This is a genomic window from Nonomuraea sp. NPDC059023 (assembly GCF_042740095.1).
GTDB lineage: Bacteria > Actinomycetota > Actinomycetes > Streptosporangiales > Streptosporangiaceae > Nonomuraea.
The window spans coordinates 74,839-131,816 of record NZ_JBHYIO010000027.1; the positions used below are offsets into that span (position 1 = coordinate 74,839).

Annotated in this window: 47 protein-coding genes (1 of these 47 running past the window's edge); 20 read left to right on the forward strand and 27 right to left on the reverse strand. The window is 72.3% G+C overall.

Features of this window, described 5'->3' with window-relative positions:
• Positions 1-107: 107 nt before the first annotated feature.
• The 3 genes from ACFWYW_RS37520 to ACFWYW_RS37530 all read right to left on the reverse strand — a co-directional run bounded on the left by ACFWYW_RS37520 (position 108) and on the right by ACFWYW_RS37530 (position 6,095).
• The gene (locus tag ACFWYW_RS37520; protein ID WP_379623837.1) at positions 108-641 is read right to left on the reverse strand and encodes a DUF1062 domain-containing protein; all 534 of its coding nucleotides are present in this window, start codon (positions 639-641) and stop codon (positions 108-110) included.
• A 191-nt stretch (positions 642-832) separates the two neighbouring features.
• Positions 833-1,909, reverse strand: coding sequence for an ABC transporter substrate-binding protein (locus tag ACFWYW_RS37525; protein ID WP_379623835.1), 1,077 nt, complete (start codon positions 1,907-1,909; stop codon positions 833-835).
• Positions 1,910-1,961: 52 nt separating this feature from the next.
• Positions 1,962-6,095: an amino acid adenylation domain-containing protein gene (locus ACFWYW_RS37530; RefSeq protein WP_379623833.1), complete on the reverse strand. Its 4,134-nt coding sequence runs from the start codon at positions 6,093-6,095 to the stop codon at positions 1,962-1,964.
• A gap of 147 nt (positions 6,096-6,242) precedes the next feature.
• On the opposite strand from ACFWYW_RS37530, the gene ACFWYW_RS37535 reads away from it, so the two are divergent.
• A complete protein-coding gene (locus ACFWYW_RS37535) occupies positions 6,243-7,799 on the forward strand; it encodes a condensation domain-containing protein (protein ID WP_379641187.1) in 1,557 nt (518 codons plus the stop codon).
• Here the strand turns inward: ACFWYW_RS37535 and ACFWYW_RS37540 are convergent.
• Genes ACFWYW_RS37540 through ACFWYW_RS37565 form a run of 6 tightly spaced genes read right to left on the reverse strand, consistent with a single transcriptional unit; the run spans position 7,775 to position 17,510 of the window.
• Complete coding sequence (locus ACFWYW_RS37540; RefSeq protein ID WP_379623829.1) at positions 7,775-9,223, reverse strand: hypothetical protein; 1,449 nt, start codon at positions 9,221-9,223, stop codon at positions 7,775-7,777. The two genes, ACFWYW_RS37535 and ACFWYW_RS37540, sit on opposite strands and share 25 nt — an antisense overlap.
• Before the next feature lie 49 nt (positions 9,224-9,272).
• Complete coding sequence (locus ACFWYW_RS37545) at positions 9,273-13,112, reverse strand: alpha-L-arabinofuranosidase C-terminal domain-containing protein (RefSeq protein ID WP_379623827.1); 3,840 nt, start codon at positions 13,110-13,112, stop codon at positions 9,273-9,275.
• Positions 13,113-13,121: 9 nt separating this feature from the next.
• The gene (locus tag ACFWYW_RS37550) at positions 13,122-13,901 is read right to left on the reverse strand and encodes a carbohydrate ABC transporter permease (protein WP_379623825.1); all 780 of its coding nucleotides are present in this window, start codon (positions 13,899-13,901) and stop codon (positions 13,122-13,124) included.
• Positions 13,902-13,924: 23 nt separating this feature from the next.
• Entirely contained in the window at positions 13,925-14,791 is an 867-nt protein-coding gene (locus tag ACFWYW_RS37555; RefSeq protein WP_379623823.1) for a carbohydrate ABC transporter permease, read from the reverse strand.
• A complete protein-coding gene (locus ACFWYW_RS37560) occupies positions 14,788-16,026 on the reverse strand; it encodes an ABC transporter substrate-binding protein (protein ID WP_379623822.1) in 1,239 nt (412 codons plus the stop codon). The genes ACFWYW_RS37555 and ACFWYW_RS37560 overlap by 4 nt, the downstream gene beginning before the upstream one ends.
• Positions 16,023-17,510, reverse strand: coding sequence for an alpha-N-arabinofuranosidase (locus ACFWYW_RS37565; RefSeq protein ID WP_379623821.1), 1,488 nt, complete (start codon positions 17,508-17,510; stop codon positions 16,023-16,025). Before ACFWYW_RS37565 ends, ACFWYW_RS37560 begins: the two co-directional genes overlap by 4 nt.
• Before the next feature lie 78 nt (positions 17,511-17,588).
• On the opposite strand from ACFWYW_RS37565, the gene ACFWYW_RS37570 reads away from it, so the two are divergent.
• Positions 17,589-18,602, forward strand: a complete 1,014-nt coding sequence (locus ACFWYW_RS37570; RefSeq protein WP_379623819.1) for a LacI family DNA-binding transcriptional regulator — start codon at positions 17,589-17,591, stop codon at positions 18,600-18,602.
• Between the two features lie 84 nt (positions 18,603-18,686).
• On the opposite strand, the gene ACFWYW_RS37575 is transcribed toward ACFWYW_RS37570, so the two are convergent.
• A complete protein-coding gene (locus tag ACFWYW_RS37575) occupies positions 18,687-19,856 on the reverse strand; it encodes a serine hydrolase domain-containing protein (protein ID WP_379623817.1) in 1,170 nt (389 codons plus the stop codon).
• A gap of 249 nt (positions 19,857-20,105) precedes the next feature.
• Here ACFWYW_RS37575 and ACFWYW_RS37580 point away from each other — a divergent pair, with 249 nt between their 5' ends.
• Complete coding sequence (locus ACFWYW_RS37580; RefSeq protein ID WP_379623815.1) at positions 20,106-20,870, forward strand: MarR family transcriptional regulator; 765 nt, start codon at positions 20,106-20,108, stop codon at positions 20,868-20,870.
• Here the strand turns inward: ACFWYW_RS37580 and ACFWYW_RS37585 are convergent.
• Positions 20,861-21,295: a hypothetical protein gene (locus tag ACFWYW_RS37585; protein ID WP_379623813.1), complete on the reverse strand. Its 435-nt coding sequence runs from the start codon at positions 21,293-21,295 to the stop codon at positions 20,861-20,863. The two genes, ACFWYW_RS37580 and ACFWYW_RS37585, sit on opposite strands and share 10 nt — an antisense overlap.
• Positions 21,296-21,402: 107 nt before the next feature.
• The gene (locus tag ACFWYW_RS37590) at positions 21,403-22,221 is read right to left on the reverse strand and encodes a class I SAM-dependent methyltransferase (RefSeq protein WP_379623811.1); all 819 of its coding nucleotides are present in this window, start codon (positions 22,219-22,221) and stop codon (positions 21,403-21,405) included.
• 61 nt (positions 22,222-22,282) lie between these two features.
• On the opposite strand from ACFWYW_RS37590, the gene ACFWYW_RS37595 reads away from it, so the two are divergent.
• The 3 genes from ACFWYW_RS37595 (at position 22,283) to ACFWYW_RS37605 (ending at position 23,943) form a co-directional block, all read left to right on the forward strand.
• Complete coding sequence (locus ACFWYW_RS37595; protein ID WP_379623809.1) at positions 22,283-22,765, forward strand: GbsR/MarR family transcriptional regulator; 483 nt, start codon at positions 22,283-22,285, stop codon at positions 22,763-22,765.
• Between the two features lie 114 nt (positions 22,766-22,879).
• Positions 22,880-23,458: an RICIN domain-containing protein gene (locus ACFWYW_RS37600; RefSeq protein WP_379623807.1), complete on the forward strand. Its 579-nt coding sequence runs from the start codon at positions 22,880-22,882 to the stop codon at positions 23,456-23,458.
• 92 nt (positions 23,459-23,550) lie between these two features.
• Positions 23,551-23,943, forward strand: coding sequence for a hypothetical protein (locus tag ACFWYW_RS37605; RefSeq protein ID WP_379623805.1), 393 nt, complete (start codon positions 23,551-23,553; stop codon positions 23,941-23,943).
• A gap of 255 nt (positions 23,944-24,198) precedes the next feature.
• Here the strand turns inward: ACFWYW_RS37605 and ACFWYW_RS37610 are convergent, their stop codons facing one another.
• From ACFWYW_RS37610 to ACFWYW_RS37625, 4 genes are all read right to left on the reverse strand, one after another.
• Positions 24,199-25,233: a M4 family metallopeptidase gene (locus ACFWYW_RS37610; protein WP_379623803.1), complete on the reverse strand. Its 1,035-nt coding sequence runs from the start codon at positions 25,231-25,233 to the stop codon at positions 24,199-24,201.
• A gap of 90 nt (positions 25,234-25,323) precedes the next feature.
• The gene (locus ACFWYW_RS37615) at positions 25,324-26,538 is read right to left on the reverse strand and encodes an MFS transporter (RefSeq protein WP_379623801.1); all 1,215 of its coding nucleotides are present in this window, start codon (positions 26,536-26,538) and stop codon (positions 25,324-25,326) included.
• A gap of 19 nt (positions 26,539-26,557) precedes the next feature.
• Complete coding sequence (locus tag ACFWYW_RS37620; RefSeq protein WP_379623799.1) at positions 26,558-27,310, reverse strand: tRNA-dependent cyclodipeptide synthase; 753 nt, start codon at positions 27,308-27,310, stop codon at positions 26,558-26,560.
• Positions 27,311-27,389: 79 nt separating this feature from the next.
• Positions 27,390-28,037, reverse strand: coding sequence for a dihydrofolate reductase family protein (locus tag ACFWYW_RS37625; RefSeq protein ID WP_379623797.1), 648 nt, complete (start codon positions 28,035-28,037; stop codon positions 27,390-27,392).
• A gap of 104 nt (positions 28,038-28,141) precedes the next feature.
• On the opposite strand from ACFWYW_RS37625, the gene ACFWYW_RS37630 reads away from it, so the two are divergent.
• Both ACFWYW_RS37630 and ACFWYW_RS37635 read left to right on the forward strand, forming a co-directional pair.
• Positions 28,142-29,086, forward strand: a complete 945-nt coding sequence (locus ACFWYW_RS37630; RefSeq protein WP_379623795.1) for a hypothetical protein — start codon at positions 28,142-28,144, stop codon at positions 29,084-29,086.
• Positions 29,080-29,442 carry a GntR family transcriptional regulator gene (locus tag ACFWYW_RS37635; RefSeq protein WP_379623793.1) on the forward strand — a complete coding sequence of 121 codons (363 nt, stop codon included), beginning with the start codon at positions 29,080-29,082 and terminating at the stop codon, positions 29,440-29,442. Before ACFWYW_RS37630 ends, ACFWYW_RS37635 begins: the two co-directional genes overlap by 7 nt.
• Positions 29,443-29,531: 89 nt before the next feature.
• On the opposite strand, the gene ACFWYW_RS37640 is transcribed toward ACFWYW_RS37635, so the two are convergent.
• Entirely contained in the window at positions 29,532-30,647 is a 1,116-nt protein-coding gene (locus ACFWYW_RS37640) for a S1 family peptidase (protein ID WP_379623791.1), read from the reverse strand.
• A gap of 153 nt (positions 30,648-30,800) precedes the next feature.
• Between ACFWYW_RS37640 and ACFWYW_RS37645 the strand changes: the two genes are divergently transcribed.
• Genes ACFWYW_RS37645 through ACFWYW_RS37655 form a run of 3 tightly spaced genes read left to right on the forward strand, consistent with a single transcriptional unit; the run spans position 30,801 to position 32,198 of the window.
• Positions 30,801-30,986, forward strand: a complete 186-nt coding sequence (locus tag ACFWYW_RS37645) for a hypothetical protein (protein ID WP_221340737.1) — start codon at positions 30,801-30,803, stop codon at positions 30,984-30,986.
• Between the two features lie 10 nt (positions 30,987-30,996).
• A complete protein-coding gene (locus ACFWYW_RS37650) occupies positions 30,997-31,548 on the forward strand; it encodes a Clp protease N-terminal domain-containing protein (protein WP_379623789.1) in 552 nt (183 codons plus the stop codon).
• A complete protein-coding gene (locus ACFWYW_RS37655) occupies positions 31,545-32,198 on the forward strand; it encodes a DUF998 domain-containing protein (protein ID WP_379623787.1) in 654 nt (217 codons plus the stop codon). Before ACFWYW_RS37650 ends, ACFWYW_RS37655 begins: the two co-directional genes overlap by 4 nt.
• 28 nt (positions 32,199-32,226) lie before the next feature.
• On the opposite strand, the gene ACFWYW_RS37660 is transcribed toward ACFWYW_RS37655, so the two are convergent.
• Both ACFWYW_RS37660 and ACFWYW_RS37665 read right to left on the reverse strand, forming a co-directional pair.
• Positions 32,227-33,231 (reverse strand): HEAT repeat domain-containing protein, encoded by a 1,005-nt coding sequence (locus ACFWYW_RS37660; RefSeq protein WP_379623785.1) that lies wholly within the window; start codon positions 33,229-33,231, stop codon positions 32,227-32,229.
• Between the two features lie 6 nt (positions 33,232-33,237).
• Complete coding sequence (locus tag ACFWYW_RS37665) at positions 33,238-33,906, reverse strand: HEAT repeat domain-containing protein (RefSeq protein WP_379623783.1); 669 nt, start codon at positions 33,904-33,906, stop codon at positions 33,238-33,240.
• A gap of 152 nt (positions 33,907-34,058) precedes the next feature.
• Between ACFWYW_RS37665 and ACFWYW_RS37670 the strand changes: the two genes are divergently transcribed.
• Positions 34,059-37,163, forward strand: coding sequence for a BTAD domain-containing putative transcriptional regulator (locus ACFWYW_RS37670; protein ID WP_379623781.1), 3,105 nt, complete (start codon positions 34,059-34,061; stop codon positions 37,161-37,163).
• Here ACFWYW_RS37670 and ACFWYW_RS37675 read toward each other — a convergent pair.
• Together ACFWYW_RS37675 and ACFWYW_RS37680 are read right to left on the reverse strand one after the other, a co-directional pair.
• Entirely contained in the window at positions 37,144-37,785 is a 642-nt protein-coding gene (locus tag ACFWYW_RS37675; protein WP_379623779.1) for a response regulator, read from the reverse strand. The genes ACFWYW_RS37670 and ACFWYW_RS37675 overlap by 20 nt on opposite strands.
• Positions 37,782-38,921: a sensor histidine kinase gene (locus tag ACFWYW_RS37680; protein WP_379623777.1), complete on the reverse strand. Its 1,140-nt coding sequence runs from the start codon at positions 38,919-38,921 to the stop codon at positions 37,782-37,784. Before ACFWYW_RS37680 ends, ACFWYW_RS37675 begins: the two co-directional genes overlap by 4 nt.
• A gap of 112 nt (positions 38,922-39,033) precedes the next feature.
• On the opposite strand from ACFWYW_RS37680, the gene lgt reads away from it, so the two are divergent.
• Complete coding sequence (lgt, locus tag ACFWYW_RS37685; RefSeq protein ID WP_379623775.1) at positions 39,034-39,900, forward strand: prolipoprotein diacylglyceryl transferase; 867 nt, start codon at positions 39,034-39,036, stop codon at positions 39,898-39,900.
• Here lgt and ACFWYW_RS37690 read toward each other — a convergent pair.
• Positions 39,824-41,536: an ABC transporter ATP-binding protein gene (locus tag ACFWYW_RS37690; RefSeq protein ID WP_379623773.1), complete on the reverse strand. Its 1,713-nt coding sequence runs from the start codon at positions 41,534-41,536 to the stop codon at positions 39,824-39,826. The two genes, lgt and ACFWYW_RS37690, sit on opposite strands and share 77 nt — an antisense overlap.
• The gene (locus ACFWYW_RS37695; RefSeq protein WP_379623771.1) at positions 41,533-43,173 is read right to left on the reverse strand and encodes an ABC transporter ATP-binding protein; all 1,641 of its coding nucleotides are present in this window, start codon (positions 43,171-43,173) and stop codon (positions 41,533-41,535) included. Before ACFWYW_RS37695 ends, ACFWYW_RS37690 begins: the two co-directional genes overlap by 4 nt.
• A 142-nt stretch (positions 43,174-43,315) precedes the next feature.
• Between ACFWYW_RS37695 and ACFWYW_RS37700 the strand changes: the two genes are divergently transcribed.
• The 5 genes from ACFWYW_RS37700 to ACFWYW_RS37720 are packed head-to-tail and all read left to right on the forward strand — an operon-like array spanning position 43,316 to position 48,109.
• Complete coding sequence (locus ACFWYW_RS37700) at positions 43,316-44,281, forward strand: ABC transporter substrate-binding protein (RefSeq protein WP_379623769.1); 966 nt, start codon at positions 43,316-43,318, stop codon at positions 44,279-44,281.
• Positions 44,282-44,288: 7 nt separating this feature from the next.
• Positions 44,289-45,167 (forward strand): siderophore-interacting protein, encoded by an 879-nt coding sequence (locus ACFWYW_RS37705; RefSeq protein ID WP_379623767.1) that lies wholly within the window; start codon positions 44,289-44,291, stop codon positions 45,165-45,167.
• On the forward strand, positions 45,148-46,191 hold the full coding sequence (locus ACFWYW_RS37710; protein WP_379623765.1) for an iron chelate uptake ABC transporter family permease subunit: 1,044 nt from the start codon (positions 45,148-45,150) through the stop codon (positions 46,189-46,191). Before ACFWYW_RS37705 ends, ACFWYW_RS37710 begins: the two co-directional genes overlap by 20 nt.
• Positions 46,188-47,243: a FecCD family ABC transporter permease gene (locus ACFWYW_RS37715; RefSeq protein ID WP_379623763.1), complete on the forward strand. Its 1,056-nt coding sequence runs from the start codon at positions 46,188-46,190 to the stop codon at positions 47,241-47,243. The genes ACFWYW_RS37710 and ACFWYW_RS37715 overlap by 4 nt, the downstream gene beginning before the upstream one ends.
• On the forward strand, positions 47,240-48,109 hold the full coding sequence (locus tag ACFWYW_RS37720) for an ABC transporter ATP-binding protein (protein ID WP_379623761.1): 870 nt from the start codon (positions 47,240-47,242) through the stop codon (positions 48,107-48,109). Before ACFWYW_RS37715 ends, ACFWYW_RS37720 begins: the two co-directional genes overlap by 4 nt.
• A 139-nt stretch (positions 48,110-48,248) precedes the next feature.
• On the opposite strand, the gene ACFWYW_RS37725 is transcribed toward ACFWYW_RS37720, so the two are convergent.
• Positions 48,249-48,869 (reverse strand): TetR/AcrR family transcriptional regulator, encoded by a 621-nt coding sequence (locus ACFWYW_RS37725; RefSeq protein ID WP_379623759.1) that lies wholly within the window; start codon positions 48,867-48,869, stop codon positions 48,249-48,251.
• Between the two features lie 73 nt (positions 48,870-48,942).
• Here ACFWYW_RS37725 and ACFWYW_RS37730 point away from each other — a divergent pair, with 73 nt between their 5' ends.
• Positions 48,943-50,772: an amidohydrolase gene (locus ACFWYW_RS37730; RefSeq protein ID WP_379623757.1), complete on the forward strand. Its 1,830-nt coding sequence runs from the start codon at positions 48,943-48,945 to the stop codon at positions 50,770-50,772.
• On the opposite strand, the gene ACFWYW_RS37735 is transcribed toward ACFWYW_RS37730, so the two are convergent.
• Together ACFWYW_RS37735 and ACFWYW_RS37740 are read right to left on the reverse strand one after the other, a co-directional pair.
• Positions 50,765-51,466, reverse strand: a complete 702-nt coding sequence (locus ACFWYW_RS37735; protein WP_379623755.1) for a DJ-1/PfpI family protein — start codon at positions 51,464-51,466, stop codon at positions 50,765-50,767. The genes ACFWYW_RS37730 and ACFWYW_RS37735 overlap by 8 nt on opposite strands.
• A gap of 71 nt (positions 51,467-51,537) precedes the next feature.
• Complete coding sequence (locus ACFWYW_RS37740; RefSeq protein ID WP_379623753.1) at positions 51,538-55,212, reverse strand: hypothetical protein; 3,675 nt, start codon at positions 55,210-55,212, stop codon at positions 51,538-51,540.
• Positions 55,213-55,473: 261 nt separating this feature from the next.
• Here ACFWYW_RS37740 and ACFWYW_RS37745 point away from each other — a divergent pair, with 261 nt between their 5' ends.
• Complete coding sequence (locus tag ACFWYW_RS37745) at positions 55,474-56,346, forward strand: diacylglycerol/lipid kinase family protein (RefSeq protein ID WP_379623751.1); 873 nt, start codon at positions 55,474-55,476, stop codon at positions 56,344-56,346.
• 161 nt (positions 56,347-56,507) lie between these two features.
• Here ACFWYW_RS37745 and ACFWYW_RS37750 read toward each other — a convergent pair whose 3' ends face one another.
• Positions 56,508-56,978, reverse strand: the 3' portion of a protein-coding gene (locus ACFWYW_RS37750) for an ABC transporter permease subunit (RefSeq protein WP_379623749.1). The gene runs 273 nt beyond the window's last position; 471 of the gene's 744 nt are visible here — the last part of the coding sequence; its start codon lies off the right edge, out of view; it ends in the stop codon at positions 56,508-56,510.

Consider the following 56,978-nt stretch of genomic DNA (forward strand, 5'->3'; position numbering starts at 1 on the left):
CCCGCCCCTTTTCTTCCCCCCCCCCCCCCCCCCGGGGGCCCCGCGCCCCAGCCCCCCGCCCCGCCCTCCCCCCCCCGCGGGGGGGTGCGCCCCCCGCACGGTGCCGGTCAGTCCGCCGGTAGGACGATGAACGAGAAGTCTGTATTTATCCGTCGGACGAGGGATATTTCGGATTTTATGCGGTGCGCGGTCTCCCCCCGGCTGATGCCCAGCCCCTGGGCGATCAGCCTGCCGGGCCGGACGGGAACCGGATCGGCGAAGGACACCTCCACCTTCACCGGCCAGCATGGATCCGGCGGCTCCGGCGGCGTGATGAGACGCCAGGCGTCCGTCCAGTCCAGGGTGAAGCGGTTGCGCCGGGCGAGGAGCGGGTCGAGCAACCAGCGCGCGACCAGCCCGGAATCGTTGTTCTCGTAGGCCTGGAGGTCCGCGACCGAACGGGCCGGAGTCCGCTCGTGCACGGTGAGCTTGCCGGTCCGGTCGCAGGCGACGCAGCGGACCAGCAGCCAGACGTCGAGAAGCTTGCCGTTGGCGTTGACGCGGAACCGGCCCTCGCCCGTGGTGGCGGACGCGGCCCCGCAGCCGACGCAGCGCAGCGTCAGCAGGGGCAGGCGCGTGCGCCGGACGGTCCAGGGCAGCACGACATGATCGATATGAGGTTGTGAAGACATGATCTCTCTGAAGACCTGACGGGCACGCCGAAGCAGCCGGCGGCTGCGCGGCGTCGGGAAGCGGGGTCAGGTCTAAAGAGCGGGCGGGGTCAAGCCGATGTCCTCACGTCGATGGCGTGACCGCACCCTAATGCCGCGGACGCGGCCCGATCAACGAGTTTTCAGCCCGTGCGGAGGATCCGGAAGCGGCCGGGCCGCGCGGGATCCCGGTCGGCGACCTGGATGGGCGGCCAGGCCCACTGCCAGACGCCGATGCCCGGCGTGCGGGAGAACCGGATCGGGCCGCGGGTGCCCTCGACCGCCACGTGCGGCCAGGATTTGGCGATGCCCGGCCGGTCCACGCCCTGGGAACGCAGCACCTCGGCCAGGACCGTGACCGTGTCGTAGCCCTCGAAGGCGACGAAGGACGGCGTCGCGGCCAGCCGTTCGCGAAGGGCGGTCTCGACCCGTGCTCCCAGGGGGCTGAGGCGCTCGGGCAGGTAGCGCAGGAACGGGATCGCGGCGCCGTCGTCACCCAGCAGGCTCGCCCATTCGGCGAACTCCGGCTGCCCGGCCGGAGCGCCGATCAGGATCTCGGACAGTCGCGGGTCGCTGCGGACGGCCCTGACGATCGGCACCGCCGGGTCCGGATGGCCGACCAGGAGCAGGAGGGCGCTCGCGCCGTTGCCGGCGAGTTCGTCGCACACGTCCGCAGGGGTGAGCGTGCTCATGTCGAGGTCGACGACGGTGAGGTGGTCCCGGACGATGGCGGCCCCCGAGGCCCAGTAGACACTCGGCTGGGCGGCCACGGCGATCCGGCTGTGGCCCGCGCCGAGCAGGAAGTCCGCGTAGATCCGCCAGCCGCGCGACTGCGCCGGCGCCAGGCGCGCGACCCAGTCCGTCGGCTGCTCGGTGAGCGCGTCGAGGACCGCCGACGAGCAGAGGTACGGCAGGCCGAGCGCGTCGGCCCTGGCGGCGACGGCACGGGCGACGACGCTGTGGTACTCCCCCGCCAAGGCGGCCACGCCGAGACCGGCCAGTTCGTCCACGGCCGCCGCGGCCTTCGCCGGATCGGCCGCGGTGTCTCTGACCACCAGTTCGAGCGGTCGTCCGCCGATGCCACCGGTGTCGTTGACCTCGCCGGCGGCCAGTTCGAGCCCGGCGAGCAGGTGGCGGCCCGCTTCGGCCCATCCCGGCCGGGTCAGCGGAGCGAGGGCTCCGATCCGGACGGACGACGCGTCGGCAGATGGCGTGTTCATGTGGTGCTGTCTCCTGTGTGACCCGGACCTTGGTACTTCTGAGCTCGCCTATTCAATGCTCATCAGGGCCGGTGACGTCAAGTTCCCCGGCGGCGATCAGGTGGGTGAGCAGGCCGTCCAGGAGGGCGGAGGCGGGCGGGCAGGTCAGGCCGGCCTCCGCCAGGACGCGTTCGGTGCGGGAGCAGTCGAAGCCGGGGCCCTTGGCCTGGCCGTACTCGGTGAAGGAGCGGGGGTAGGCGGCCACGGGGAGGGGTTCGCCGGCCGCCAGCCGCGCGCGTACCTCCGCCCGCCAGTCGGCGCCCGGGACCAGCCGCAGCGGGAGGCCGCGCTCCCGCAGGCCGGCGACGATGTGGGCGGAGCTGAGCGTGTGCGGGTTGTAGTAGTGGAAGTCGCCGGTGGCGCCGCCGCGGGCGAGGTGGATGATCGCCGCCGCCACGTGGTCCACGGGTGTCATGTCGAACCGCTCGCCGTCCGGGACGGTGCCCAGCGTGACGCAGGTGGCGAAGAACCTGCCCAGGAAGTCGCCGGGCGGGCAGGCGCCGGTGGCGGTGTCGCCGCTGATCCTGGCCGGTCGATGGATGCTCACCGGCAGCCCGGCCTCCCGGGCGGCGGCGGCGAGCCGGTCGGCGGCCCACTTGCTCTGGTCGTAGCCGGGGTGCAGCAGGTCAGGGTCGGGCAGCGGGTCGTCCTCGCGCACCACCCGCTCCCCCGGCGCCAGGTGCACGCCGAGCGTCGAGACCAGGTGCACGGGGATCGCGGCCGTGGCGGCCAGGCGGAGGATCTCCAGCGTGCCGCCGACGTTCGCGGGTCGCAGTCCCGTGTACGGCTTGGCGAAGTCCACCAGGCCGCCGCTGTGCACGATGAGGTCGAGGGTCGCGGCCAGGTGGCCGAGCCGCCCGGCGAGTCCTTCCGTCGCCAGGTCACCAGGTTCTGGCACGATCGTGCCGGCCAGCTCGGGTTTCCACAGCCCGTAGCGCTCCAGATTGGCCCGCAGGCGCGCCGCCGGATCGGACCCCCTGACCAGGCAGTGCACGGTGATCCCCGCCGCGGCCAGCCCGGCCAGCAGGTACGCCCCCAGGAACCCGGTGCCCCCGGTCAGCAGCACCCGCCGCGGCGCCGGAATCCGAACCGGGACCCGCGAGACCACCACGTCGTCCGGCAGCACCGCGTCCGCCCGCACGTCAGGCCCGCGCACCGCCTGCCCGTCCAGGCGGGCGGCCAGTTCGGCGAGGTCGGCGGCGGCGAAGAAGACGTCGAGCCCGACCGGCCGCCCGGTGCGCGCGGCGATCCGCCCGGCGGTCTTGGGCGTGAGCAGCGAGTGGCCGCCCAGGTCGAAGAAGTTGTCCCGGCGCCCCACGGGCACGCCGAGCGCCTCCTCCCACACCGCGGCGACGGCCCGCTCGGTGGGGGTGCGCGGGCTCTCGTACGGAACCGCCTCCACCTCGGGCAGCGGCAACGCCCGGTAGTCGATCTTCCCGTGCGGCGTCATGGGCACCGCGTCGAGCATGACCAGGTCGTGCGGCACCATGCCGGCCGGGAGCTTGCCCGCCAGGAAGGTACGCAGTTCGGCCCGGGTGATCCGGTCCCCGGTGAGGTAGGCGACCAGCCGCCCGCGCACCCCGGTGACCACGGCCTCCCGTACGCCTTCGTGAGCCAGGCAGGCCGCCTCGACCTCGGCCGGTTCGACGCGCACGCCGTTGATCTTGAGCTGCCGGTCGTCGCGTCCCAGGAACTCCAGGTTCCCGTCGGCCCGGCGGACGGCCCGGTCCCCGGTGCGGTAGACGCGCTCGCCGCGGAAGGTGACGAAGCGCTCCGCGGTCAGCTCGGGCCGCCCCAGATATCCCTCGGCCAGGCACGGCCCGCCCAGGTACAGCTCGCCGGGCGCCCCGATGGGCGCGAGCGCGCCGTGCCGGTCCAGGACGTACGCCCGCACGTGCGGCAGCGGCCTGCCGATCGGCAGGTGGGTACGCGGGCCGAGCTCCGACCCGTCGACCGTCCGGTACACGGTCGCGCACACGGTCGCCTCGGTGGGGCCGTAGTGGTTGAAGAACGACAGGCGGCCGCCGGTGAGCCGGGCCCAGGTGCGCAGCCGGTCCACGGGCACGCTCTCGCCGCCGACCATGACGGTGCTCAGCGGCCCCGGGTCCACCGAGTCCAGGCCGGCCAGGTCGTCCACCCACTGCCGCCAGAGCGCGGTGGGCGTGTCCACCATCGTGATGCCGTGCCGCGCGCACAGCTCCAGCGCCTCCGGTCCGCTCAGCGCGAAGGGCGAGGGGTGCAGCACGATGGCGGCGCCGCTGAGCAGGGCCGGGTACAGGTCGCCGGCCGAGGCGTCGAAGCTGAGCGGCGGCACCATGAGCACCCGCTGGCCGGGGCCGAATCCGTGCAGGTCGATGAAGGCCCGCGCGAGCCGTACGACGGTGTCGTGCGCCACGACGACACCCTTGGGCGCGCCGGTGGAGCCCGAGGTGTAGATCACGTAGGCGGGGCCGCCGGACGGCTCGCCCTGGGGTGCGGGCAGGTCGCGCACCGACGTGCCGATCGCGACCACGGCGCCGCAGTCGGCCATGAGCGCGGCCAGCCGGTCGGCGGGCTGACCGGGGTCGAGGGGCACGTAGGTAGCGCCGGCTTTGAGGGTGCCGAGCAGCGCGACGATCGCCTCGGGGCTCGCCTTGAGGCACACGGCCACCCTCGCGCCCGGCCGTACGCCTCGCTCGCGCAGGTCCCCGGCCAGTTCGCCCGCGCGGGCGTCCAGCTCCGCGTAGGTGAGCACGTCGCCGGGCGTGATCACCGCGGGCGCCTGGGGTGTACGGCGGGCCTGCGCGGCGATCAGCTCCTCCAGCCGGGGCGTCGGCCCGGCCACGGGCGCGCCGGAGCCCAGCAGCACCGCCTGTTCCTGCGCCGGGAGCATGTCCAGCTCGCTCAGCCTGGCCTCCGGACGGGCGGGCATCTCCCGCAGCAGCCGTTCCAGATGCGCAGCCAGGCGGGCGACGGACCCGGCGTCGAAGCGCTCCGTGCTGTAGGTGATCACCAGTTTGAGCGCGTCCGGGCCGGCGACCACGTCCAGGGCCAGGTCGAACGTGGCCCGCTCCGGCCCCGTCCCCACCATCTCGCCGACCAGCTCGCCCAGCCGCAGCGGCTGCTCGCCGACGAGCCCGAGCATGAGCATGGTCTGGAAGATCGGCGTCCGTGCGGGATCGCGGCCCACGCCGAGATCACCGACGACCTGCTCGAAGGGCACCGCGGCGTTGGAGAACCCGCGCAGCAGCCGCCCGCGCACCCGCTTGAGCAGCTCGCCGACGGTCGGGTCGCCGTCCAGCGTGGCGCGGACGGCCAGAGTGTTGATGAACAGGCCGAAGACGTTCTCGAACTCCTCGCGGTCCCGTCCGGCGACCGGCGTGCCGACGCAGAAGTCCTCCTGGCCGGTGTGGCGCATGAGCAGGGTCTGGTAGGCGGCCATCACCACCATGAACGGCGTGCACCGCCGGGCCCTGGCCAGTTCGGCGACGCCGTTCCAGACCTCGACCGGCATCGTGTGGACGAGCTTGGCGCCCGCGGTGCTCCTGACCGCCGCCCGCGGCCGGTCGGCCGCCAGTTCCAGCACGGGCGCCCCGTCGAGCTCGGCCCGCCAGAACGCGCGCTGCTCCTCGTGCTCCTGCCCCCGCCGCGTCGCGGCGTAGTCCCGGTACGGCGGCGCCTCCCGCGCCGGCGGCGCCTCGCGACCCGCGGCGAAGGCGGTGTAGAGCTCGTCGAGCTGCGGGAACATGACACGTTCCACCGACCAGGCGTCCCCGATGAGGTGGTGCATGGTCATGACCAGCACCTGGTCGGCTGGAGCCAGCCGCAGGAGCGAAGCCCGGAACAAGGGCCCCCGGGCGAGGTCGAAGGAGGCGTCGGCTCGGGCGGAGATCAGTCCGGCGAGCCCGGCCTCGTCCGTCTCGACGACCTCCAGGTCAACCGGTACGGCCGGCCGTACCTCCGCCATGGGGGTCTCGCCCACCTCCGGGAAGACGGTGCGCAGCGACTCGTGCCGGGCGGCGAGTTCGCCGAGGGCGCGGGTGAGGGCGGTGACGTCGAGCGGGCCCCTTAATCGGGCCGCGACCACCATCGTGTAGCTGGAGTCGCCGCCGGCCAGGCGGTCCAGGAACCACATCCGCTCTTGCGCGGGTGACAGGGTGGCGAACATCGTGGCCGATACTCCCTTTGCGGGTGCTGCGTTCTGACCCCGGACCTGACAAATTTTCTTATAGGAAAGTTTCCTATTTGTTTGTTAGCGTGATGCTACACAGCTCCAGTGGACGTGGACAATGGACGGGCTCCGTTGAATCTGATCGTGCACTTCGATGGCCTGCCGGACCGGCAGGGCGCGCTGACCATGGGCCAAGCGAACATGGCGCGCTGCGTGCTCCGGGATCCTCCCGAGCACATGAACTTCCTGATGATCAAGCGCGTGCCACGGCGGACCGGTCTCGACCGGATCGCCGAGGCCACCCTCGCGCTGCTGTCCCGGCACGAGGGCCTGCGCACGACCTTCACCGCCGGCACGCAGCACGTGCACGGCAAGGGCGCGCTGCAGGTCGTGGTCGTCCCCGACCACGGCGGTCCGCCGATGCGGGCCGCCGAGGAGACCGGCGCCCTCCTGCGCGCCCCGCGCTTCGACCTCGAAGGCGAGTTCCCGCTGCGTATGGCGGTGATCTGCACGGAGGCCGAGCCACGCCTGGCGGTCTTCGTGCTCCCGCACACCGCCGTGGACGCCATCAGCCTCGCCCACCTGCTGCGCGAATGGGAGACGCTCCTGCACGGCCGGCCGTTGCCCGGCCCCGAACCGACCCAGCCCATCGACCTGGCCGACAGTGAACGCACCCCGGCGGCGCTGCGCCGCGCCGAGGCCGCAGTCGAACACTGGCGTACCGGCCTGGCCAGGTCGCCGCAGACGATGTTCCCGATCGCCTTCGACACCGAGCACGCCATGGTGGCGCGGCTGCGCGTCCGCTCGGCCGCCGTCATGGCCTGCCTGGAACGTGCCGCCGTCAGGACCGGGGCCAGCCCCTCGATGATCGTGATGGCCGCACTCGGCACCCTCGTCGGCCACCGTACGGCCCAGCCGACCTGCCTGCTGGCCTCCCTGTCGAGCAACCGCGCCCATCCCCGGCTGCGTACGCACATCGGCCCGCTGGCCCAGGACGCCCTGGTCGTGACCGATCTGCGCGCCGCGACCTTCGACGAGCTGATCGCCCGCTTCCGGGTGGCCGCGCTCGCCGGGTACCAGCGCAGCCGCTTCGACTCCGAGGCGCTGTGGGAGGCGATCCACGCCATGGACGCCGAACGCGGCACCCGGTACGCCAGGGACTGCGTCTTCAACGACATGAGCGCCCAGGTGCCGCCCGGCGACGACGAGGACCCGGTCGACGAGCCCGAGCTGACCTGGCTGCCCGAGGCGGCGCTGCCGGCCAACCTCTCGCTCTGGATCAACCGGCTCGACACCGTGCTCGACCTGACCCTGTGGGTCAACCCCGCGGCGCTGTCCGTGGACGAGGCCGAGGTGTTCGGGGCGGGGCTGGTCAGACTGCTGACGGCGGCGGGCGATCGGGTGGTGGACGTCGCCGAGATCGGGGCGGTCACCGGGGTGGCGGCCATGCCGTACGGGCCGGAGTGGGTGCGTTCCGGCACCTCGTGGGTGCGGCCGGAAGCCGTCCGGCGGCTGGTCGAGCGCGCGGTGCCCGGCGGTACGGCGAGCGTCACGCTCGGCGAGGACGGCACGTTCACCTGCCGCCTCGTCACCGGCACGGCCATCACCCCGGGCCAGGCGCACCGGGCCTGTCTGGACCTGCTGCCGAGCCATCCGGACGCGGTCGCCCCCCGCCGCTACGTCATCGAGCCCCGGGAGTGAGGGGCCGGAGGCCTGGGCAACGCCGCGATCGCCCCGGCGAGCACCGGCAGCCCGACGGCCAGAGCGGCGATCGCCCACCAGGGAGTCCCGAAGGACACCCGTAGCAGGATGTCGTACTCGTCGTTGGATGTGGTCATCGGCCAGGCCAGCAACCATCCGATGCCACACCCGGCGACGGCACCCGGCACCGCTCCGCAGAGCGCGCTCCATCCCGTGCGCCCCGCGGCGAACCACCGCAGCGTCGCCACCGACCCGCCGCCGGCTCTCAGCAGCGTCCGCCCGGACCGGGTTCCGATGCCCGCCCGGCCACCCGCGACCAGCGCCCCGCCGAGCGCGACGACAACCGCCCCCGCGACCACGCCCATCCATGCGACCGGCGCCTGATACCCAAGCTCAAGATAGGTGTACGCGCCGTCGACCAAGCGCCCATGGATGCGCTCTAGTTCGGCGGCCGTCGTCCGGTGTCGGGAGGGGTCGACGATCAGCGACTCCGCCTCCAGGGAGAGGCCCAGGTCCCGGATGACCGTCGTCGGGATGAAGACCTCGTTAACCTGCCGATCGGGAGACTTGACGGCGATCGCCGGCACGGACTTGGTGCGATCCCCGGCCGCCAGGTCGTCGGTGGGCAAGGAGTAGTGGACCGTCAGCGTGTCGACCTTGATGTCATGGGAAGTGACGACCACAGCCGTTCCCTCGTCGAACGGTGTCGCGAGGTTCCCGGTGAGGTAGCGCAGGAGCGCCTGGTCACCGAAGAAGCCAGCCGGAACCACCCCTTCTACATCCGGCAGGTCCACGCCCTCGACGTCAAGGCTGAAGTCCGTCCAATGGGTTAGTTTGTCTCTCCGCACGACGGAGTCCGCGGGCACTTCTCGCTGAAGGGCCGCCCGCATGACCGCCGCGTCCGCGTTCTGGAGGTTCACGAGGAGAGCGCCGTGCCGGGCCTGGGGCACGTACCAGGCCCGGCCCTGTGCCGACTGGGCGACCACGACACTCGTCACCACGACCGCGCAGGCCGTCAGCACCATCGTGAGCGCGATCGGGGCGGCCGTCCGGTGCCTGCCGAGCGCCACGTCACGGGCGGCCAGCCGGACCACCGGCGACAGCCGGGCGGTGCGCCGCCGCAGGACGTCCAGCAGCCACGGGATGAACGCTCCCAGGCCGGCGAGCATCAACGCCCCGCCGAAGATGGCCGCGACAACCCGCAGAAACGACCAGAAGCTGTCGTAGTACGTGTCGTCCGCCTGCGTCGACCAGGCGATGACGGCCACCGGCACGAGGCCGGCGACCGTCATGGCCGCCCCCCAGAGCAGGAAGCGTGACCTGAGATGTTCTCGCCGGGCCGCTTCCGAGGCGAGGAAGACCGACCCGCACAGCAGTCCCACGAAAACACCCGGTGCCGTCAAGAGGAGGATGCCTAAGATCACCAGCGAATGGTAGGCGCCCCCCGCGGGAAACCGCGAGGGGCGCCGGCGGCTAGGGCGTGAGGCGGACGGGCAAGGGGCTCGCGCCCAGCGCCGACACCTCCACCGCCGTGCGGACGTAGGTGCTGTAGCCGGACGCCGACACCGTCAGGTCGCGGACGCCCGCGGCGGCGGGCAGCCGGTAGTGGCCCGAGGCATCGGTGACCACGCCGGGGCCGCCCGCGGTGACCGTCGCGCCGGCGATCGGGGTGCCGTCGGTCTTGGTCACCCTGCCGACGATCACCGGCGCCGCGACGGCGGGCGCCGCGATGTCGAACGTCAGCACGGTGAACGAGTGCGCCGGGAAGGTGTGGGCGTTCACGCTGGTCGTCGTGGTGGTCGTGGTCTGGATGGCGGTCGGCTGCTGCCAGGTGTTGCGGTCGAGGTAGCCGGGCGAGCCGACCGTCGAGACGGTGGCGGTCGAGCCGACCGTTCCCGCGCCCGCGAGGTTGATCGTCGCCGCCTGCGCGGCCGACGGATCGCGGTTGATGACCGACACGTAGAGCTTGGCGCCGTCCGCCGACCGGGTGGAGGTGACGTCGAGCATCGGCACGCCGTTGCGGGCGGGCAGGTTGCCCATGGCGGGGGCGTTGTACGTGGGACCGGTGACCGTGGTGGGCAGCAGCAGCGGCCCGTGGCGGTCGGCGATCAGCTTCTGCACCAGGTACGTCGGGGTGACGAAGCTGCCCCTGTTGCCCAGCCGGATGGCGCTGCCGTCCCAGAACTCCATGAGGGTCGAGGCCGCGTTCACCTCGTTGACGTCGCTTCTGCGCATGAACAGGTTGAGCAGCCCGGCCTCCTGCAGCGCGCCCTCCAGGCTCCTGGACCTGCGGTGCTCCTCGTTGAAGTACATGGCGTTGTGCTCGGTCACCGCGATCTTGATGTCGCGGCTGGTGCCGTTGAGGATCGTGTTGGTGACCGTCGCCATGCGGTCGCCGATCACCGCGGGCGCGCCGACGGAGGCGGCGTAGACGGCCGCGCTGTCGTAGGCCTGCGGCAGGGGCTGCGGGCTGTAGTAGTGGATCGACAGGTGGTCGAGCTTGGATCCCGCGTTGGCGATCATCGTGGTGTTCCAGCTCTGGTCGTTGTTGGTGCCGTCACCGCCCTCACCGATGAAGGTGATCGTGGCGTCCTTGGCGGCCATCGCGTCGCGGAAGGTCACGTAGCTGGCGGCGAAGGCCGCCGCGCTGGTGTGACCGGGCGTCCAGGAGCCCCACACCTCGTTCCCGATCTCCCACGTTCTCACGTTGTACGGCGCGCGCCCCCGTTTGGCGCCCCAGGTGGTTCCGGCGGCGCCGTTGGTGTACTCGACCCAGTTGGCCGCCGTCGCCCCGGTCCCCTGGCCCCAGTTGACGTTGAGCACCACGGGGATGTTCAGCGCCTCGGCCAGGCCGAGCACCTCGTCGGTGCCGACGTCGTTGGTCATCCACCCGGCCTCCCACTGCCCGTAGTACATGGGCGGGCGCTGGTCGCGGGGGCCGATGCCGTCGCTGAAGGTGTAGCTGTCGGCGATGATCCCGCCGGGCCACCGGATCGAGCCCGGGTTGAGCGCGGCCACCCGGTCGACGAAGTCCTTGCGCCAGCCGCCGTGCACGACCTCGGCCGGGTCCTTGGGCATGACTCCGGCCATGTCGATCCAGAGGGTGCCGGTGCCGGCCGTACCGATGAAGAGCTTGGCGTAGCGGTCGGTGGCCGACGGGGTGAGCGTGACCGTGTGCTTGGACCACGAGGTCCCGACGCCGGTGACGTTGGCGGTGGCGTAGGGCGTGTAGCCCGGCGAGTCGCCGGTGTCGGGGCCGAGCGCGAGAGTGACGGGCGCGCTCAGCCCGGTCTGCTTGAGGTAGACGCTGACCTCGTACGCGCGGCCGGCGGTGAGGGCGATGCCGCCCTGGCTGATCCCTCTGCGCCCGCTGGTGTGCTGGACGTCGACGCGCTGGGCGTAGCTGCCGTTGGCAGCGGTGCGCTCGCGCTCGTAGGTGGCCACGTCGGTGTGCCCGTCGGGACGCCAGGCGTTGTCGGTGCGCCACCAGGTCAGGTAGTCCCACTTCGTCACGCTGGTGCCGTAGCCGTAGAGGAAGGCGTGGTACTCGGTGTTCTGCAGGACGGCGGGTTTGGGGAGGCTGTGGACGAGACGGCCGTTGGCGAAGAAGGAGACCGTGTCGCCGACCTCGATGCGCAGGGTGACGGGCAGCGAGATGGCCGGGCCGGTCCACGGGGCGACGCCGTCGCCGAAGACGCGCAGGGTGCCCGCTTCGACCCCGAATTCCAGATATTTCGAGAAATCGCCGCGGCCGGTGCCCGCGTACAGGTTGAGCAGGCCGTTCACTCCGGTGTAGGAGTCGAGCTTGGCCTCGACCGCGTAGTCCTGGACGTCGCTCTCCATGAGCGGCTGGGACATGAGGCCGTAGCGGCTTCCGGCCGCCCCGTTGATCGTCATCTGGCTGTTGGCCGCGCCCGCGCTGCCCCAGCCGCCTTCGAGCGTGGTCGGCGTCCAGGCGCCCGAGACGCCGCCGCCCTCGAAGTGGTTGTCCCAGCGGTCGAGCATGTGCACCTGGCTGACCTTGACCTCGTCCCAGACGGTGGTGGAGGCGCCGAAGCCGTACAGGAAGAGACGGAAGTCCTGGTGGGGGACGTCGGTGCGGGTGGCCAGCTCGTGCACGCGCACGCCGTTGACGAAGAACCTGAACAGTCTGCCGTTGGACCAGTACGGGCTGACCTGCACGCTCAGTGTCGCCGGCAGAGTCACCGCGCCGCCGGTCCAGTTGCCGGTGCCGTCGCTGGTGAAGACCCTGGCCACGCCGCCCTCGACGCCGAACTCCATGAAGCGCTCGAAGCCGCCGGCGCCGCCGTAGACGTTGATGAGGCCGTTCGTGCCCGTGACGCCGTCGAGCCTGGTCTCGATCGTCGTCCAGTCCACGGAGCTGTTGGCGATGGGGTCGGACAGCAGGCCGTAGCGGGACTGCGCGCCGCCGGTCACGGTGGCGCGGCCGCCGCTCACGCTCACGCTGCCGTTGTTCGTGCCCTCCAGGCGGGACGGGGTCCAGCGGGGTGACAGGGCGCTTCCGGAGAAGGAGTCGTAGGTGCCGTCCGGGGTGAGGGCGAGGTAGTCGGCGGTGACCGTGCCGCTCCAGCCGTACAGGAAGGCCCGGTAGTCGCCGGGCAGGCCGGTGAAGCCCGTCAGGGTGTGCACCAGCGTGCCGTTGTGGAAGAAGCGCAACGTCCGCGCGGTGCCGTCGCGGCCGGAGACGTCGACGCGCAGGACCGACGGCGTGGTGGCCGCGCCACCCGTCCAGGTGGGGCGGCCGTCGGCGTGGACCTTCAGCACGCCGCCCTCGATGGCGAACTCGGCGAAGTTCGTGAACGCGCCGGAGCCGCCATAGATGCTGAGGATCGCGTTGGCGCCCGTGGCGGAGACGATCCTCGTCTCCACGCTGACCGTGGCGTACCGGCTGCCGGGGACCGGGTTGGACATGATGCCGAAGCGGCCGGGCTGGGCTGCGGTGACGGCCGCGGCGCCGCCGGAGACGGTGAACGTCCCGGCCGGCGCGCCGTCCAGGCTGGTGGGGGTCCACTTCGAGCGGTCGGCGGTGTCGAAGCCGTCATAGAGGGTACTGCGGGCGGGTTCGGTCTCCAGGGAGCGGTTGGCGACCTTCTCGGCCCAGGCGTTGTTCATGGAGTCGGAGGCCCACTCCATCATCTGGCCGGTGACCGACGGCTGGACGACGCCGATCGGCTTGCTTGCGTCGACGGAGATGACATTGGCGTTGACGTTGGCGGCGGCCTCGGCGGTGGCGCCGGTGAGGGCGATATTTCCGCATAAAAGGGCTAGGCAGGCAAGGACGTGCTTCACCATGCGTGGTACCTACTTCATTCCGGTGGTTGCGATGCCTTCGATGAAGCGCCGCTGGACGAGCAGGAACGCGGCGACCATCGGCAGGAGGGTGAGCACGGCGCCGGCCATCAGCAGGCCGTACTCGATGACGTGCTCGCCCATGAACAGCGCCAGCCCCGCGGGCAGCGTCTGCATGTCGGTCTCGGTGGTGAACACCAGCGGCCAGAGCAGGTCGTTCCAGTTGTACATGAAGTGGAACAGGCCCAGCGTGAGCAGCGCGGGCCCGGACAGCGGCAGAATCACCCTCCGGTAGATGCCGAACTCGGACGAGCCGTCGATGCGGGCGGCCTCGTCGAGCTCGCGCGGGATCGTCAGGAAGTACTGGCGCAGGAAGAAGATGCCGAACGCGTTCGTCGCCCGCGGCACGATGAGCCCCTGGTAGGTGTTGATCCAGTCCATGGAGCTGAGCAGCTGGAACAACGGCACCAGCGTGACCTGCGGCGGGATCATCAGCAGGAGCAGGATCAGGACGAACACCGCGTTCTTGCCGGGGAAGTCCATCCTGGCCAGGGCGTAGGCGGCCAGGGAGTCCAGCAGCAGCGACACCGCCGTCACGCCGCCCGCGAACACGACGGTGTTGAGGAACTGCCGGCCGAAGGGGATCCGCTCCCAGATCTGCGTGTAGTGGTCGGTGGTGAAGCCGCCGGGCAGCAGCGAGGGCGGATAGCGGACGATCGCCGCCTCCGGCGTGATCGACGCCACGACCATCCAGACCAGCGGCAGCAGGACCAGCCCCGCCCCGACCAACAAAGCCCCATATTTCAGGACTCGCACTAGTACCTCACCGCCCGCCGGCTGAAGAAGACGTTCTGCGCCAGCGACAGCACGAACACGATCAGCACCAGCACCCAGGCGATGGCCGAGGCGTAGCCGAACTCGAAGTCCTGCAGGCCCTTGCGGTAGACGAGGTAGACCAGCGACTCGGTGGCGAAGTGCGGCCCGCCGCGGGTCATGACGAAGATCTGGTCGAACACCTGGAGCGCGGCGATCGCGGCGATGATGAAGACGAACATCGTGGTGTGCCCGAGCAGCGGCCAGGTCACCTTGCGGAAGCGCTGCCACGGCCCGGCGCCGTCGATGGTGGCGGCCTCGTAGTACATGCGCGGGATCGTCTGCAGCCCCGCCAGGTACATGACCATGTAGAAGCCGGCGTTCTTCCAGACGCCGACGCCGATCAGGTACCACATGGCCACGTCCGCGTCCCGTACGCCGTCGCCCACGTCGACGCCGAGGCCGCGCAGCCAGTACGTGACCAGCCCGATGTCCGGATCGAGCAGAAACTTCCACGCGATCGCCACCACGCCCAGCGAGACCACGGACGGCAGGAACAGCGCGGAGCGGAAGAACCCGCGCCCCCGGACGTGCCCGTTGAGCAGCAGCGCCAGGCCCAGGGCCAGCGCGACCGCGACGGGTGTGGCGACGACCGCGTAGAACACCGTGTTGCGCAGCGCGACCAGGAAGGCCGGGTCGGCGAGCAGCTTGGTGTAGTTGCCGAGCCCCACGAAGGTCCCGGGGCCGATGGACTTGTCGTAGAAGGAGTCGGCCAGCGACTGGAGCATGGGCCAGACCATGAACACCCCGACCACGATCAGGGTCGGTGCGAGAAAGGCGTACGCGGTCGCCGTACGGCGGGCCCTCATGGGCCGGAAAGCGGCGCGATCGCCTTGGCCGCCTCGTCAAGCGCCGGCTGGACCTGGGCCTTGCCCGTGGTCACCCGCTGGACGGCCGGTTCGAAGATCTCCTCGTAGATCTTGCGGAACTCGGCCTGGCCGGGCAGCAGCACGCGGGCCTTCTCCGAATGGGCCGCGAACTGCGCCACGTACGGGTTGGCCTTGGTGTCCTCGGGGGTGACGTCGGTTCTGACGCCGGGGAAGCCGGAGCCGTTGGACCACGCGATCTGCGACTCCTTGGAGTTCCAGAACGTGAACCACTCCTTGGCCGCCTTCTGCTTGGCCGCGTCGGACTTCGCGTTGAGCACGAAGGAGGAGGCTCCGGCCAGCGTCACCGCTCCGGCGGGTCCCGCCGGGACCATGGCGACGCCGAAGTCCACCCCGGCCTCCTTGAACCCGGTGGTCATCCACGGCCCGGTGATGTTGGTGGCCGCCTTGCCGGTCTGGAAGAGCTTGTCGGCGTCCGCGCCGCCGAGGCCGGTGGGCGAGATCCGGTCCTTGGCGACGAGGTCGCTCCACTGCTGGACCGCCTGCACCGACTGGGGGCTGCTGAGCGAGAGCAGGTCGCCGCCGTTGCCCCACAGCAGGATCGGCCAGACCTGGATCGTCTGGTGGTCGGGCAGCGCGGTGCCGTACTGCTCGGGGCGGCCGTCGCCGTTGGTGTCCTTGGTCAGCTTCTTCAGCGCGGACTGCCACTCCTGCCACGTGGCCGGAGGCTTGGCGGGGTCGAGCCCGGCGTCCTTGAAGAGCTTCTTGTTGTAGTACATGAGGATCGGCGTGAACGTCATGGGCACCGCGTAGTGCTTGCCCTTGAACAGCGTGGCCTCGACGGCGGGTTTGACCAGGCTGGCCGTCCGCTCGGCGGTGAACCAGTCGTCGAGCGGGGCCAGCACGCCCTTGGCCGCGAACCGGCCGATGTGGGCGTCGTCGAAGGCGACGAGGTCGGGGCCGTTGCCGCTGGTGTAGGCGGGCAGCAGCTTCTGGAACAACACATCCCAGGTCATGATGTTCATCTCGACGCGGATGCCGGGATGCGTGTCGTTGAACTTCTTGACCAGCCCTTCCAGCGCGGGGCGGTCGGGGCCGGTGTAGCCGTTCCAGAAGGTGAGCGTGACCGGGGCGCCGGGTGCGCCGGATTTGTCGGTGGATCCGCAGGCGGTCAGCGTGAGTGCGGTGACGACGGCGAGAGCGAGCAGGCGTTTCATGCGGGGTCAGCTCCGGTGAAGGTGAGACGGATCAGGCTCCAGGACGCAGCCGGGAGCAGGGCGCGCAACTGTGCCCCGTCGAGCTGCGCGTTGGCGAGCGGCACGACGGCCGCTTCGGTGGCGTGCGGGTCGGCCCCGGCCTCCAGCAGGTGGGTGTGCGCGAGTCTCAGCCGTCCTAGGGTGCGCAGGTCGGCGGTCAGTTCCAGGGCCTCGTGGGCGCTCCTGTTGACCGCGATCACCGTGACGCCCTCGTCGTCGAGGGTGGCCACGGCGGACAACTGCGCGGCTTCGCCGTACCTCGCCGTGTCGAGCAGCGGCGAGCGCGGCTCCACCCGCAGCACGGTCCCCCGCGCGTGGCGGGCGGTCAGCGCGAACGGGTGGAAGATCGTCTGACGCCAGGCGGGTCCGCCCGGCGTGGTGCGGATGGGCGCGATGATGTTGGCCAGTTGCGCCTGGCAAGCCACGCTCACGCGGTCGGAGTGGCGCAGCAGCGTGATGAGGAAGTCGCCGACCACGACCGCGTCGGCCGCGGTGAAGGTGTCCTCGATGAGCGCGGGCGCCTCCTCGAAGTCGCCCTGCTCACGGCCCTCGTAGCGGGCCTGGTTCCAGACGTTCCACTCGTCGAAGGACAACATCATCTTCTTGGTACGGCGCAGCCGCGCCCGCACGTGGTCGGCGGTCGCGACCACGGAGGAGATGAACCGGTCCATGTCGACCGCCGCGGCGAGGAAGCTGCCGAGGTCACCGTCCTCCTCGTAGTAGGCGTGCAGCGAGATGTAGTCGACCGCGTCGTAGGCGTGCTCCAGCACCGTCGACTCCCACGCCCCGAACGTGGGCATCTGGGAGTTGGAACTGCCGCACAGCACCAGCTCGACCCCCGGATCGACCAGCCGCATGGCCTTGGCGGTCTCGTTGGCCAGCCGGCCGTACTCGGTGGCCGTCTTGTGCCCGATCTGCCACGGGCCGTCCATCTCGTTGCCCAGGCACCACAGCCTGATCCCGTACGGCTCCGCCGCCCCGTGCTTGATCCGCAGGTCGGACAGGTGGGTGCCGCCCGGCAGGTTGGCGTACTCCAGCAGGTCGCAGGCCTCCTGGATGCCCCGGGTGCCCAGGTTGACGGCCATCATCGGCTCGACGCCCGCCCGGTCGGTCCAGGACATGAACTCGTGGAGCCCGAACCGGTTGGTCTCGATCTGCCGCCAGGCCAGGTCGAGCCTGGTCGGGCGGTCGGGGCCGACGCCGTCCTCCCAGCGGTAGCCGGAGACGAAGTTGCCGCCCGGATAGCGCACCACGCTGACGCCCATCTCGCGGGTCAGGTCCAGCACGTCGCCGCGGAAGCCCTCGGGCGTGGCGCTGGGGTGGCCGGGCTCGAAGATCCCCGTGTAGACGCACCTGCCCATGTGCTCCACGAAGGAGCCGAACAGGCGCCGGTTGACGGGGGCGATCTCGAAGGCCGGATCCAGGCTGAGGTGTGCGTCTTCCATGGCAGCCTTTCTACATCGTTGTCTGCAACGTTGTAAACGGCCTATTTCATCGTTGTAAATCGCGATAGAGTGCTCGGCATGCGGCCCAGGCTGAAAGACGTCGCCGAACACGCGGGCGTGTCCATCAAGACCGTCTCCAACGTGGTCAACGGCTACCCCCACGTCAGCCCGGACACCCGGACCCGGGTCGAGGCGGCCATCGCCGAGCTGCGCTACCAGCCCAACCTCTCCGCGCGTAACCTGCGCAGCGGCCGTTCAGGGGTGATCGCGCTGGCCGTACCGGATCTGTCGATCCCCTACTTCTCCGAGCTGGCGACCAAGGTGATCGAGGTGGCCGACCTGCGGGGCTGGACCGTCCTCATCGACCAGACCCAGGGCGAGCGCCGTAAGGAACAACTCGTCATGTCCGGCATCCGGGCGCAGCTCATCGACGGCATGCTGTTCAGCCCCCTCGCCCTCACCCCCGAGGACCTGCGCGCGCGGACCGACCAGACCCCGATGGTCCTGCTGGGCGAGCGCATCGGCGGCGGCACGCTCGACCACATCGCCGTGGACAACGTCGCCGCCGCCCACCTGGCCACCTCGCACCTGGTCGCCCTCGGCCGCCGCCGCATCGCCGCCATCGGCGCCCAGCGCGCCGCCCGCGCGGTCACGGCGGAACAGCGCCTGCGCGGCTTCCGCGGCGCCCTGTCCGACGCGGGCCTGTCCGAGCACGCCGTCGCCGACGTCTCCGACTACCACCGCGCCGACGGCGCGGAGGCCATGGCGCGCCTGCTCGCCGGCGACCCGCCGGACGCCGTCTTCTGCTTCAACGACACCCTCGCCCTGGGCGCGTTGCGCACCCTGCTCTCGCGCGGCCTGCGGGTTCCGCAGGACGTCGCCCTGATCGGCTTCGACGACATCGAGGACGGCCGCTTCTCCACCCCCACCCTGACCACCATCGCACCGGACAAGGCCCACATCGCGGAAACCGCGGTCAACCTCCTGGCCACCCGCCTGTCGGCGGCCGGCGCCGAACCCCCGCAGGACCTCTGCGCCCCGCACCGCCTGATCGTCCGCGAGAGCACGGCCACCGGCCGGCGAGAAGGATGAGCGTTTGCGAGGTGCGGTCCACCCCCGTCGGGTGCGGGTGGTCAGGCCGTCGCAGCCTGACCACCTGGAAGCGATCGCCGAGGGTCAGGACGATCCGGTGGCGCAGAACTCGGCTTCGAGGACGTTGGTGAAGGAGGCCACGGGGTACTTCCAGTCGCCGTTGACGTTCTGCACGAGCATGCGGGCGGCGTCGCGGGTGCCGTAGGCGTATGACCACGAGCCGGGAAGCGCGCCGCCCATGCCCCAGACCGTGGTGCCGCAGGACAGTTTCACCGAGGCCACACCGAAGCCGTACGTGGTGTTGGGGATCCACTTTCCGTCGGGGACCACGTTGGTGGCGAACATCTGGCGATGCTGGGCAGGGGGCAGGAGCCGGCCCTTGAGCAGCGCGGTGAAGAACCGGTCGAGGTCGGCGGCGGTGGAGACGATGTCGCCCGCGGCCCAGCCGGCGGAGGGGTTCAGCTCGGTCACGTCGTAGGTCTTGGTCGCGGACTCCTCGGAGGACAGCATCGAGTAGTGCCGGGCGTGCGGGCCGCGGATCCGCACCTCCTTGCCCGCGGGCACGTACGTGCCGGTCAGGCCGAGGGGACGGGCGATGCGCCGGTGGACCAGTTCGGCGTAGGTCTCGCCGGTCGCCTTCTCGGCGATCATGGCGGCGAGGACGAAGCCGGTGTTGGTGTAGGTCCAGCCCTTGCCTGGCCGGAAGTCGGACGGGTTGGACGTGGCGATCTTGATCAGCTGCTCCGGCTGGTATCGGTCGAAGCGGTGCTTGAGGAAGGCCGGGGTGTACATACGGGTCAGCATCTCTTTGTCGATGAGGTGGTTGAAGATGCCGCTGGTCATGTTGAGCAGTTGCCTGATGGTGGTCAGGCGGCCGTCGTGGCCTTTGCCGCGTAGCAGGCCGGGCAGCCACTTCTCCACCTTGTCGTCCAGGCTGAGCTTGCCTTCGGCCGCCAGTTGCAGCACGACGGTGGCGGTGAAGGTCTTGGTGATGCTGCCGATGCGGAACCGCTCCTGCGGCAGGCGCTTGCGGCCGGTCCGGGTGTCGGCCACGCCCGCCGTACCGAACCAGGTGTCGTCGCCCTCGCGTACCGTCGCGAGGATGCCCGGAAGGCCGGTTTCGGCAATGGCCCGCTCAAGCGCCCGCTGAACTCCGGGGCGGTCGGGGACCTGGTCAGCGCCGGCCGCGGTCGCGGGTGTGGCCATGGCGGCGACCGTGGTGGCGACGAGCAGGCCCAGGCCCGCTCGGGTCATACGCGAATGGGATCTCTTTCCGGCAAAAGTACGCATCTCAACTCCTCGTCTGGGGTCGCAGACACGCTATATCTCGTTCGCGATTCACTCAATGTAAGAAGTCATGACCGCAAGAGAAGCAGCAGCTCAAAGCTCGTAAATCTTTGCAATGAGGCTGAAGTTAATGCACAATCCGATGCTGTTTGCAATGAGCTGCGGGTTAATGCATACTGAGCAGCCACGCCACGGCAGCGAAGGGGAGTCACAGGTATGCCCGGAGACAGGCTGACCCGCCAGGACCGCCAGAACATCGCCGCCGGCCTGGCCGCGGGACTCACCTACTCCACGATCGCCAAGGGCCTGCGACGCCCGGCCTCGACCGTCACCCGCGAGATTCTCCGCAACGGAGGGCCCGCCGGCTACCAGGCCGAGCAGGCACATCAGGCCACCAAGCAGCGTGCCCGGCGGCGTGCGTCAGCCCGATCGGCGCCGTCCCCGGTTCCCCCGGCCGCCGCCGCGCCGGGACGGGCCGCCGAAGCCCTGCGGGACTTCCGGGAGCGGTTCGCCGGACGGGTGGGCGCGACCGGGCTCCCGCCGATGATGAGCAGGGTGCTGGCCTGCCTGTACGCCACCGACACCGGCAGCCTGACCTCTGCCGAACTGGTCCGGCAGTTGCGGGTCAGCCCGGCCTCGATCTCCAAGGCCGTCAACTACCTCGAAAGGCAGGAACTGATCCGCCGTGAACGCGACCCTCGGCGACGGCGCGACCACTACGTCATCGACGAGGACGTCTGGCACCGGGCGCTGCTGGCCAGCGCCCGGGTGAACGCCGAACTGGCCGACATCGCCGAGCAGGGAGCCGCGATCCTCGGCGCCGCCACACCCGGCGGCGCCCGCCTGCGGGACGTGAGCCGGTTCCTCGGCCACATCAACGACGACCTCGTCCGCTCGGTCAACCACTGGCGGCGCACCGCGGACGGGCCGCGAAAGAGAGCCCGCAACCAGCCCGTACCCCACTCCAGAGGTCAGGGGTAGATCGTGTAGGTCTTGGTGTTGTTGCACACGATCGTGCCTGGGAGGCAGCGCTTGGCCCTGATCGTGATCCGGTCGAGGTTGGTGCGGGTCGTGGACCATTTGAAGCTCTTGTGGCCCTTGTTCCGGCCGGCCTCCTTGTACCCGCCATAGATCTCGTCGCCGTTGCTCTTCTTGAAGGAGACCTCGACCACGCTCGTCCAGACGTCCTTCTTGGTGTCCGTCACGCTGCCGCGCGCCTGGCCGTAGCCGTTGCTGCAGAGCTTCAGGACGTAGCTGACGAAGCCGTCCTTCGTGTTCAGCTTGCTCCACTTCTCCTTGCATCCGGCCGAGGAAGCCGTGGCCCCCGTGGCCGGCGCCAGCACGGCGAAGGCCGCAGAGACAGCGACAGCAGTGACGAGCATCTTCGAAGGGGAGGGCTTCGGCATGGAATTCGATCCTTGTCGGTGAACGAGCACGTCGCCATGCTCCGCCTGTGGTCAGAGCACCGCCGATGATGCTAGGCACCGGCGGTATAGCCGCGGTATGTCGTGCCCTAGGAGAACCGGAAGCGGACGATGCGAGTGGAGCGCCTCATACCCGGAAGCAGGGTCATGAGGCGGTACATGCGGCGGATGTTCGCGGGCGCCTTGGCCATCAGCACGGGTGCGTCGTACATCGGCGCCTCGTCGACGTATGCGAGCCGCGGGTGCCAGCCGGCCAGCGCGGCCGGGTCGTTGAAGCCGCAGCGGAACCGGGTGCCGTATTTACGCAGGGTGGGGTCCCATTTCGAGGTCCGCCACGCCCAGACCGGCACCGTGTCGAACTGTATCTGGCCGGTGGGGAAGGCGTCGACGACGCTGGTCAGCAGGTGCCGGACGGCGCTCTCGGTCAGGTACGGCACCAGCCCCTCGGCGATCATCAGCACAGGCCGGCCGCGGGGTGTCCGTTCCAGCCAGGTCAGGTCGGTGACGCTGGAGGCGATCAGGGTGTAGTGCTCGCGCGCTGGCAGGAACCTTTTCCGCAGTTCGATGACGGACGGGTAGTCCAGGTCGTACCAGTCGACGGTGGCGGGCGGGTCGATCCGGTACACCCGGGCGTCGAGGCCGCAGCCCAGGTGCAGCACCACCGCGTCGGGATGGCCGGCCAGGAAGCTCCGGGCCCAGTCGTCGTGAGCCTTGGCCCGCACCACGGCGGCCAGGCCCATCTGGCTGCTGCCGAACGGGCGCTTGTCGTAGTCGGGGTCGAGGCCGCGCATCGCCCGCTCGGCGTACGCGTCGCCGAGGATCGGGTCCGGCAGCCGGTTGTCCAGCGCTTTGGCCCTGAGGACAGGGCTGAGGGTCTTCTGCACTCCGATGAGTTCAGTGTCCTTCACCACTACGATGCTACGCTCATTTCATGAAATTCGTGAACTTTGAAAATATAAGGGAGCTTGGGTGACGAGAGCGGAGAAGGGCGACCTCGCCGGCTTCCGGGAACGGTTCGCGCAGATCATGGTCGAGTACGGCATGCCCCGGATGGCCTCGCGGGTCTACGCCGCGCTGCTGGTCAGCGACTCCGGCAAGCTGTCGGCCGCCGAGCTCGCCGAGCGGCTGGAGGTCGGCGCGCCGGCGATCTCGGGGGCGGTCAAGTATCTGGTGCGGGTGCGGCTGGTCGAACGCGGCCGCGAACCCGGGAGCCGGCACGACTTCTGCCGGATCCACGAGCACACCTGGAGCCACTTCGTCAGCCAGTCCGACCCGATGCTGGCCCGGGTCCAGGCCGGCGCCGAGGAGGGCCTCGCGCTGCTGGGTCCCGACAGCCCCGCCGGGCGGCGCCTGGAGGAGACCCGCCGGTTCTTCGCGTTCGTCCGCGAGGAGATCGACCAGTCGATGGCGAAGTGGTGGCGGCTCCAGGCGGCAGAACGCGAGGCAGAATAACGGCACCCGGACCACGCCGATCGCCCGTGTGCACTTCGACGCAGACACCCCGGACTCTCGCCGCCTATAAATTCCTCCATCACGGGGAAATCATCAGCGAGAGGGTCAACGCACATGCGCACTGCCATGGTCACACTCATCGTCGCGATCGGCCTGGGACTCCTTCCCGGCGTTTCAGCGCACGCGAGAACCGCGCAATTAGCCTATGAAATCGTGCCCAACGCCAACCAGAACTGGACGCTCAATATCGGTGGCAGCAATGGCGACGGGCGGGCCGGTGTCACGGCCGGCGTCTGGTGGCGCTCGCCCGGATCCCTGCCCAACTCCTGGACGCTGACCTTCAAGTTCGGCACCGCGGCGGGCGTCAGCTACTACCAGTGGAAGAACAGGTTCAGCGGCATGTGCCTGGCGTGGGAGTCGAACTCCAGCGTCCGTTTCGCGATCCAGCAGCCGTGCGGCAGTTCCACCCGCCAGCAGTGGGCGTTCATTCAGCAAGGAAATGGCAGCGGCGGATTCCGGGTCTCCAACAGAGCGTCGGACGTGGCCGACAATGTCGTCCCCGGGCAAGGCCGCGTGCTGAAGTTCGTCGCTTCCGGTATCGGCGACACACCTCCGGTCGGGTCCTTCGCCTTTATGGCATTCGCCAGCAACAACGCGCACGAGTTCTGGCACTCCCGGCCCTTCACCATCTGAACCGTTCCAGAGAACGGGATGGCCGGTTTCGGCCACCGCCATCCCATCCGCGGAAATCCGGATAAAGCCGGCCAGGCTGGGAGGGGGCGACCGTGGTGACAGCCGCGTCGGTGGTCACGCCGGCGGTGGTCGTCGTGGCGGCGGTGGTGACCCTGGTGAACGTCCAGGAGTTCAAGCGCGTCGCCGGGCTGAGCTTTCTCGGGCTCGGCGCCGCCGTCCACGCGCTGCTGTGGCCGGCGGACCCGTCGATCGTGTACTGGTGGGCGATCCCGCCGGCCGCGGGCGGCGTTCTGAGGTTTCCGCACCTGGCCGAGCACGACCGGCGCGGCGCCTGGAGCATGGTCGTGGCGGTGAACCGGTACGGGCCGATCATCAGGGGTACCGCGCCGGCCGAACCGTTCTGGCGGGTCTCGGGCTGCTGGCTGGGCTCGCGCCGCTCGGGGCCGTGGTCGCGGCCGGCGCGAATCTCTGGAGCCGCGGTGTAGCCGGAGGGTTGCTCCTCGCCGCTCTGGCGACGCTGCCGTGGTTGCTCGTCGAGCTCACGACCCGGCTCGGCCATACCTTGCCGGCGCCCGTGCGGGTCGCCGCGACGCTGATCCGCATCCCCTTGACCGGCGGCGTCGGCGGTCCGCCGCCCTGCTCCTCACGAGCGCCCTCGGCACCGTGCTCCTCCGGTGACGCCCCGGTTCCGGCTCGGGCGCCGGAACCGGGGCCCGCCTGGTGGTGACCTGCGACCAGGCCTAGCGGGCCGGAGGTGGCGCGCAGGCGGGCTCGGCCGGCTGGGCCGGTACGCTCACCGCGTCCCACGCGGCCTTGACCGTGACGCAGGCCGGGTCGGCCGGGCCGTACAGCTCGATGGCCGACATGACGGAGGCGGTACGGACGTGCACGTAGCGCCAGCCGGACGTCTTGCGCAGGAGGGACTGCATGAAGACCCGTCCCGCCTTGACCAGGCCGATGCCGGTCACCGAGGCCGGGCCGCCGGCGCAGATCGGGCTGGACGGCTTCCCGCCGCCGGGCACGCTGCCCTCGGCCAGCAGGTAGAACCAGTGGCGCATCGGGCCGGAGGCGGCGTGGACCTCGGTGGCCGGGATCTGGGCGCTGTAGCAGTTGGGGTGGCCGTCCAGGCCCGGGTTGTAGGTGTGGCGCAGCGGGCCGCCGCCGATCAGGTCGGATCCTTCGCCGATCACGTAGTCGGGCCGGTCGACGGGGCTGTTCGCGTACCACTCGGTGAGGGTGCCGAAGATGTCGGCGGAGCCCTCGTTGACGCCGCCGTTCTCGTTGCCCGCGCCGGCACCGCCGGGCGTGGTCTGGTAGACGACGTGGCCGTACTGGTGGCCCACCAGGTCCAGCTGGGTCGGGAAGCTCTGGCTGCCGGGGAAGTCGACGGTGGAGCCGGGGACGGACGTGCCCGTCACGATCCGGGCGGGGGCGCCGCGGCCGCTGCCGTTGATGCCGTTGCGGCCCAGCCAGTCGCGCAGCATGTCCCACATGCGCTGCACGCCGTACAGGACGTCGACGCAGGCGGTGACCGTGTCATGGCGCCGTCCGGTGCCGATCGTGGTGCCGACCGGCCCTTTGGCGGGGGTGGTGCCGTTGATACCGCAGGAGATGCCTGGACGTAACGGGTCGCTCAGGATGTAGTACCCGCCGGATTCGGTGACGTCGATCTGGACTGCGCCGTTGTGGTAGCCGAGTCCGGAGGCCGGGACGAAGGTCAGGGCGAGGCTTATGGCCGCCGAGAACGCTGTCGCCGCATAGACAGGAAGCTTCACGATGCTCCTTCCAGGGGCTTGTGGCGTCTGGAGGTTAAGATCCGCCTGACCGGCCGTCAACCCGCCGGAAGGGCGCGGGCCGTACCGTGATCACGCGGCCATGACCGCTTCGGCGGGCAGGCGGCGCGCGAGCCGGATGACCGTGAGCGCGGCCGCCGCCAGCAGCACGCCGAGCGTCGCCCACAACAGGACCGGGACCGAGGTGAGCAGCGCCGAGAACCCGGCCGGCGCGACGACGGCGGCGACCGCCCAGGTCAGCTGGTAGATCGCCAGGTAGCGCCCGCGCATGGCGGGCGGCGCGGCGCCCGCGGCCAGTCCCCAGGAGGGGACGGTGTGCAGGAGTTCGCCCGCGGTGAGGATGAGCGTGGCCGCGACGAGCCCGCCGATCCGCACGGGCCCCGGCGGCAGCAGCGCCGTCGCGGCGTAGGCGCCGCACGCCGCGATGAGCACCGCCCCGCCCAAAGCCAGGGAGTGTGTACGGCGGGCCGCCCGCTGCAACCGCCGGACCAGCAATTGACCGGAGGCCACCAGGAAGGTGTTGAGCGCGTAGAGCACGCCGAGAACGGCGGCGGGAGCCCCGAGCACGGTGACCGCGTAGATCGGCAGCGCGACAGGAAGGATCATGTGCGCCAGCGTGAACGCCTGCTCGGCCCCCACCAGCGCGATGAACGGCCGATCGCCCAGCACCTGCCGGTAGCCGCCGCGCGGACCGGCGTCTCTGGCGGTCCGGACCCGTGGCCCCGAGAGGATCAGGCAGGTCGCGGCCACCACGAAGCTGGCCGCGTTCACCACGGCGATGACCGTGAACCCGGCGCCGCCGGCCAGCGAGACCGCCCCCGCCGACAGCAGCCCGCCCAGGCCGAAGGCGACGTTGCGGGCCGTTGCCATGAGCGCGTAGAGCCGGTCGCGCCGCGCCCCGCCGGCCAGGACCGCGACATAACTGGCCGAGGCCGGATAGTAGGCCCGGTCCCCCACCGCGACCAGCGCCGCGACGATGATCAGCGCGGCGAATCCGTCCACGAGCGGGTAGGCGGCGAACGCCAGCGCGCGCAGCACGTAGGTTCCCACCAGCACACCGCGTGCGTCGAAGCGGTCGATCAGGATGCCCGCGACCGGATTGGCGGCCAGCCCGGCCGCGGCCGCCACCGTCACCCCAGCGCCGACCACGGCCATGGACAGCCCGGTGACCTCGTGGATGAACAGCAGGGTGAGCGGAACGTAGAGGCCGCTGCCCAGCGCGTCGACGAACATCCCCGTCAGGAACGCCCGCTCGCCCCGGACACGTGTGGCAGACGTGACAGGCATGCCGGCCAGTCTCACCAGATCACGCGCCGGGCGGATCAGTCCTTGTGCCCGGGTGCGCTCCGTCGTTGGTCGTAGGTCCATCCGGTTCCCGGACGCGCAGCGCGATGTATCCCTGGCCGGGGAAGGCGCGGTACTTCGCGCCGTCGGTGAAGAAGTACCGGGTGCAGGGTGTGGGGCGGCTGTAGGCGGTGACCGTCTCGCCCACGCCGAGGATTCCGACCGCGTTGACGATGAACGGCAGGGTCTTCTCGCTGTGCACCAGGCCGATGTCGATCTGCTGTGGGGTCGGCTCCCAGTCCTGGGGCATCCTGGCCATGAGCGCGTCCCGCGTACCGGCCCGCAGGAGCGGCCCGTACTCGGGGTCGGCGATGGCCTGACGGGCGTAGGCCAGCCCGCGACGGTACTCGGCGGTGCCCGCCCACTCGGCGAACTCGCTGACGCGCAGGTCCGGGTGGCCCGCGCTGTCGCGGGCGCGCCGGATCCTGGCCGCCATCTGGCTGATGTCGGCGCGGGCTCTGCGGTAGGCGTGATGGTCCGGGCGGCCCCGGGCGAGATAGGTGGCGGCGGTCATCTCCAGGTCGGAGACCAGGACGTCGACCCGTTGGACCGCCCGGACCGCCCACCGGAACGTCGCCGCGAGCCGGGCGGCGGAGAAGTAGGGGTTTCCCGGGCTGACCAGCAACGTGATGTGCTGCTGCCCGGCCAGTATCCGGGCGCACCGGGCACTGTACGGCTCGACGTCGACGAGCGGGGTTCCCGCGAGATGCTTCATTCCCGCGTGTCTTCCCGGGCGGGAACGGCGGCTCACCGGCCCGCGACGCCTTCCTGGCCGCCGGTGATCCGGGCGGGGTTCACCGGTTCCTGGCGGTGAACGTCAGGTGGGTGACGCCGGAGGGCGTGGAGACCGCCTCGATGTCATACGTCTCCTCCAGCGCCTCCAGGCCGTCCCAGAGCCGGACACCGCGGCCGAGCAGGATCGGGACCTGGACCACGTGCATGCGATCGACCAGGCCCTCGGCCAGGAAGTCGCGTACCACCGAGGGGCCGCCGCCCAGGCGCACGTCCAGGCCGCCGGCCGCCTCGCGGGCCGTCCTGAGCGCCTCGGCGGGTGAGGTGTTCAGGAAGTGGAACGTGGTGCCGCCCTCCATCTCGACCGATGGCCGCGGCCGGTGGGTCAGGACGAAGACCGGCGTGCGGAACGGCGGATTGGCGCCCCACGCGCCCTGGTAGCCGGGGTCGTCCTGCCAGCCGGGCGGGCCGAACTTGCCGGCGCCCATGATCTCGGCGCCGATGCCGGGAGCGTGCATCGCGGCGAACACGTTGTCGGCGCCGGCGCTCCCGGCCGGGCCGCCGGCCCGCTCGGTCCAGAACCGGGTGGCGAACATCCACTCGTGCAGGCGCTCGCCGGCGTGTCCGAAGGGAGCGTCCGGGGCCTGTCCCGCGCCGGTGGCGAAGCCGTCGATCGAGATCGAGAGGTTGTGAACGCGTAGCTCAGACATCAGCGTGCTCCTTCGACGGTGAGCTTCCTGGTAGGCACCAGCATGCTCCCTTCTCGCGAACTGTTACAAGTGTTATAGTCACAGGCAAACAGTTGGAGGTGGCCATGTCCGACTATGCCGCCCAGGGACGCCGGCGCCGCCTGGTTCTCGCCGCTCTCGGCCCGCCGCTGGTGGTGCTCGTGCCGATGCTGCTGGTCGCCACGCTGGGCGAGCGCCTGCCCGAGCGGGTCACCGTGCACTCCTGGTCGTTCGGCACCCGGATCGGCTTCACCTGGCAGGAGTGGTCGGCGCAGCCGGTCTTCGGGATGATGCTGTGGGCGCAGGCACTGCTGGCCGTGGCGTTCCTGTCGTACTGGTACGTGCCGCTGGGCCAGCGCCTCGTGGTGGCGCTCGGCTGGACGGTCGGCCTGCTCATCCCGGTGGCGTACGGGCTGTGGGTCCTGGGGCTGACCTCGTCGCTGGGCGGCGAGGTGCGGCCGGGCTGGCCGATGGCCGCGCAGGTCGCGGGCATGGTGGCCGCCTTCGCGCTGGGCTGGGTGGTGGCGGGGCCGCTGCCGCGCCATCCGGAGACGGACGTCGTTCCGCCGCCGGGGTTGCGGGCCATGCCGATCGGGGCGGCGCAGCGGGTGATGTTCGTGACCTGGGAATGGTCGGCGCGCAGGCTCCTGAGCGGTGCGATGCTCGTGGGCCTGACGGTGTGGGCCGGCTTCTGGCCGCTGCTGGCGTGGGCGGTGTTCGAGGCCGCGCAGGCGCGTACCCGGCTGCAGATCGACGCCGGCGGCCTCAGCGTGACGCTGCCGTGGCTCGGACTGCGGCGCACGGTGCCGTGGACCCGCGTCCGGCACGCCGACGTGATGAGCGAGCCGCCCATCGGCCGCTACAGGCTGGACGACGGCAGCTGGGGATGGGGCGCGCTGGCCGGGAAGGGCCCGGTGCTGGTGGTGTCGCTGTCCGACGACCGCCACCTCGTCTACTCCACGAGCCAGGCCGGCACCGCGGCCGCGCTGGTCAACGGCTGGCTGCACCGGCTCCGGGCGGGCTCGTGCTGATCACCGTGGACTTCGCCTCGGCCCAGCCGCTGTCGGACCAGGTCGCGGGCGCGGTGCGTACCGCCCTGGCCGACGGTACGGCGGCGCCGGGCGACCGGCTGCCCTCGGCCAGGAACGTCGCCGCCAGCCTCGGCATCAACCTGCACACCGTGCTGCGCGGTTACCAGCAACTCCGCGACGAAGGGCTGGTGGAGCTGCGCCGGGGCCGAACCGCGGTCATCTCGGGCACCACCGACCAGCTGCGCCTGCGGCTGGAGGCCGCCGCGCGGGAGTTCGCCGCCACCGCCCGCCGGGCCGGCGCGAGCGACGAGCAGGCCATGGCCGCCGCCCGGGCCGCGCTGCGCGACCTTCCCTGATCACCCGGGCGTGCCCGGCGCAGTGCGGCGCCGGGCACGCGGGTGGCCCGGGTCAGTGGGGGGTGAGACTGCCCAGGCCGGGAGGTGGCCTATCCGGTGACGAGCGTCAGGCCGTAGGTCTGCAGGATCTCGTTGACGGGCTGGTGGTACGTCGTCCCTCCGCTGGAGCAGTTGCCCGAGCCGCCGGAGGTGACGCCCTGGGCCTGGCTGCCGGAGATGAACGAGCCGCCGGAGTCACCGGGCTGGGCGCACGCGCTGGTACGGGTCAGGCCGGTGATGGTGCCTTCGGGGTAGCGGACGGAGGCGTTGTGCTGCTGGATGGTGCCACAGCGCCACCCGGTGGTGGAGCCGGAGCGGCAGATCGAGGCTCCGACGGAGGCCTGGATGGAGCCGCGGACGATGACGTTCTGGCCGCCGGAGCCGCGTACCCACGGACGGACGGTGTTGCCGGGGGCGGCGACCCAGGCGTAGTCGTTGCCGGGGAACGAGGAGCCCTGGAAGGTGCCGGTCGGCTGGGTGGTCCGCGCGCCGGTACGGCCGCAGTGGCCGGCGGTCACGAAGCCGGGGGTGGAGCCGCGGGTGACGGAGAAGCCGATCGAGCAGCGGGTGCCGGAGCCGATGTAGTACGCGGCGCCGCCGACGATGTTGATGAACGGCCGGGGGGTTTCCGCCGAGGTGGTGATCTGGACGGCGTTCCTGTCGATGCCGGCGCTGGTGACGAACGCGTCGGCGGCCCGGCGGGTGGGGGCGGCGACGACGACGGTGTTGGTGGTGACGTCGACGTACCAGAGGCTCGCCCGTCCGGAGGCGGCGCGGTCGAGCTGGTCCTTGGCGGCGTTCAGCTGGGCCAGGGTGCGGGAGACGACGACGGGCTGGGCGCCCTGGGCCTCGATCGACGCGGTGGCGGCCTGGTCGGTGGTGGCGACGTTGAGCTTGGAGGCGTCGGCGTTCAGCCAGGCGCCCGCGTACGAGGCGCCGAGCTGGGCGGAGAGCCTGGCCTCGGCGGCGGCGGCGCGCCGCTCGTTGGCGAGGCGGGTGTGCACCTGCTGTTCGGTGAGACTGAGGTCCCGCTCCATGGCGTCGACCATGGCCGGGGGCGCCTGCTCGGGGGCGGGGGACGGCGGATCCGCGTGGGCGGCGGTGGCCAGGCCCGCTAAGCAGAGCGCCGCGACGGTGGTACTGGCGAGCATGGTTTTACTCGACATATCCACTCCTTTTTGGGGGTGGTGTCAAGCTAGCGGCTGCGCGGGCTCCCAAGGGGCCCCTTCATCGCGCCATGAGCGTCCGTTGAGGCACCGTTAAGGATCACACTGTCAAGACATATTGACAGTGTCGCAGTGTCAATATATCTTGACAGCATGAACGACGATCCCGCGGTGGGGCTGAAGGCCGTGGTGGCCCTGCGCAAGCTCGCCGACCATCTGGAAGCGCTCCACGTGCGCAACGCCAGGCAGCGCGGATGGTCCTGGCAGGCGATCGCCGACGCGCTGGGCGTCACCCGGCAGGCCGTACACCAGAAGCTCGCCCAGCGGACACAGGACTAGGAGCCGCACGATGTTCGAAAGGTTCACTCCCGACGCGCGCCAGAGCGTGCTGGCCGCGGCGAGCATGGCCGCCGAGTCGGGCGCCGCCAAGGCCGAGCCCGACCACCTGCTGCTCGCCCTGTCCCGGGCGGGCGGGGCGGGCGCCGACATACTGAGCGGCCACGGCGTCACCGCCGACGACCTGGCCACGGCCGCCCGTGGCCCCCGGCTGCGCGCCGGGCTCACCGACGACGAGGCCGACGCCCTCGCCGCGGTCGGCATCGACGTCGAACAGGTCTTCCGCCGCATCGAGGAGACCTTCGGGCCGGGCTCCCTCGACCAGCCGGACTCGCCGCCCTCGCGCAAGCCCGGCCGCGTCGGCGGGCCGTACAGCCCGCAGGCCAAGAAGGTCCTGGAGGTCAGCCTGCGCGAGGCCAGGGCGCTGGGCGCGCGCGAGATCGGCACCCCGCACCTGCTGCTCGCGCTCCTCCGGCTGGGGGTGTCCCCGCCGCTGGCGGCCGTGCTGGCCGGGCACGGGGTGACCTATGACGGGGTACGGCGCGGCGCCGGCGAGACGGCGTGACCACCAGGGCGCTGCTGGGCTGCGGCATCGTGGCGGGCCCGGTGTTCGTCGTCTCGTTCCTGCTCCGGGGCGCGTTACTGGCCGGCTACGACCCGCTCCGGCACCCGGTCAGCTCGCTCGCGCTGGGGCCGGCCGGATGGGTGCAGTCCGCCACCTTCATCGGGTGCGGCCTGCTCGTGGTCGCCTTCGCCGTCGCGCTGCACGGCCTGTGGGGGCGCCTGCTGATCGGCGTCTGGGGGCTCAGCCTGGTCGGCGCCGGGGTCTTCGTCACCGACCCGGTCGGCGGCTACCCGCCCGGCACTCCCCCGCTGACCGAGTACACCACCACCGGCCTGCTGCACGACCTGTTCGCCGTCCCCACCCTCCTGGCCCTGCCGCCCGCCTGCCTCGTCCTGGCCCGCCGCTTCGGGCCCGCGTGGACGATCTACTCGCTCGTCACGGCGGTGGCGTTCCCCGCCCTCTGGATCCTGGCCGGGCTGGGCTTCGACCAGAACCCGTCGCTGGCCGACCTGGCGGGCCTGTTCCAGCGGGCGGCGATCATCACCGCGTGGGCCTGGATCACCGCACTCGCCGTCACCCTGCGACGCGCTCGAACCGGCGCGCTCGCGGGCCTCCGGCACCCTCCCGCCGGCTCCGGCTCCGCTCCCTGACCGCACTGCTCCGCGCGCAAGGCACCGGTCATCGCTCGTCGCGTATCCCGAGGATGTAGGTCGCGGTCAGCGCGACGGCACGGTCCTCGTCGTGGGACAGCTCCGCGAGGGCCTGTGACGCGGTGGTTCCCGGGATGTCGGCGAGCGCCTGCGTCAGCCGCCGGCGGGCCGCCGGTTCTGCGCCCTCGTGGGCGAGGCGGTCCACGAGCCTGGTGGCGATCCGTTTCGCCGACGCCGGACGGCTCGCCAGCGCGCTCAGGGCGTCGGCGGCGCCGACGTCGTTCGTCCCCTCGACGACCATGTCGACGAGCGTCGGGACGGCGTCGGCCACACCCCGTGCGCCGAGCGCCAGGGCCGCGTGCCTGCGTACCACGAGGTCGGGGTTGGTGAGGGCCTGCCTCAGCAGCGTGGTCGCCGCGTCGTTCGTCAGCTCGGCGATCGACTGGACGGCGCGTTCGCGCACCTCGGCCGCCGGTGAGCCGAGGCCCTCCGCCAGCAGGGCCAGCCCGTCCTCGCCCGACTGCGCCAGAGCCCAGCGAAGGGCACCGGCGACGTTCGGGTCCGTCTCGCTCAGCGCCGCCTCGACCAGGGCTTCCACCGGCAGCGCGACCTCTTCGACCGAGGACAGGGCCGCGCTCTGGCGCTTGCCCGCGCTCTTCGAGCCCAGCGCCTGCAGGAGCGCGACGATCTGGAAGACGTCCTCCCAGGCGCTGGGTTCCACGGCGTCGATCCGGCGCAGGCGCGTGAGCAGTTCCGTCTCGGCCGCGATGCGTTCGCGCGTCTGGCGGATGAGGTCGGCGACGAGTTCGGCGGGCGTGAAGCCGGGATCTTCGAGCGCCCGCCTGACCTCGCGCAGCGACAGCCCCAGGGAGCGCAGGCTCTCGATGTGGAAGATCCGCTGGATGTCCCGGCTGGAGTACTCCCGGTAGCCCGCGCCGCTACGGCCGGTCGGCCGTACCAGGCCCAGCGCGTCGTAGTGCCTGAGCATGCGGGCGCTGACCCCGGACCGTCGTGCCACGTCACCGATCAGCACGGCCCGTCACTCCTGCCTGCCGGCGCCGCCGAGGGCCACGACGCGCTTGGCCTCCTCGATCGCGAACACGAACCCGGCGTCCGGGTCGCGCAGCAGCCGTTCCGTGGCGATCGCGTGCGCGCGTACACGCGGGTCGGGGTCGGTCGAGGCGGCGCGCAGCGTGGGCAGCATCGCCTCGCCGAGCGCGACGAGGGCCCGGCTGAGGCTGAGCTGCGTCTCCCGTTCGCCGCGGCCGAGCTGGGTCGCCAGCACCGCGGCCAGCTCGGGCTCCTCACCCGCCGGCACGAGCACGACCGCGGCCCGCCACGCGCTGCGCGCCACCTCGTCGTCGGCGTCGGTCAACAGCGCCCGGGTGATCGCCGGCCACGCCCGCCGGTCCCCGATCTTGGACAGGGTGTGCAGCGCCTGGCTGCGTGCCTGCGTACGCTCCGAGCGGAGTTCGCCGACCAGCTCCGGGACCGTCAGGGACGCCGGGTGGCGGGTGAGCGCCCATGTCAGCATGTCGCGCACGTAGAACTCGGGCTCGACCGCGGACCTTTCGATGAGCTTGCCGACGAAGCGCGGGTCGGGGGTCGTACCGACCGCCATCGCCGCCCGCAGCCGCACGGACGAGCTGCCGTCGTCCAGAGCGTGGAAGGCGCGCATCGCATCCGTGTCCTGGTTCTGCATGGTCATCGGGACCACCTCCTCGGCACCAGTGAAGACCTTGTCACTGTGTCAAGGTCAAGCGTCCTTCCCCGCACCTTCCCCACCGGGCCCGCCCCTATGCCGTGGCTCTCTCGATGAGCGCGGTCGCGGTACGCGAGGGTCCTCCTAGGCTGGTGACCATGCGGATTGAGGTGCTGGGGCCGGTCCGGGCCTACGGCGACGGCGGGGCGCCGATCGACGTCGGCGGGACCAGGGTGCGGGCGCTGCTGGCCAGGCTGACGCTGGCGGGTGGCGAGGTGGTGCCGGTCGATTCGCTCATCGACGGGTTGTGGGGCGATCTCCCGCCGCGCGAGAGCGTCAGGGCGCTGCACGCGCTGGTGTACCGGCTGCGGCGGGCGCTGGGCGACGGTGACGCCGTCGAGCTGGCCTCCGGCGGGTACCGTCTGCGCGTACGCGCCGAGGACGTCGACGCCAGCCGGTTCGAGGAGCTGGCCAGGCAGGGCCGCGGCGAGCTGGCCGCCGGCGCCGGGGGCAGGGCCGCCGCGCTGCTGGGTGCGGCGCTGGCGCTGTGGCGGGGCGACGCGCTGGCCGACGTGCTCGACCTCCCTTTCGCCGGTACGGCAGCCGCCCGCCTGGAGGAACTGCGTGCCACGGCCACCGAGGACCGGTTCGAGGCGGAGCTGCTGCTGGGCAACCACGGCGACGTCCTGGCCGAGATGGAGGCGGCGGCCGCGGCGTATCCGCTGCGCGAACGGCTGGCCGTCCTGCGCATGCGGGCTTTGCACGCGGCGGGCCGCCAGTTCGAGGCGCTGGCACTGTATGAGGAGGTGCGCCGCACGCTCGCGGACGAACTGGGCGTCGACCCCTCCGAGGAGCTGCGCGCGGCGCATCTGGCGGTGTTGCGCGGCGAGAGCGGACCGGCGCGCCGCTCGCGGGCGACGCCGGGCCGGCTGCCGGCACCGCTGACCGGCTTCGTCGGCCGCGACGAGGAGCTGAAGCTGCTGGCCGGGCTGCTGGACGGCTCGCGGCTGGTCACGGTCGTCGGTCCCGGAGGGGTGGGCAAGACCCGGCTGGCGGTGGAGGCGGTGAGCCGGCATCGGGCCCATCGGCGCGGCCGCGTCTGGCTCGTCCCCCTGGCCGGGGTGGACACGCCGGCCGGGCTGCCCGAGGCGGTGCTGGGCGCGGTGACCGCGGCGGAGGCGCTGCCGCCGGGCACGCCGCTGGATCGATCGGTCACCCTGCTGTCCGGCGGCGAGGGCGTGCTGGTGCTGGACAACTGCGAGCAGATCTCCGAGGCGGTGGCCGGCTTCGCCGGGCAGCTGCTCGAACGCCTGCCGAACCTGACCATCCTGGCCACGAGCCGCGAACCGCTGGAGGTCATGGGTGAGGCGCTGTGCCGGCTGGCCCCGCTCGCCCTGCCCCCGGCCCACGCCGATCCGGTCCGCGCCGCGCGGGCGAGCGCGGTGCGGCTGTTCCTCGATCGGGCGGCCGCGGTACGGCCCGGCTTCGCGCTGGAGGAGGCGACGGCGGGCCCGGTCGTGGACATCGTGCGCCGGCTGGACGGCCTGCCGCTCGCCCTGGAACTGGCCGCGGCGCGGCTGCGCACGATGGACGCCGGCGAGCTCGCCCGCCGCCTGGATGATCGTTTCCGGCTGCTCGGCACCGGCAACAGGACGGCGCAGCCGCGGCAGCGCACGCTGCGCGCGGTCATCGACTGGAGCTGGGACCTGCTCACCGACGACGAGCGGACCCTCGCCCGCCGGATGTCGATATTTCCGGCCAAGGCCGGTCTCGGGCAGATCGAGGCGGTGTGCGGGGGAGACGCGGCGTATCTGCTGGACTCGCTGGTCGACAAGTCGATCGTGGAGCGGGCCGGTGACGGCTACCGGATGCTGGAGACCATCCGGGCCTACGCCGCCGGGGAACTGCGCTGCGCCGAGGAGCGCGAAGCCGTACGGCGAAGGCTCACGCACCACTACGCCGGCCTGGCCGGGCGGCACGAGCCGCTGCTGCGCGCGCACGGGCAGGCGGAGTCGCTGCGGTTGTTCGAGTTCGAGCACGACAACCTCGTCTACGCCCTCCAGAGCGCCATCGAGGACGGCGACGCCGAGGCCGCGGCCCGGATCCTCGGCCCGCTGTACTGGTACTGGGACCTGCAGCGCTATGACGGCCGGGCCGACGTCTACGTGGCCAGGGTGCTGGAGTTCGGCGACGCGCTGCCCCGGGCGGCCAGGGCCGCGTTCGCCACGATCCACCTGCTGGCCGGTGAAGCGGACGCCGGTCAGGTGCGGGCCGCGGTCGAGGACTGCGCCAGGACGGGCGCGCTGCGACGCTATCCGATGCTGCTGACGATGACGCTGACGGCGGCCTTCATGGCCGGGCTCGACGACCTGGTCGATCGGGAGACGGCCCGGGTCAGGGAGGGCTCCGACGACTGGGCCGTCGCGCACACCCACCTGGTCGAGGCGCTGCGCGGCCGTACCCGCGGGGACTGGGCGGGCGGCGCGAGCGCGGCGGCGCGGGCGTTGCGCGCGTTCGAACGGGCGGGCGACCGGTGGTGGACCGCGATGATGCTGAACGGCACGGCCCAGATCCACGGGATCGAGGGCCGGCACGCCGACGCGGTCGCCGACTTCGAGCGGGGCATCTCGATCAGCGGCGGCTTCGCGTGGCAGGAGGAGATCTCCTCCCGGCTCGGGCTCGCCACGCAGCGGATGCGCGCCGGGGATCTGAAGGGCGCCGGCGAGGACCTCGACTCCGCGTGGCAGGCGGCCGGGGACCGGGGCCGGCCGATGCTGGAGATCCAGGTTCACGCCTGCGCGGCGGAGTTGTACCGCCGCCGGGGCGAGCCCGGCCGGGCCGATCGGGAACTCGACCGGCTGGAGCGGGTCGCCCGCGAGTGGTCGCTGCCCGCCGAGGCGAGCCAGAGCCTGCTGCTGCCCGCCAGAATGGCGAACCTGCTCACCGCGGGTGACACCGTGCGGGCGCGCGCGATGCTGCCATCGGCGGTCCGGGCGGCGAAGGCGAACATGGACCTCGCGCCGGCCGCCGAGCTTCTGGCCCGGCTGCTGTCGCTGGAGGGCGATCCGGCGGGCGCGGCCACCGCGCTCGGGATGAGCGAGGTCATCCGGGGCACCTTCGACCGCGGTGACCGGGAACTGGGCGCGCTCGTGGCCGGGCTGGCGGACCGGCTCGGCCGTACCGGCTATGCCAGCGCCTACGAGCGGGGCGCGGGCCTGCGGCGGGAGGAGGCGATCGACGCGGTCATGAGGTCCGGCCGCTGAGGCGGATGATCCCGCGCGAGGCGGCGACGGTCACGGCGGCGGTGCGGTCGCCGACGCCGAGCTTGGCGAAGATGTGCAGGAGGTGGGTCTTGACCGTGGCCTCGCTGATGCACAGGTGGGCGGCGATGGCCTTGTTGCTCATCCCCCGGGCGACGGCGCCCAGGACCTCGATCTCGCGGCCGCTGAGGGCGCCGGGCGCGTCGGCGCGCGCCCACGACAGCACCCGGGTGGCGATCGCCGGCGACAGCGCGCTCTCTCCGCGCGCCGCCGCCCGGATCGCGTCGAACAGCTGCTCGCGGCGGGTGTCCTTGAGCAGGTAGCCGATGGCTCCCGCGTCGATGGCGCGCGAGATGTCGCTGTCGGTGTCGTAGGTGGTCAGGACGATCACCTTGGCGCCGGGGTCGTGCTCGCGGATCCGGGTGATCGCCGTCGCGCCGTCGATCTCGGGCATCTGCAGATCCATCAGGGTCACGTCGGGGCGCAGGTCGCCTGCCAGCCGTACCGCGTCGGCGCCCGACACGGCCTCGCCGACGACCTCCAGGTCGTGTTGGGTGCCGAGCATGGCCCGGATGCCGTCGCGTACCACCGGGTGGTCGTCGGCGATCAGGACGCGGACGGTCATCGCGCCCCGCTCAGCACCGCGACCGGGACGCCGGCCACGACCGTGGCGCCCGCGCCGGGAGCACTTTCGACGAGCAGGGTGCCGCCGAGCTGCTCCATCCGCTCCCGCATGATCGACAGGCCGTGTCCCGAGGCGGCCCGCTCGGGATCGAACCCGCCGCCGTCGTCGTGGACGTCCAGCACCACCAGGTCCTCCATGTACGACAGGGTCAGCGTGACCTGTCCGGCGCCGGCGTGGCGGCGTGCGTTGGCGACCGCCTCCTGGGCCACGCGCAGCAGTTCGGCCTGGACGTGGGCCTCCAGCGGCCGGAGCATTCCGGTGATCACGGTGTGCGCCCGGACGCCGGTCTCGTCGCACAGCCGGGCCGACAGCCGCCGCAGGGCCTCCGGCAGGCCGCACTCGTCGAGGTCGCCGGGCCGCAGCGCCCCCACCACGCGGCGGCTCTCCGCGAGGTTCTCCCTGGTCACCCGCAAGGCCTGGGTGAGGTGTTTGTTGTCGGGGAGGGTCGCCTGCGCCGCCTCCAGCAACATCACCACGCTGGCGAACCCCTGGGTGAGGCTGTCGTGGATGTCCCTGGCCAGCCGCTGCCGCTCGGCCGCCACGCCCGCCTGCCGTTCCGCCGCCGCCCGCGCCTCCTGCGCCGCCTGCAGCTCGTCGATGAGCCGCTTGCGCTCGGCGCTCTGCTGGGCCACGGAATGGAAGTATCCGACCGCGGCGCCCGTGCTGATCGCGACCAGCGCGCTGATGACGATCTCGGTCCAGGTGATCGACCCGGTCGCGTGATAGCGGTGCCACAGCCAGCCCCCGGCGCACGACACCACCGCGACCAGCCCGACCCGCACGGCGTCCATGCAGTACGGCGCGAGCACGCTCAGCCCGACCACCAGGAAGGAGGAGTCGACGGCGAACAGCCCCAGCCAGATCAGCCCGCCGCCCAGCACGTACGGCAGCGGCACGTCACCCGTGTGCGGCGTGCGCAGCACGAACCACACCGCGTACCAGGCGGCCAGCCCGGCCACCAGCACCACCGGGAGGACCTGTCCTCCCTCGATCACGGGTCCCGCGGAGGTCAGCACCAGCCACGAGACGAAAAAGGCGTGCTGCCACCGGCGCCGCGACCGCTCCCAGGACTCCACACCGCCGACGATATTCAGTCGTCCGCCGGATGCGCATCAACCAGTCGACTGATCGCACAATCGGCGTACCGCTCGATGCGGGCGCGGCCGTGCCGGAACCAGACTCGACGGCGTGACAGCCATCCCCAGCCCGTCCCAGGCCGTCTGGCATCTGGGCCCGATCCCGATCCGCGCCTACGCCCTCCTGATGGTGCTCGCCATCCTCGCCGGCGCCTGGGTGACCCGGCGCCGCTGGGCCGCGCGCGGCGGCGATCCCGGCGCGGTGGGCGACATCGCCACGTGGGCGGTGCCGTTCGGCCTGGTCGGCGCCCGGATCTACCACGTGGCCACCGACTGGCAGCCGTACTTCGGCCCCGGCCGGGATCCGCTGCGGGTCTTCGCGATCTGGGAGGGCGGCATCAGCATCTTCGGCGCCCTCGCCGGCGGCGCTCTGGGCGTGTGGCTGGCCTGCCGCCGGCGCGGCATCCCGTTGCGCGACTTCGCCGACGCCCTCGCTCCGGGGATCGCGATCGGGCAGGCGATCGCCCGCTGGGGCAACTGGTTCAACCAGGAGCTGTACGGCGGGCCGACCACCCTGCCCTGGGCTCTGGAGATCGACCCCGCCCACCGGCCGCCCGGCCTGGAGTCCACGCCCACCTACCATCCGGCGTTCCTCTACGAGTCGCTGTGGAACCTGGGCGTGGCCGGCTTCGTCATCTGGGCCGAGCGGCGCTTCCGCCTGGACCGCGGCCGGACGTTCGCCCTCTACGCCGCGGCCTACGCCGCCGGCCGCGCCTGGATCGAGTGGTTGCGCATCGATCCCAGCTACCACCTCGCCGGGCTGCGGCTCAACGACTGGACGGCCCTGCTGGTCTTCACGGCCGCGGTCGTCTACCTGGCGGCCACCAGGAAGCCCGCCGGCATCACTGATCGCCGTCGTGGGCGTGGTGGCGGGTCCACGCGGCCCAGTGGCCGGCGTAGCGGCCGCCCGCCTGCCTGAGGTCGTCGTGCGAGCCGTCCTCCACGACCCGCCCGCCGTCCATGACGACGACGCGGTCGGCGCCGGCGGCCTGGGTGAGGCGGTGCGCCACGATGAGCGCGGTCCTGCCGTCGATCGCCTGCTCGACGGCCCGCTCCAGGGTACGCGCGCCGGTGCTGCCGGCCTCCGCCGTGGCCTCGTCGAGCACGGCCAGGGCGGGGTCGGTCAGGACCAGGCGGGCCAGGGCGAGCTGCTGGCGCTGGGCCCCGGTGAGCCGGTGCCCGCCCTGGCCGACGACGGTCGCCAGGCCGTCGGGCAGCGCCTCGGCCCACTCCAGCGCCTCGACCGTGGCCAGCGCGGCGCGCAGGTCGTCGTCGGTGGCGTGCGGACGGGCCAGGCGCAGGTCGTCGGCGAGGGGTCCGGCGAAGACGTGGACCTCCTGGGTGACCATGGCGATCCCGGCCGGGGCGCGTACCGTGCCGGTGGTCGGCTCGTGCACCCCGGCGACGATCTTGGCCAGGGTGGTCTTGCCCGCGCCGCTCGGCCCGACCAGGGCGACCCGCCTGCCCGGCTCGATGTCCAGGTCGACGCCGTGCAGCACCGGGCGGCCCGGCTCGTAGGCGTGGCCCAGGCCGCGCACGCTGACGCCCTCGCCGTGGGCCTGCCTCGGGGCCTCGGCGGCGACGTCGGCCACGCCGATCAGCCGGGCGAGGCTCGCGGTCGCCGCCTGCGCGTCGTCCAGCAGGGCCAGCGCGGTGTTGATCGGCCCGAACAGGTTGAGGAAGTACAGGGCGGCGGCGGTGGCCGTACCGACGGTGACCGCGCCCTCGCCCACCAGCAGCACGCCCGCGGCCAGCACCGCGGCCAGCCCGATGTACTCGCCGATGTGCAGGCGGCTGTAGAAGCGCAGCATCAGGTGCACGCCGCGCATCGTCAGCTCCACCGCGGCGCGCGAGCGGCCGTCGACGCGCGCCAGGTGGTCGGCCTCGGCGCGCAGCGACCGCACGGTGGAGGCGCCGGCGAGCGTGTCGAGGAGTTGCTGCTGCTGCTCGCCGGTCGCGACGCGCTGCGCGGCATAAAGGGGTACGGCGTTGCGCACGTACCAGCGGCCGGTGTGCAGCTGGACCGGGATGGCCAGCAGGGCGGCGACCATGAACCGCCAGTCCAGCAGCGCCATCGCCCCCAGGGTCAGGACGATCGACAGCAGCGAGCGGGCCAGCGCGGGCAGCGCGGAGCGCACGGCCTCGGCGACGCGGGCGACGTCGCCGGTCACGCGGGAGGTGAGGTCACCGGAGCCGGCCCGTTCGACCCGTTCCAGCGGCAGGGCCAGGGCGCGTTCGACGAAACGTTCGCGCAGTTCGGCCAGCGCGGTCTCGCCGAACCTGGCCACCAGGACGAGTCCCCAGGAGGTCAGCAGGCCCTGGACCACGCCGACCAGCACCAGCAGGGCCACCGGGGTGGTCAGGAGGGTGGCGGGCTGGCGCCCGGCCACGAGGTCCACGACGTACCCGAGAAGGGGCTGGACGAGCAGGCCGACGGAGGTGGCGACGATGAGCAGGCCGAAGCCCGCGGCGGCGACGGCGCGGTGCGGGCGGACGATCGCCCGGACGGCGGCGCGGGTGCGGGCCGGGGTGGCGGTGGGCAGCAGGTCCTTCACGCCAGCACCGCCTTGCGGTAGCCGGCGTTGCGCTGCAGCAGGTCGGCGTGGGAGGCGTCGTCGGCGACGCGGCCGCCGTCCAGCAGCAGGACGCGGTCGGCGGCGGCCAGCAGGGCGGGGCTGGTGGTCACCACGACGGTGGTCTGCCCGTGGCGCAGCCGCCGGACGGATTCGGCGATCTGCGCCTCGGTGACGGCGTCGACGGCGCTGGTGGGGTCGTGCAGGACGAGGACGGGGCGACGGGCGTCCAGCGCCCTGGCCAGGGCGACGCGCTGGCGCTGGCCGCCGGACAGGGCGCCGCCGCGCTCGCCGACCGGGGTGCCGGGCGGCACATCGGCCGCGCCGGCGGCGGCCAGGGCCTCCGGGGTGCCGCCGTTGTCGGCGACGGTTCCCTCGAACAGGACGGCGTCGTGCTCGGCGACGAGCACCGCCTGGCGCAGCAGGGCGGGGTCGACCTCGCGCAGGGGTACGCCGTCGAGCTCGATCGTGCCCGATTCGGGGTCGCCGTGGCGGCCGAGGCAGTGCAGCAGGGCGGTGGCGGCGGCCGGGTCGGTGGCGGCCACGCCGACCAGTTCGCCGGCGACGATGTCCAGGTCCAGCTCGCGCAGGCCGCCGTGGGTGACACCGCGCAGCCGGAGCGCGCCCTTGATCTGCGCGGGCAGCTCGGTGCCCGTGCCCGTGACGGCGGGCGGCGCCGACAGCAGCGCCGCCACGCGGGTGGCGGAGGCGCGGCCCTGGGCGAGCTCGGCGTTGACCCAGGCGAGCATGTACAACGGGCCCTGCAGGAACAGCGCGAGCCCGACCGCGGAGACGAGCTGTCCCAGGGTGATCGTGCCGTTGGCGGCGAGTGTGCCGCCGGCCAGGGCGAGCAGCGCGATGAACGCGCCGGTGAGCGCGATCACGACGCCGTTCTGCAGCGCTTCGGCGCGGGCGGCGCGCAGGGTGGCGGCCAGCGAGGTCCGGCTGGTGTGCCGGTAGCGCTCGACCGCGGCCTGCTCGGCCCCGAGGCCTTTCAGCACCCTCAGCCCGCTCACCAGGTCGGCGGCCACGCCCGAGGCGTGCGCGGCGCTTTCCTGCTCGACCGCGCTGCGGCGCTCCAGCGGCTTGCTGAGCAGGTGGCCCAGCCACAGCAGCGCCGGCGTGCCCACCAAGACGATCAGCCCGAGCTGCACGGACGTGGTGAGCAGCACCACGCTGGCCACGGCCAGGCCGGTGAACCCGGCGACGCCGGTCAGGACCGCCAGCAGCACCATGCCGACCCGGCGCGCGTCCTCGGTGGCGATCCCGGTCAGCTCGCCCGGCAGCCGGTCCCGGTCGGCGCCTCCGCCGGGGTGCAGCACGCGGGCGACGATGGCCGAGCGCAGGTCGTGTGCCGCCTCGGTGGCGGCCCGCTCGCCGGCGCGGGCGCCGAAGCGGTAGCTGAACGACAACCCGACGTAGACCACGGCCAGGACGGCCAGCCACACCAGCAGGCGGCTCCAGCTCGCCCCCGCCACGGCCTGGTCGATGGCCAGTCCGACGAGCACCGGCACCAGGGCTTCGCCCGCCTGATGCCCCGCTCCCAGCAACGAACCCGCGATCAGCCTGCTCCGCTGACCTCTGATCGCCCCCGAGAGGACGTCCCGACCTGACTGCACCTGGCACTCCCGCAAGTCTCGACAAAGATTAGGCAAGGCTAACCTGAACACGGGAGCTTGATCGAGGGCGGGGTGTCCGGTGTAAGTTAGGTAAGCCTATGCTAAGTTCCCGGGGCGATATCGTCTCACCACCGGAGACCCCATGCCGTACAAGCGTCTCGTCCCCCTGGCCGTCCTCGCCCTCCTCGCCACCGGATGCGGATCGGGCTCCGGCGAATCCGCCGCCGCCGCCGTCACCACGATCAAGGACCCCAAGGTCCACGCCGTGGCCATGCCCGCACAGCCGAAGGCCGCCCTCGGCTTCTACACCACCGACGTCGACATCCTGATCACGCTCGGCATCCCGCTCGCCAAGAGCCAGCCCATCCGCGGCGACAGCGGCTTCACCACCTTCCCCGACTACTTCCCGCAGGAACCGCTCAAGGGCGTCAAGCCGTTCGCCAACTACCCCGAGTACAACTACGAGCAGACCCTCAAGGCCGAGCCGGACTTCATCCTCAACGGCCTCGGCTACGACGACAAGGTGCACCCCCGCCTCGGCCAGATCGCGCCGACCTACACCGTCGACGCCTTCGACGGCAAGAACTGGGAGGTCCACTTCAAGCGCACCGCGCAGGACCTCGGGCGCACCGACCGGTACGACGCCTGGAAGGGCGCCTACGACAAGCAGGTCGCCCAGGCCAAGGCCGACATCGCCAAGGCCGGCAACTCCGACCTCACCGTGGCGACCTTCGGCTACTGGGAGGGCAACGGCAACATCGCCTGTTACGCCGGCGTGGCCTGCAAGGCCTTCGACGACCTCGGCCTGAAGCGCACCCCGCTCAGCGACGACGACAAGCTCAGCATCAGCCCCGAGCAGATGGGCAAGCTCGCCGGCATCGACGTCGTCTGGGTCTCGGTCGGCGTGGGCGAGGAGGGCAAGAAGGAACTCGCCACCATGCTCGGCACCCTGGGCCAGAGCCCGGCCTGGCGGGCGCTGCCGTTCGTGAAGAACAAGCGCATCTACACCTACAACATGGAGATCGCGTACGGCTCGCCGAGCGGCCAGCAGGCCTTCGTGGAGCAGGTACGCAAAGACCTCACCGCCAACCCGAACCTGGCCGGGTGAGGCGGCGATGCGTATCTTCCGCGCCGAGGTGAACGCCGTCAGCCGCCTGAGCGCCACGATGATCCGGGTCACGCTGGCCCTGGCCGAGGACTTCCCGACCACGGGCGTCGGCGACGAGTACGTACGCCTGTTCTTCCCGCACGGCGACGACCGGCGCGAGGTCTCCCTGCCCGAGCCGCACGGCGACTACTGGCGCACCCCGGAGGGCGCCCCCGAGGCGCCGATGCGGACCTACACCGTCCGCGCGGTCCGCCCCCGGGAACTGGACGTCGACTTCGTCGTGCACGACGGCGGGATCGCCGCCCGCTGGGCCCTGGACGCGCGGCCGGGCGACGTCCTCGGCCTGAACTCCCCCACCGGCCTGTACGACCCGCCCGCCGATCTGCGCTGGCAGGTGCTCGCGTGCGACCTCACCGGCCTGCCCGCGATGGCCCGCCTGATCACCGGCGTGCCCGCGAACGTCACCACCAAGGTGATCGCCGAGATCCCCGGCGACGACTCCAGACTCGACCTGCCGCAGCGGCCCAACGTCGAGATCACCTGGCTGCACGGCGGCAACGGCACAGGGCCGAGCCGGCTCGACGAGGCCGTCCGCGCCGCCGTACCGCTGTCCCGCCCGCTCGACGGCGGCTACGTCTGGGTCGCCGGAGCCACGGACACGCTGCGCGCGGTCCGCCGCTACCTGCGCAAGGAACGCGGCCTGCCCGCCGAGCGGTACAAGGTCATCGGCTACTGGACGCCGAACGGCGAGGCCTGGGCCGAGCGCTTCCGCACACTGCCCGCCGACGACCAGCGCCGGCTGGACGCGATCTGGCAGGACACCGCCCGCGACGAGGAGGACCTGCGCGACGACTACGAGGCCGAGCTTGAGCGTCTCGGCCTCTGAGCCGGGCGGCGGGCGCCTCGCGCGCTCGCCCGTCCCGCTCTTCGCCTGGCTGCTCGGCTGCGTCGTGCTCCTGTTCGCGGCCGTGCTGCTCAGCCTGATGGTCGGCTCCGCCGCCATCTCGCCGCAGACCGTCCTGGCCGCGCTGCTCGGCGAGGCCCACTCGGTGGAGGCGCGCACCGTCATCGAGCTGCGGGTGCCGCGCACGGTCCTCGCCGTGGTCGCGGGCGGCGCGCTCGCGGTGGCCGGCGCGCTCATCCAGGCGCTCACCCGCAACCCCCTGGCCGACCCCGGGATCCTCGGCGTGAACGCCGGCGCCGGCTTCGCGGTCGTGATCGCCGTCGCCTTCTTCGGCGTGTCGGGGGTGCCCGGCCGTATCGGCGCCGCGCTCACCGGAGCCGCCGTCGCCGCCGCCGTGGTCTACCTGATCGGCTCCATGAACCGCGCCCGCACCGCGGGCCCGGTCACGCTCGTGCTGGTCGGCCTCGCCTTCGGCGCCGTCCTGCAGGGCCTGGCCGGGGCGATCACGCTCGTGCGCCCGAAGGCGTTCACGCTGATGCGCCACTGGGACACCGGCGCGCTCAACGACCGCACGCTGGCCATGGTGGCGCAGGTCCTGCCCCTGATCCTGCTCGGGCTCGCCATCGCCTTCGTCGTCGCCCCCTCGCTCAACGCCGTCGCCCTGGGCGACGGGCCCGCCAAGGCCCTCGGGGTACGGCTCGGCCCGGTGCGCACCGGCGTGGTCGCCGCCGTCAGCCTGCTCTGCGGCGCGACGACGGCGCTGGCCGGGCCCATCGGCTTCGCCGGGCTCATGATCCCGCACGTCGTACGCTGGCTGTTCGGGGTGGACCAGCGGTGGATCGCCGCCTACAGCGCCGTGCTGGGCGCGGTGCTCCTGCTCGTGGCCGACGTCGCCGGGCGCCTCCTGCTGTGGCCGGGCGAGCTGCCCGCCGGAATCGTCACCGCGTTCGTGGGCGCGCCGTTCCTCATCGTGCTGGCCCGGCGCAAGGAGGCGAGCGGCCTGTGAGCACGCGCGTCAAGCTCGACACCGGCCGGCCCGAGTGGGCGCTCCGCACCCGCCTGCTGTCGGCCCGCCTGGACCGCCGCACCCTCGTGGTGAACCTCGCGCTGGCCGCCGTCATCGTCGTGACCGCGCTGGTCTCGCTGGGCGTCGGCGACATCTTCGTGTCCCTGCCCGACGTCCTGGCCACCTTCTACGGCGGCGCCTCCCGGGCCGACACCGTCGTCGTGCAGCAGTGGCGCCTGACCCGGGTGCTGCTGGCGCTGCTGCTCGGCTTCGGCCTGGCCGTCAGCGGCGCCCTCTTCCAGTCGCTCACCCGCAACCCGCTGGGCAGCCCCGACGTCATCGGCTTCAGCACCGGCTCCTACACCGGCGCCATCGTGCTCATCGCCCTCTTCCACGCCCCCACCGCCGTCATCTCCTTCGGCGCGCTGGCCTCGGGCCTGGCGGTGGCCGCGATCGTGCTGGCGCTGTCCTACCGGGGCGGCTTCCGCGGATTCCGGCTGATCGTGGTCGGCATCGGCGTCAGCGCCGTCCTGAGCGCCCTCAACACCTGGATCATGGCCAAGGCACAGCTCCAGGTCGCGATGTCGGCCGCGATCTGGGGGGCGGGCAGCCTCAACTCCGTCGCCCCCGACGCGCTGCCGGTCGCCGCCGGCGGCATCGCGCTGTTCTCCGCCCTCGCTCTCCTGTACGGCTCCCGCATCCGCGCACTCGAACTCGGCCAGAACGCCGCCGACGCCCTCGGTGTCCGCTCCCGGCACACCCAGGTGGCCGTGACCGGCGCCGGCGTCGGCCTGGTCGCGATCGCCACGGCGGTGGCCGGGCCGATCAGCTTCATCGCGCTGGTCGCGCCGCAGATCGCCGCCAGGCTGACCGGCCGCGGCGGCTGGTCCCCCATCGGCGCCGGGCTGACCGGCGCCCTCCTGCTGCTGCTCGGCGACACGGTCGCGCGGGTGGCGTTCCTGCCCGTCCAGCTTCCGGTGGGCGTCGTCACCACCAGCCTGGGCGGCCTCTACCTGATCTGGCTCCTGGTACGCGAAGCGAGACGCCTGTGACCATCGCCCACCCGAAATCCACCCCGGCACCCACCGCGCCGCAGACCCCCGCCGTTCCCACGGGCCCGGACGTGAGCGGGAGCGCCGCGCCGCTCGTCGCCGAGGGCCTGTCACTCGGCTACGGCTCCGGCCTGATCATCGACGGGCTCCACCTGGAGATCAGGCCCGGCTCGTTCACGGTCGTCATCGGGCCCAACGGCTGCGGCAAGTCCACGCTCCTGCGCGGGCTCGGCCGGCTGCTGCCCCCGCGCGCGGGCCGGGTCCTGCTCGGCGGGCGCGACCTGCACAAGCTGGCGCCCAAGGAGGCGGCGCGCGAGATCAGCGTGCTGGCGCAGAGCTCGATCGCCCCCGACGGCATCACCGTCGCCAACCTGGTCGCCCGCGGCCGCTTCCCCCACCAGGGGCTCTTCCAGCAGTGGACGGAGGCCGACGAGCGGGCCATCCACGACGCCCTCACCGCCACCGGCACCCTCGACCTGAGCGCCCAGCGGGTCAACGCCCTGTCCGGCGGGCAGCAGCAGCGCGTGTGGGTGGCGGTGGCGCTGGCCCAGCAGACCCCGATCATGCTGCTCGACGAGCCCACGACCTACCTCGACGTGGCCCACCAGGTCGAGCTGATGGAACTGTTCACCGACCTGCAGCACGCCGGCCGCACGATGGTCGCCGTGCTGCACGACATCAACCAGGCCATCCGCTACGCCACCGACCTCGTGGTCATGCACGAGGGCCGCGTCGTGGCCTGCGGAAACCCGTCGGAGATCGTCACCGCCCAGCTGATCTCCGACGTCTTCGCCCTGGACTGCTCGGTGTTCCCCGACCCGCTGACGGGCCTGCCCATGATGCTCCCGGCCAAGCGCGAGCGCTGACCACGAGCAGCCCCCAGGGCTTTCTGCCGGAGCAGGGCCTTGCGGGAGCCGGGCTTTCCGAGCACCGGGCCCTGCGGGAGCCGAGCTTTCCCGGGAGCCGGGCTTTGCGGGTATCGGGCTCTGCGGGGTCCGGGGCCGGTTACCGGGGGTCGAGGTTGCCGAGTTTGTCGGCGGCCTCCGCCAGCGCCGCCCGTACGGCCTGCGCCTTGCCCAGCCGGCCGATCAGGACGTGCACGGCCAGCCCGTCGAGCAGCGCGTTGAACGCGGGCAGGAACTCCTCCGCACGCACCGCGCGGAAGGTGCCGTCGGCCACCCCGTCGGCGATGATCGCGGTCAGGTCGCGGGTCCACCCGCTGTCGATCGCGTCGGCCGTCCTGCTCATCTCGCTGGCCGAGGTCGAGCGCAGCCACGCCTCCAGCCACAACTTCCAGGAGGCGTCGTGGCGGCCCTCGGGCAGGTAGAGCCGGATGTAGGCGGCCAGCCGCGCGGCCGGGGCGGTGACGGCGGCCAGTTCGCTCGCCCGCCGCTCGGCGAGGTCGCGCTCGCTCCACCGGAACGTCTCGGCCAGAATCTGGTCGCGTGACTGGAAGTAGTACAGGACCCGCGCCGGGCTCATCCCGGCGCGCTCGGCGATCTGCTGGACCTGGATCTCACTGACCGGCTGCTCGGCGATGACCTCCAGCGCCGCTTCGAGGACGCGCCTGCGGGCCAGCCTGCCGCGCTCCTGAGTTCTGCCCCTCGGTTCGGTCAGTTCTGACATGAGGTCGATCCTCCCCCTTGACGCGCAGCCGTACCAACTTAAATTTGATTCAAGTTTAGGATCGGAGGAGTCCATGAGGCGGTTACTGGCAGCGCTGCTTCCGCTGGCCGCCGGCGCGGTGGTTCCCGCGCAGGCGGGCGCGGACACGGTGCTGAGGCACGGGTTCGTCTACACGGTCGACGCTCGCGACAGCGTGGCCCAGGCGGTGGCGATCGACAACGGGAAGATCATCTATGTCGGCGGCGACGCGGGCGCGCGACGTCACATCGGCACCAAGACCAAGGTCATCGACCTCAAGGGCCGCATGGTGATGCCCGGCCTGCACGAGGGACACATCCACGACATCACCCGCGAGGACCGCAAGACCTGCGACCTCAAGGCGGAGCCGCTCACGGTCGCGCAGTTCCGCGGCCGGGTCAAGGCCTGCCTGGCCGATCCGGAACTGGGCGCGGAGCCGGACGACTTCCTGAACGTGACGAACCTCTACATGCAGTTCCTGCGCCCCGCCGGGACCACCCCGCACAAGCGGATGCTCGACGGGCTCGGCACCACCCGCCCGATCATCGTCTCCGCCGCGGTCACCGGCCACACCACACTGGTCAACCAGAAGGCCCTCGACCTGGCCGGAATCACGAAGAACACCCCCGACCCCGACGCCGGCCGGATCAACCACGACAAGAACGGCGAGCCGAACGGCCTGCTCGAAGACGCCGCCGCCCGCCTGGTCACCAAGCTCATCCCGCCCCCGCCTCCCCTGTCCCCCGAGCGCGCCGCCGAACTGGCCGGCCTGCGGATGCGCGACTTCAGCCAGGAGGGCATCACCAGCTTCTTCGTGCCCGGCAGCGACGCCGCCACGGTCACGACCTTCCAGAACCTGCGTACGGCCGGCGGCCTGACCGCCCGCGCCCACTTCGCCATCTCCACCCGCATCGGCGACCTGCGTGAACCCAAGAAGCTGTACGCCGCCCTCGCCAAGATCCGCAAGGAGCTGGAACGCCCCGGCCAGATCCCCCTGCCGGTCCGCGCCTGGCGTCCTGGCAAGCAGGAGGGCCCGCGCCTGGTGGCCGAGCCCGCCGTCTCCGTCGACGGCGTCAAGATCCTCCTCGACGGCATCGTGCAGTACCCGGGCCAGACCGCGGCCCTGCTCAAGCCGTACCTGGACGCCAAGGGCAAGCCGCGCAAGGACAAGTCGGCCCGCGGCGAGCTCTACATCGGCGCCAAGCTCCTCAACCCCGTCGTCGCCGAACTGGAGCGGCTCGGCTACCAGTCCCACATCCACGCCATCGGCGACCGCGCGGTCAGGACCGCCCTCGACGCCTTCGAGGCGGCGCGCAAGGCCAACCCCCGCATCAGGGCCCACCAGACCATCGCGCACGCCGAGGTGGTCGACCCCGCCGACTACCGGCGCTTCGGCACCCTCGACGTGACCGCGTCGATGGGACTGCAGTGGGCCAAACCGGCGCCCGACTCGACCGACGCGGTCAAGCCGTACCTGGGCGCGCGGTTCGACCTGTACGAGCCCACCAAACCGATCACCCGCGCGGGCGGCAAGGTCTCGCTGGGCAGCGACTGCTGCCTGGACCCGTTCGACCAGTGGTTCGGGCTGGAGGCCTCGATCCTGCGTGAGGCCGACTGGGGCAAGGACTTCCCGCAGTACGCCGGGAAGGTCAACGCCCTGCCGGGACTGTCCAGACGCGAGGCGATCAGGGCCGTCACGATCAACGGCGCCTACCAGATGCACCAGGACGAGGTCACCGGCTCGCTGGAGACCGGCAAGCTCGCCGACCTCATCGTCCTGAACCAGAACATCACCAAGGTCGCGCCGGACGACATCTCCCGGACCGACGTCCTGCTGACCATGGTGGGCGGAAAGGTGGTCTGGGCCGCGAAGCCGTTCAGCTGACGGTCTTCAGCCGGGCGCTGAGACGGCCGGCGAGGGGGTGGTCGCCGAGGCCCTCCCGCACCCACTGCTCGGTGACGGCGGTGTACAGCTCCTTCGGCGCCCGCTCCCAGTCCGGCCTGCCGTGCGGCGGACGCGGATCGTACTCCAGCGCGTACTGCACGGCCCGCGCGACGTCGAGGCCGGCCAGTTCGGCGGTCAGGTGCAGGGCCATGTCGATCCCGGCCGAGACGCCCGCGGCGGTCAGCACCGGGCCGTCGGCCACCCAGCGCTCACGGACCGGGATCGCCCCGAACTCGGGCAGGACGTCGAGCATCGACCAGTGCGAGGTGGCGCGGCGGCCGTCGAGCAGCCCCGCCGCGCCCAGGATCAGCGAGCCGGTGCACACCGAGGTCGTCAGCCCGGTGGCGCCGCGCACGTAGGCGAGCAGGGTCTCGTCGGCCATCGCGCGCAGGGTCGGCGCGCCGCCGCCGGGGACCACGATCACGTCGGGGCCGGGCACCTCCTCGAAGGTGTGGCCCGCGCGCACCAGCAAGGGCGTGTCGGTCTCCCAGGTCTCCAGCCGTTCCCCGGCCACGACGACCCGGAACTCCGGGCGCATCGCCGCGAGAGTGGACAGCACCTGCAGCGGGCCGACCAGGTCCAGGATGGTACATCCGGGGTAGAGCACGAACGCGATGGTCTTCTCGGTTGCCATGCCCCCATCCTGACCTCCCGGGGCCGGGCGCGGCCGGCGCGTGTCCGCAATCTTGGGAAAACTGGCGGCGATCATGGGCAGGTCCGGCGGAAAGGCAGGCCGGGAAACGCCTGGCTCCAGTCGGCCGGGTTGAGCGCGGGCCTGGCCCGCGCGCAGACGCGGGCCGCCGCCGTCGCGGGGTCGACCGGCCACAGCCGCACGGTGTGGTCCTCGCTCGCGCTGGCCACGTACTGGCCGTCGGGGCTGAAGGCCACCGCGTAGACACGGTCGGTGTGCCCGGTGAGCGTGCCCGCGGGGCGCGGGCGCCGGGGGTCGCGCACGTCCCACAGGCCGACGGTGCGATCGAGCGAGGCGGTGGCGAGCGTGCGGCCGTCGGGCGAGAAGGCGATGCCCTGCAGGGCGTCGGTATGACCGACGAGCTGCGACAACGGGCGAATCCCCGCGCGATCGGCCACGTCCCACAGGCGGGCGGTGCGATCCAGGGAGGCGGTGGCCAGCATCCGGCCGTCGGGCGAGAAGGCGATCGCCTGCATGGTCTCCGGCTGCTGGGGGCTGGTGGCCAGCCGTACCGGCCGCTGGGGGTCGCTCACGTCCCACAGGACGATCACGACGCCGTTCAGCGTCGCCAGCAGATGGCCGTCGGGGCTGAAGGCCAGACCCGTCCCGCCGTTGCCGCCCTCGCGCACCGAGCCCGCCGCGCGCGGGCGCGCCGGCTCGGTCAGATCCCACAGCCGTACGACGGGGTCGCCCGCACCCGCGCTGGCCAGCAGGTCGCCGCGGGGGGCGAAGGCCACCACGCGCACACCCCCATCGTGGGCGGCGCCGATCACCGCCGACGGCGACGGCCGGCCCCGATCGGTGACCCGCCACAGCCGCACGGCCCCGTCGACACCGCCGGTCGCGGCCAGCGCGCCGGACGGGTGGAAGGTGACCGACTCGACCTGGCCGGTGTGGCCGCGCAGCCGCGGCAGCGGGGCGGGCCGGTAGGGGTCGGCGACGTCCCACAACCCCGCGGTGAAGTCCTCGCTGCCGCTCAGCAGGGTGCGGCCGTCGGGACTGAAGGCCACCGCCGACAGCGCCGCCGGGTTGCCGCCCAGGACGGGGCCGGGCAGGCGGGTCAGCAGCGTGGTGCCGTCGAAGGCGGCCGAGGCGAGCATGCCGCCGCCGGGCCGGTAGGCCAGCGCCCAGACGACGTCGGTGTGCGCGGTCAGCACCGTGGCGGGGGCGCGCGGCTCGGCGACGTTCCACAGGCGGATCGTGTGGTCCCAGCCGCCGCTGGCGAGCTGACGCCCGTCCGGGCTGAACGCGAGCGCCTGCAACGGCCCGCTGTGCCCGCTCAGCACGACGGGCCGGCTCGGCTCGGCCACCTCCCACAGGCGGACCCGGTGGTCCCAGCCCGCCGTCGCCAGCAGGCGCCCGTCCGGGCTGAACGCGACGGCGGTGACCTTCTCCCCGTAGCCGCTCAGGCGGCGCAGCAGGCGCGGGCGGCGCGGGTCGGCGACGTCCCAGAGGGCGGCGTTGCCGTCGTCCCCGGCGGTGACGAGCGTGGCGGTCGTGGGGTGGAAGGCGAGGGCGGTCATCGTGGAGCGGTGCGCGGCGCGGGTGGACAGCAGGCGGGGGTCGCTCGCGTTCGCGATGTCCCAGAGCCGCAACCGGCCGTCGCCGCCCGCCGTGGCCAAGATCGTGCCGCCGCCGCCCACCGCGACGGCGTACACGGGCCCGGTGTGGGCGGTGAAGGCGGACAGCGGCTTGGACGGCCCCGCCGCCGCGGCCCACCACACCTGGACGGTGCCGTCGTACAGGCTCGCCACCAGCAGGCGGCCGTCGGGCGTGAAGCGCAGCGACTCGATGTCGTCGCTCACCCCCGTCAGCTCGGCGAGCTTGTCCGGCGGGCCGTCGTCGTGGACGCGCCAGAGCCGGATCGTACGGTCGTCGCCGCCGCCCGCCAGGACCCTGCCGTCCGGGCTGAAGGCCAGCGTGTTCATCTCGTGCGGAAGGCGATCGCCGAGCGGAGTGGTGAACGCGCTCAGCAGGCTGCCGCGCGCCTCCAGCGTCGGGGTGAGCCGGAAGGCGGCGAGGCTGAGCTGGGCGGCCAGCGGCGCGTTGGCCGTACGCAACTGGATGGCGCGCTCGGCCACACGCTGGGACAGGGCCGTGTTGCGCTGGCCGGTGGCGGCCTCCTGCTGGCTGCGCGCGTACCCGGTGGCGGCCCCGGCGATCACCACCATGGCGGTTAAAACGGCGATGAGCGAGCGGGCGGCGAGCACGCGGCGGCGGGCCTGGCGCTCCTCGCGCTCACGCGCGGCCAGGCTGGCCGCCAGGAACTCCTCCTCCGGCGGGCTCAGCGCGGGCGCCTGGCGCTCGGCCCACTCGCGCGCCACGTCCAGCCGGACGCCCCGGTAGAGCGCGCCGGGGTCGCGGCCCAGCGACTGCCAGGTCTCGGCCGCCTCGCTCAGCCGCTGGTGGGTGCGCAGGCCCTCGCGGTCGGCGGCCAGCCAGTCGCGCAGGCGCGGCCAGGAGCGCAGCAGCGCCTCGTGCCCGATCTCGACGCTGTCGTGGTCGAGCACCAGCAGGCGGGCGGCGACCAGCTGCTCCAGCACCTCGGCCGTGGCCGCGTCCTCGCCGAGGCGCCGCCGCCGCACCCGGCGTTTGGTGTCCTGGGCGCCCTCGCCGAGCACCGTCAGGCGCAGGAACAGCCGGCGGGCCAGCCGGCGCCGGTCGGGCGGAAGCTGGGTGTAGACACGCTCGGCGCTCTGGGCGATCGCGCCGTCGATGCCACCGGCGGCCTCGTAGGCGGCCAGGGTGAGCGTGAGCCCTCTGCGCCGGCGCCAGGTCTCCAGCAGCACGTGGGAGACGAGGGGCAGCACGCCGTTCTGGCCGGCGGCGTCGGCGACGATCCGGGCGGCCAGCGCCCCCTCGACCAGGCAGCCGGCGTCGGCGGCCGGCCGTACGACGGCCTGGCGCAGTTCTTCCACGAGCATCGGCCCGATCGGGACGTGCGCGCGGCGCAGCACCTCCAGCAGCCGGGGCTCGGCCAGGCAGTGACCGTAGAAGTCGGCGCGCACGCCGATCACCACCCGATGCCCGTCGGCGGCGCCGACCAGCAGGTCGATGAAGCGCGCCCGCTCGCCGGGATCGCGGCAGAGCGTGAAGACCTCCTCGAACTGGTCCACGATGATCAGCGTCTCGCCGTCGCCCGGCGGCGCCCAGTCGCGCGCCGGGTGCGCGCCCGGCGTCAGGACGACCACCGGCCACGGCCGCGCCCCGGCCTGCACGCGCGCCTGCAGCCCGGCACGCAGCACCGACGACTTGCCCGACCCCGACGCGCCCAGCAGCGCCACGAACCGCTGCTCGCCGATCCGCTCCAGCAGCTCCTCCACGAGCGCCTCACGGCCGTAGAAACGCTGCGCGTCCGCGGCCCTGAAGGGCGCCAGTCCCAGGTACGGCGCCGCCTCGTCGATGACCGGCTCCGGCTCGTCGTTCTCCCGGCCGCGCAACTCCCGCCAGCGGCGCTCCCACTCCTGCGGCTCGCCACCGCACGCGCGCACGTAGGCCAGCGTGACCGCGAGCGTCGGCAGCCGCCGGCCCGACGCTGCCTCCGACAGCGTGGCCGCGGCGTAGTGCGCGCGGCGGGCCATCTGCCGGTAGGTCAGGTCGCCCGCCTTGGCGCGCAACAGCCGCAGGTCCGCGGCGAAGCGCAGGACCTCCGGATCGTCTCCCTCCAACGGACGCTCAGGCCGCGGCACCGCGCCTCCCCCCGGATCGGCTTTCCTTTACTCAAACCGAAGTCCGGAGGTTGATCAACCCTGGAAGATTGTTCGCCGCATTCGTCCCTCATAACGGGCCAGGAGCCCCACGAGCTGCGGACTTACTTGCGGGAAACGATAGAAGCCCGGCTCCGGAAATTGTTATCTGCTGTTTCTTGCATTTGTCCTACGACAGGTGTCAAGGACCATCCGCCTCGCGACGCGAGGATTCACCGGCCCGCCACCGGGCAGCCGACCATCATGCGAAAGGTCGCGGTCATCGCCCACCGCAAGAAGACCCTCGGCGGAGGCCTGGACGAGCTCCGCCGCCGGATCACCGACCGGGACATCGGCGGACTGCTCTGGTACGAGGTGCCCAAAAGCAAGAAGGCGCCCAAACAGGCGCGCAAAGCCCTGAAAGCGGGAGCCGAGCTGATCTTCGTCTGGGGCGGCGACGGCACCGTGCAACGCTGCGTCGACGCCCTCGCCGGAACCGGCGCCGTCCTGGCCGTCGTGCCCGCCGGCACCGCCAACCTCCTCGCCCGCAACCTCGACATCCCCGAAGACCTCGAAGAAGCCGTCCGGATCGGCTTCGAAGGCCGCCGCAAACCCCTCGACCTGGGACGGATCAACGGCGAGCACTTCGCCATCATGGCCGGCGTCGGCTTCGACGCCGACATGGCCGCCGACGTCGACGGCGGGCTGAAACGACGGCTGGGCCGCCTCGCCTACGTCTGGACCGGCCTGCGGCACGCCGGCGACACCACCACCCCCACCCGCGTCACGATCGACGGCGTCAAGTGGTTCTCCGGCGAGGCCGGATGCGTGCTCCTGGGCAACGTGGGCACGATCACCGGCGGCATCGAGGCCTTCGACGACGCCCGGCCCGACGACGGCTGGCTGGAGGTGGGCGTCGCCACGGCCAAGAGCAGGCTGGAGTGGGGACGGCTGCTCGGGCAGATGGCCACCGGGCGCTCCGACGAGTCGCCGTTCGTCCGCATCACCCGGGCCAGGAAGGTCACGATACGGCTGGCCGTACCGCGGACCTATGAGCTGGACGGCGGCGCCCGCGACCGCGCGACCAAGCTCAAGGCGGACATCCTGCCCGGCGGCATCACCGTCTGCGTCCCCTGACCCCGCGCGGGGCCCCCGACCCGCGCGGAGGTTCGGCGCGGGCCGAGTCCTCGCACAGCTCGCCCGCGCGGGTTCGGCGCTGGCAGGGTCCTCGCGCCGCTCGCACGCGAAGACGCGGGCGCGCACGCGGCGCCCGCGTCGTCAGGCGTCGCGGCACTTCGTCAGGCGTCACGGCGCTTCATCAGGACGGCGCCCGCGACCACCGCGACCGCCACCCAGACGAGGTAGACCGCGAACCCGCTCCACGGCCCCAGCGACCCGTTGCTCTGGCCGCTGACGACCAGCAGACCGGCGTTCGTGGTGAAGTACTCGGACACGGTCCTGCCCCACTCCCCCGGCAACTGGACCGTCAGCGTGGGCAGCACCATGATCAGCGCGATCGCCGACACGATCGCGCCGGGCGTGTGCCGGATCAGCGAGCCGAGACCCAGCCCGAACAGCCCGCAGGCGGTCAGGTAGAGACCGGCCCCGAGCGCCGCCCGCACGATCTCACCCGCCGACAGTCCCGGCGGCTGAGCGATCACCACGCCGACGGCGATCGCCCCGGCCGCCGCCACCGTGCAGACGACCAGCGCGACCGCCGAGAACGCCACGAGCTTGCCGGTCAGCAGCATGAGCCGCTGGGGCACCGC

Excerpts from the sequence above, each read along its gene's own strand:
- ACFWYW_RS37630 (WP_379623795.1), top strand. The coding sequence starts at position 28,142 with ATGTCCGACTATGCCGCCCAGGGACGCCGGCGCCGCCTGGTTCTCGCC.
- ACFWYW_RS37745 (WP_379623751.1), top strand. The coding sequence starts at position 55,474 with ATGCGAAAGGTCGCGGTCATCGCCCACCGCAAGAAGACCCTCGGCGGA.
- ACFWYW_RS37580 (WP_379623815.1), top strand. The coding sequence starts at position 20,106 with ATGCCCGGAGACAGGCTGACCCGCCAGGACCGCCAGAACATCGCCGCC.
- ACFWYW_RS37575 (WP_379623817.1), bottom strand. The coding sequence starts at position 19,856 with ATGACCCGAGCGGGCCTGGGCCTGCTCGTCGCCACCACGGTCGCCGCC.
- ACFWYW_RS37700 (WP_379623769.1), top strand. The coding sequence starts at position 43,316 with ATGCCGTACAAGCGTCTCGTCCCCCTGGCCGTCCTCGCCCTCCTCGCC.
- ACFWYW_RS37545 (WP_379623827.1), bottom strand. The coding sequence starts at position 13,112 with ATGGTGAAGCACGTCCTTGCCTGCCTAGCCCTTTTATGCGGAAATATC.
- ACFWYW_RS37650 (WP_379623789.1), top strand. The coding sequence starts at position 30,997 with ATGTTCGAAAGGTTCACTCCCGACGCGCGCCAGAGCGTGCTGGCCGCG.
- ACFWYW_RS37670 (WP_379623781.1), top strand. The coding sequence starts at position 34,059 with ATGCGGATTGAGGTGCTGGGGCCGGTCCGGGCCTACGGCGACGGCGGG.
- ACFWYW_RS37675 (WP_379623779.1), bottom strand. The coding sequence starts at position 37,785 with ATGACCGTCCGCGTCCTGATCGCCGACGACCACCCGGTGGTACGCGAC.
- ACFWYW_RS37620 (WP_379623799.1), bottom strand. The coding sequence starts at position 27,310 with ATGAAGCATCTCGCGGGAACCCCGCTCGTCGACGTCGAGCCGTACAGT.
- ACFWYW_RS37600 (WP_379623807.1), top strand. The coding sequence starts at position 22,880 with ATGCGCACTGCCATGGTCACACTCATCGTCGCGATCGGCCTGGGACTC.
- ACFWYW_RS37665 (WP_379623783.1), bottom strand. The coding sequence starts at position 33,906 with ATGACCATGCAGAACCAGGACACGGATGCGATGCGCGCCTTCCACGCT.
- ACFWYW_RS37725 (WP_379623759.1), bottom strand. The coding sequence starts at position 48,869 with ATGTCAGAACTGACCGAACCGAGGGGCAGAACTCAGGAGCGCGGCAGG.
- ACFWYW_RS37530 (WP_379623833.1), bottom strand. The coding sequence starts at position 6,095 with ATGTTCGCCACCCTGTCACCCGCGCAAGAGCGGATGTGGTTCCTGGAC.
- ACFWYW_RS37570 (WP_379623819.1), top strand. The coding sequence starts at position 17,589 with ATGCGGCCCAGGCTGAAAGACGTCGCCGAACACGCGGGCGTGTCCATC.
- ACFWYW_RS37730 (WP_379623757.1), top strand. The coding sequence starts at position 48,943 with ATGAGGCGGTTACTGGCAGCGCTGCTTCCGCTGGCCGCCGGCGCGGTG.
- ACFWYW_RS37555 (WP_379623823.1), bottom strand. The coding sequence starts at position 14,791 with ATGAGGGCCCGCCGTACGGCGACCGCGTACGCCTTTCTCGCACCGACC.
- ACFWYW_RS37615 (WP_379623801.1), bottom strand. The coding sequence starts at position 26,538 with ATGCCTGTCACGTCTGCCACACGTGTCCGGGGCGAGCGGGCGTTCCTG.
- ACFWYW_RS37625 (WP_379623797.1), bottom strand. The coding sequence starts at position 28,037 with ATGTCTGAGCTACGCGTTCACAACCTCTCGATCTCGATCGACGGCTTC.
- ACFWYW_RS37705 (WP_379623767.1), top strand. The coding sequence starts at position 44,289 with ATGCGTATCTTCCGCGCCGAGGTGAACGCCGTCAGCCGCCTGAGCGCC.
- ACFWYW_RS37735 (WP_379623755.1), bottom strand. The coding sequence starts at position 51,466 with ATGGCAACCGAGAAGACCATCGCGTTCGTGCTCTACCCCGGATGTACC.
- ACFWYW_RS37645 (WP_221340737.1), top strand. The coding sequence starts at position 30,801 with ATGAACGACGATCCCGCGGTGGGGCTGAAGGCCGTGGTGGCCCTGCGC.
- ACFWYW_RS37640 (WP_379623791.1), bottom strand. The coding sequence starts at position 30,647 with ATGTCGAGTAAAACCATGCTCGCCAGTACCACCGTCGCGGCGCTCTGC.
- ACFWYW_RS37585 (WP_379623813.1), bottom strand. The coding sequence starts at position 21,295 with ATGCCGAAGCCCTCCCCTTCGAAGATGCTCGTCACTGCTGTCGCTGTC.
- ACFWYW_RS37565 (WP_379623821.1), bottom strand. The coding sequence starts at position 17,510 with ATGGAAGACGCACACCTCAGCCTGGATCCGGCCTTCGAGATCGCCCCC.
- ACFWYW_RS37525 (WP_379623835.1), bottom strand. The coding sequence starts at position 1,909 with ATGAACACGCCATCTGCCGACGCGTCGTCCGTCCGGATCGGAGCCCTC.
- ACFWYW_RS37560 (WP_379623822.1), bottom strand. The coding sequence starts at position 16,026 with ATGAAACGCCTGCTCGCTCTCGCCGTCGTCACCGCACTCACGCTGACC.